Raw genomic sequence first — 55,105 nt, 5'->3', positions numbered from 1 at the left:
CCAGATGGCGACCCGCCTCAAGGCGCACCTTGCCCAGCGTGAAATCACTGAACCGCGTTACATCGGCATTCGCACTGGCGGCATCTGGGTCGCGCAGGCCTTGCTCAAGGAACTGGGCAGCGATGCGCCACTGGGCACGCTGGATGTTTCCTTCTACCGCGACGACTTCAGCCAGAACGGCCTGCACCCGCAAGTGCGCCCGTCCGCCCTGCCCTTCGAGATCGAAGGCCAGCATCTGGTGCTGATCGACGACGTATTGATGAGCGGCCGTACCATCCGCGCCGCCATGAACGAATTGTTCGACTACGGCCGCCCGGCCAGCGTGACCCTGGTCTGCCTGCTGGACCTCGACGCCGGCGAGCTGCCGATCCGCCCGAACGTGGTTGGCGCGACGCTGTCGCTGGCCGCACATGAACGGGTGAAGCTGTCCGGCCCCGAGCCGCTGACGCTCGAACTGCAAGACTTCAACCTTTAATCCGCCCTATTGAGAGTCCCCTTCGCGATGACGCCTCTAGATACCAAGCGCCCGCTGCAGCTCAATGATCAGGGCCAGCTGCGCCACTTCCTCTCGCTCGACGGCCTGCGCCGCGAGTTGCTGACGGAAATCCTCGACACCGCCGACTCGTTCCTCGAAGTCGGTGCCCGGGCGGTGAAGAAAGTCCCGTTGCTGCGCGGCAAAACCGTGTGCAACGTGTTCTTCGAAAACTCCACGCGCACCCGCACCACCTTCGAACTGGCGGCCCAGCGGCTGTCGGCAGACGTAATTACCCTGAACGTGTCGACCTCGTCGGCGAGTAAAGGTGAAACCCTACTCGACACCCTGCGCAACCTCGAAGCCATGGCCGCCGACATGTTCGTCGTACGCCACGGTGATTCCGGCGCCGCGCACTTCATCGCCGAACATGTATGCCCGCAAGTGGCAATCATCAACGGCGGCGACGGCCGTCACGCCCACCCGACGCAGGGCATGCTCGACATGCTCACCATCCGTCGGCACAAGGGCGGTTTCGAAAACCTCTCGGTGGCCATCGTTGGCGACATCCTGCACTCGCGGGTTGCGCGCTCGAACATGCTCGCGCTGAAGACCCTCGGCTGCCCGGACATCCGCGTGATTGCGCCGAAGACCCTGCTGCCGATCGGCATCGAGCAATACGGCGTGAAGGTCTACACCGACATGACCGAAGGCCTGAAAGACGTCGACGTGGTGATCATGTTGCGCCTGCAGCGTGAACGCATGACCGGCGGCCTGTTGCCGAGCGAAGGTGAGTTCTACCGACTGTTCGGCCTGACCACCGCGCGTCTGGCCGGGGCCAAACCCGATTGCATCGTCATGCACCCGGGGCCGATCAACCGGGGGGTGGAAATCGAGTCCGCAGTGGCCGACGGCCCGCACTCGGTGATCCTCAATCAGGTGACCTACGGCATCGCAATTCGTATGGCTGTGTTGTCCATGGCCATGAGCGGGCAAACCGCGCAGCGTCAATTCGAGCAGGAGAACGCCCAGTGAAGCTCAGCATTCTCGGCGCACGCGTCATCGATCCAAGCAGCGGCCTGGATCAAATCACCGACATTCACGTTGAAGCCTGCAAGATCGTCGCCCTCGGCGCGGCCCCGGCCGGTTTCAGCGCAGTAGAAACCATCGACGCCCAAGGCCTCGTCGCCGCTCCAGGCCTCGTCGACCTCAACGTTGCCCTGCGCGAGCCGGGCTACAGCCGCAAAGGTTCGATCATCAGCGAAACCCGCGCTGCGGCGGCCGGCGGCGTGACCAGCCTGTGCTGCCCGCCAAAGACCAAACCGGTGCTCGACACCTCGGCCGTGGCCGAGCTGATCCTCGATCGCGCTCGCGAGGCCGGCAACACCAAGGTGTTTCCGATTGGCGCGCTGAGCAAAGGCCTGGACGGCGAGCAACTGGCCGAACTGGTGGCGCTGCGCGACGCTGGTTGCGTGGCGTTCGGCAACGGTCTGGAGAGCTTCCGCAACACCCGCACCCTGTGCCGGGCACTGGAATACGCGGCGACCTTCGACCTGACGGTGATCTTCAATTCGCAGGATCACGACTTGGCTGAAGGTGGCTTGGCTCACGAAGGCGCTGTCGCCAGTTTCCTCGGCTTACCGGGGATTCCAGAAACCGCTGAAACCGTGGCCCTTGCCCGTGACCTGCTGCTGGTTGAGCAGACCGGCGTACGTGCGCATTTCAGTCAGTTGACCAGTGCTCGCGGTGTTGCCCTGATTGCTCAGGCTCAGGCCCGTGGTTTGAAGGTGACGGCGGATGTCGCGCTGTATCAGTTGATTCTGACTGATGAAGCGCTGATCGACTTCAGCAGCCTGTACCACGTGCAACCGCCGCTGCGTACGCGTGCTGACCGTGATGGCCTGCGTGCAGCGGTGAAGTCCGGTGTGGTCTCGGCGATTTCCAGCCATCACCAGCCGCACGAACGCGACGCCAAACTGGCGCCGTTCGGCGCGACCGAGCCGGGCATCAGCAGTGTTGAACTGTTGCTGCCGCTGGCGATGACGCTGGTTGAGGATGGGTTGCTGGATCTGCCGACCTTGCTGGCGCGTCTGAGTGCAGGCCCGGCTGAAGCGTTGCGTCTGCCGGCCGGCAAACTGGCGGTAGGTGGTGCGGCGGATATCGTGTTGTTCGATCCGCAGGCTTCGACGGTGGCCGGTGAGAACTGGTTGTCGAAGGGTGAGAACTGCCCGTTCATTGGGCACACTTTGCCGGGTGTGGTTCGTTACACCTTGGTGGATGGGCGGATCAGCCACCAGGCTTGATACCGGGTTGCCCCCAATCGCTGGCAAGCCAGCTCCCACAAGGTCTTGCGCTATCTTTGGGTTAGCGCAAAAACCTGTGGGAGCTGGCTTGCCAGCGATGGCTTACTGGAAGGCGCCTCTGCCTTCGGCGTTGCGTACGGATACCTGATCATTCAGCGTCCAGAAGTCATACAGCACCCCCAGAAAGAACAACCCGCCTGTCAGCAGATAGATCAGTCCACTGATCCACTTGCCCTGATACATCCGGTGCACGCCCAGCGCGCCAAGGAACGTCAGCAGAATCCACGCCACGTTGTACTCGATCGGCCCTGCGGTAAAACGCAGATCCGCCTCGCGATCCATTGCCGGGATCAAGAACAGATCGATCAGCCAGCCAATACCCAGCAAACCGAAGGTGAAAAACCAGATCGTCCCGGTCACCGGCTTGCCGTAATAGAAGCGGTGAGCACCGGTAAAACCGAAAATCCACAGCAGATAACCGATGATTTTGCTGTGCGTATCTTGCTGCTGAACAAATTGTTGATAGGGGTTCATGAAGACCTCGATTCACACGATAGATAAATATTCTTGAATTCTTTGTGACTTTTTTACAGGTAGCCGACGTACGGCAAATGTTACCGTTGCTACCGTCAAAGCCTTATAGCACCTGACTTCTGTCCGACAATTGCGTCCATTTGCCGCTTATTTGGTTCCGTTGGCCTCCAACTGAATCGACCAACGGACTCGGAATGAAAAAAAACTCTGTTATAAAGTTGCGCGCTATCACTAAAGAGCCACGCCTAATGCGACCATTTTTCAAGACATGGCTAACCATCTGCCTATTAATGCCACTGGCCGCCCACGCCACCAATCGTGAGCAACGTCTTCCCAACGTTAACGGCTTTACCCCTAAATCCCATGCTTCGGCTCCATCGAGCAAAAGCAGCAAAAGCAAAACCACCACGCTGAGCAGCAAGAGCCACAGCAAGCTGGTGCCACCGATGGCGAGCAAGGAAAGCAGCAATGTGCTGAGCCGTGCGGTGAACGTCCTCGGTACCCCTTATCGTTGGGGCGGCAGCAGCCCAAGTAAAGGTTTTGATTGCAGCGGTCTGGTGAAATACGCGTTCAACGACGCTACGTTCGACCTACCACGCACCTCCAACGCCATGGCCAGCGGTCACGGCGAGAAAGTCGAGCGCAAGGATCTGAAGCCGGGCGACCTGATTTTCTTCAACATCAAGAGCCGTCGGGTCAACCATGTTGCCATCTACTTGGGCAACGACCGCTTTATCCACGCGCCACGTCGTGGCAAAGCGGTGAGCATCGATACGCTGAACAAGCCGTACTGGCAGCAGCATTACGTGGTTGCCAAGCGTGTGTTGCCGAAAGAGCAAAACCAGATGCGCGTGGTTCAGCGCTAACACCATACCGATCGTTCCCATGCTCCGCATGGGAATGCCTCAATGGACGCTCCGCGTCCGCTTCGGCAGGGACGCAGAGCGTCCCGGGCTGCATTCCCACGCAGAGCGTGGGAACGATCACTCCCTCAGAAATTATCCGGCGTCCGCGCCTTCTCCCGCGCATGCTCGCGGCTGATCAAGCCCTTGGTCAGCAGATCCTTCAGGCACATGTCCAGTGTCTGCATGCCCAACGACCCACCCGTCTGAATCGCCGAATACATCTGCGCCACCTTGTCCTCACGGATCAGGTTACGGATCGCCGACGTGCCCAGCATGATCTCGTGCGCCGCCACCCGCCCGCCGCCGATCTTCTTGATCAACGTCTGCGAGACCACCGCCAGCAACGACTCGGACAGCATCGAACGCACCATCGACTTCTCGTCACCGGGGAACACGTCGACCACGCGGTCGATGGTTTTCGCCGCCGAGGTGGTGTGCAGCGTGCCGAATACCAAGTGCCCGGTTTCGGCAGCGGTCAGCGCCAGGCGGATGGTTTCCAGGTCACGCATCTCGCCGACCAGAATCACGTCCGGGTCTTCACGCAGTGCCGAGCGCAACGCAGTGGCGAAACTGCGGGTATCACGGTGGACTTCACGCTGATTGATCAGGCATTTGCGCGATTCGTGAACAAACTCGATCGGATCTTCGATAGTCAGGATGTGGTGATGCCGGTGGGTATTGAGGTAATCGATCATCGCCGCCAGCGTGGTTGATTTGCCGGAACCGGTCGGCCCGGTGACCAGCACCAGACCGCGCGGCGCATCGGTAATCTTGCGGAAGACGTCGCCCATGGCGAGGTCTTCCATGCTCAGCACTTTCGACGGAATGGTACGGAATACGGCGCCTGCGCCACGGTTCTGGTTGAAAGCGTTGACGCGGAAACGCGCCACACCCGGCACTTCGAAGGAAAAGTCGGTTTCCAGATGTTTCTCGAAGTCGACCCGCTGGGTGTCGTTCATGATGTCGTAGATCAGTTCGTGCACTTGCTTGTGATCCAGCGCCGGCAGATTGATCCGCCGCACATCGCCATCGACACGGATCATCGGCGGCAGACCGGCCGACAGGTGCAGGTCGGAAGCGCCTTGTTTGGCGCTGAAGGCCAGCAGTTCAGTGATATCCATAGCGCTCCTCAATTCCAGTAGAATGCCGCGAACCTTCCGACCGCTGGCGCCTCTTGATGTCCACGATAGCAGACAACATCCAACTGGTTAGTTCGCGCATCCAGGCAGCGGTAACAGCTGCAAACCGCGCTGAAAACAGCGTCCAGTTGCTCGCGGTCAGCAAGACCAAACCCGCCCAGGCCCTGCGCGAAGCATATGCCGCCGGCCTGCGTGACTTTGGCGAGAACTACCTGCAGGAAGCCTTGGGCAAACAGCTCGAACTGGCTGACCTGCCCTTGATCTGGCACTTCATCGGCCCCATTCAATCGAACAAGACTCGCGCCATCGCCGAGCATTTCGACTGGGTGCATTCCGTGGATCGCCTGAAAATCGCTCAACGCTTGTCCGAACAGCGCCCGGCTGAACTGCCGCCGCTGAACATCTGCGTTCAGGTCAATGTCAGCGGCGAAGCCAGTAAATCCGGCTGCACTCCGGCTGACCTGCCGGCATTGGCCGCCGCGATCAGCGCACTGCCGCGCCTGAAACTGCGCGGCCTGATGGCGATTCCCGAGCCGACCGACGACCGCGCCGAGCAAGACGCGGCCTTCGCCGCCGTGCAGAAATTGCAGGCGAGCCTTGATCTGCCGCTCGACACACTTTCCATGGGCATGAGCCACGACCTTGAGTCGGCCATCGCCCAAGGCGCCACCTGGGTTCGTATCGGTACGGCCCTGTTTGGCGCCCGCGACTATTCCCAATCTTGAACGTTTCCAGATAAGGACCACACATGAGCAACACACGTATTGCGTTTATCGGTGCGGGCAACATGGCGGCCAGTCTGATTGGCGGCCTGCGCGCCAAGGGGCTGGAAGCCGGGCAGATCCGTGCCAGCGACCCGGGTGAAGAAACCCGCGCCAAGGTCAGTGCCGAACACGGCATCGAAACCTTCGCCGATAACGCTCAGGCCATCGACGGCGTCGATGTGATCGTACTGGCGGTCAAGCCGCAGGCAATGAAAACCGTGTGCGAAGCGATTCGCCCAAGCCTGAAACCCAATCAATTGGTGGTTTCGATTGCTGCCGGTATCACCTGCGCCAGCATGACTGCGTGGCTCGGCGAGCAGCCGATCGTGCGCTGCATGCCCAACACCCCGGCGCTGCTGCGTCAGGGCGTCAGCGGCTTGTACGCCACCAGCGAAGTGACCGCCGAGCAACGCCAGCAAGCCGAAGAGCTGCTGTCCGCCGTCGGCATCGCCTTGTGGCTGAAGGAAGAACAGCAACTGGACGCCGTGACCGCTGTGTCAGGTTCCGGCCCTGCCTATTTCTTCTTGCTGATCGAAGCCATGACCGCCGCCGGCGTCAAACTCGGCCTGCCGAAAGACATCGCAGAACAACTGACCCTGCAGACCGCACTGGGCGCCGCGCATATGGCCGTCTCCAGCGACGTTGACGCCGCCGAACTGCGCCGCCGCGTGACTTCGCCAAACGGCACCACGGAAGCTGCAATCAAATCATTCCAGGCCAATGGCTTTGAAGCACTGGTCGAAACCGCACTCGGCGCCGCCGCGCACCGCTCGGCCGAAATGGCCGAACAACTGGGCAAATAAGGAGCCTTACATGATTGGATTGAATACCGCAGCGGTTTACGTGCTGCAAACCCTCGGCAGTCTGTACCTGCTGATCGTGCTGCTGCGTTTCGTACTGCAACTGGTGCGGGCGAACTTCTACAACCCGCTGTGCCAGTTCATCGTCAAAGCGACCCAGCCACTGCTCAAACCACTGCGCCGGATCATTCCGAGCCTGTTTGGTCTGGACATGTCGTCGCTGGTGCTGGCGATTCTGGTGCAACTGGCGCTGATGGCGTTGACCCTGCTGCTGACTTACGGCACCACCGGTAACCCGCTGCAACTGTTTATCTGGTCGCTGATCGGCGTGACCGCGCTGTTCCTGAAGATCTTCTTCTTCGCCCTGATCATCAGCGTGATTCTGTCGTGGGTTGCACCGGGCAGCCACAATCCGGGTGCTGAGCTGGTCAACCAGATCTGCGAGCCGGCGCTGGCGCCGTTCCGCAAAATCCTGCCAAACCTTGGCGGTCTGGATCTGTCGCCGATCTTCGCCTTCCTCGCGCTGAAACTGATCGACATGCTGGTGATCAACAATCTGGCGGCGATGACGATGATGCCGGAAATCCTCCGTCTGCTGATGTGAGCTGGTTTCGATGGGACGGTGACGACTTGATCCTCGAGTGTCACCTGCAACCGGCAGCCCGCAGCGATGACTTCGCCGGGCTGCATGGGGATCGCCTGAAGATTCGTCTGACTGCACCGCCGGTTGAGGGCAAGGCCAATGCTTATCTGATGGGCTTTCTGGCCAAGGCGTTTGGGGTGTCCAAAAGCCAAGTCAGTTTGCTCAGTGGCGAGTTGAACCGGCAGAAGCGAGTGAAGATCTGCTCGCCGAAGAAGTTGCCGGATTTGCCTGACCTAATGCGCTGATCGTTCCCACGCTCCGCGTGGGAATGCATCCCGGGACGCTCCGCGTCCCCTGCCGAAGCGGACGCCGAGCGTCCAATGAGGCATTCCCACGCAGAGCGTGGGAACGAGCGCAGGTAGTTGCTTGCCGCTAACCCCCCCGGTCTTTAGACTTACGCCTCATTTCAACGAGAGCAGGGTCGATGCCAGCTGCCTTTCCCCCCGATTCTGTTGGTCTGGTGACGCCGCAAACGGCGCACTTCAGCGAACCTCTGGCCTTGGCCTGTGGCCGTTCGCTGCCCGCTTATGACCTGATCTACGAAACCTACGGCACGCTCAACGCACAGGCGAGCAACGCCGTGCTGATCTGCCACGCCTTGTCCGGCCATCACCACGCCGCCGGCTACCACAGCCCCGACGACCGCAAACCCGGTTGGTGGGACAGCTGCATCGGCCCCGGCAAACCGATCGACACCAGCAAGTTCTTCGTGGTTAGTCTGAATAATCTGGGCGGCTGCAACGGCTCCACCGGCCCCAGCAGCATTAACCCGGAGACCGGCAAGCCATTCGGTGCCGACTTCCCGGTGCTGACCGTGGAGGACTGGGTACACAGCCAGGCGCGCCTGGCCGACCTGCTCGGCATCGGCCAGTGGGCGGCCGTCATCGGCGGTAGCCTCGGCGGCATGCAGGCATTGCAATGGACCATCACTTACCCGGACCGCGTGCGCCATTGTCTGGCTATCGCCTCGGCGCCAAAACTGTCGGCGCAGAACATCGCCTTCAACGAAGTTGCGCGTCAGGCGATCCTCACCGACCCGGAATTCCACGGCGGTTCGTTCCAGGAAGCCGGCGTGATCCCCAAACGCGGCTTGATGCTGGCGCGCATGGTCGGGCACATCACTTATCTGTCCGACGATTCCATGGGCGAGAAATTCGGCCGTGGCCTCAAGAGCGAGAAGCTCAACTACGACTTCCACAGCGTCGAGTTCCAGGTCGAAAGCTACCTGCGTTATCAGGGCGAAGAGTTCTCCGGACGCTTCGACGCCAACACGTATCTGTTGATGACCAAGGCGCTGGACTACTTCGATCCGGCAGCGAACTTCGACGATAACCTGGCGAAAACCTTTGAAAACGCCACGGCCAAGTTCTGCGTGATGTCGTTCACCACCGACTGGCGCTTCTCCCCTGCCCGCTCGCGGGAACTGGTGGATGCACTGATGGCGGCGCGCAAAGACGTCAGCTATCTGGAAATCGACGCACCGCAGGGCCACGACGCCTTCCTGATTCCGATCCCGCGCTACTTGCAGGCGTTCGGCAATTACATGAACCGCATCACGCTGTGAGAAAGCCATGAGAGCTGATCTGGAAATCATCCAGGAATGGATCCCCGCCGGCAGCCGCGTCCTCGACCTCGGTTGCGGTGACGGCGAGCTGCTGACCTGGCTGCGCGACAACAAGAACGTCACCGGTTATGGCCTGGAAAACGACGCCGACAACATCGCCCAGTGCGTGGCCAAAGGCGTCAACGTCATCGAACAGGATCTGGACAAGGGGCTGGGCAACTTCGCCAGCAACAGTTTCGACATCGTCGTCATGACCCAGGCCCTGCAAGCCGTGCATTACCCGGACAAGATCCTCGACGAAATGCTCCGGGTCGGCCGTCAGTGCATCATCACCTTCCCGAACTTCGGGCACTGGCGCTGCCGCTGGTACCTGGCAAGCAAAGGCCGCATGCCGGTGTCCGAGTTTCTGCCGTACACCTGGTACAACACACCGAACATTCACTTCTGCACCTTCGAAGACTTTGAAGAACTTTGCCGCGAACGTGATGCGAAGGTCATTGATCGGCTTGCCGTGGATCAACAGCACCGCCACGGGTGGGCCAGTAAGCTATGGCCTAATCTGTTAGGTGAGATCGGTATCTACCGCGTCAGCAGCCCGCAGCTTGCAGACCACAAAGTCGCGGTCTGAATCCCGTCATTTCGAGGAGCACGATCATGGGTCGTTTAGCGTTGTTGTTATTGACTGCCTGCCTGAGCGCCAGCGCCATGGCGGCCGACGTCATCAAGGGCGAACGCAAGGAAACCTTCGGCGATGTCACGGTGCACTACAACACTTTCAACTCGACGTTTCTGACGCCGGACATCGCCAAGGCGGCTGAACTGATTCGCAGCAAAAATCAGGGCGTGATCAATGTCTCGGTGATCAAGGACGGCAAACCGCTGGTCGCCAATGTCACCGGCACGGTCAAAGACCTGACCAGCCAGAGCGTGCCGCTGAATTTCAAGCAAGTCACCGAGCAGGGTGCGATCTACTACATCGCCCAGTACCCGGTGCCTCAGCAGGAAACCCGCACCTTTGAAATCAAGGTGCAGAACGGCGACAAGATCAACACCATCAATTTCAACCAAGAACTCTTTCCCGGCGAATGATGAACATCAAGCAGCTCGTACTGGCCAGCCATAACGCCGGCAAACTCAAAGAACTCCAGGCCATGCTCGGCGAATCGGTGCAACTGCGCTCGATTGGCGAGTGGAGCAAGGTCGAGCCGGAAGAAACCGGTCTGTCGTTCGTCGAGAACGCGATCCTCAAGGCACGCAACGCCGCACGCATTTCCGGGTTGCCGGCGCTGGCCGACGATTCCGGTCTGGCGGTGGATTTCCTTGGCGGTGCGCCAGGCATCTATTCGGCGCGCTATGCCGACGGCAAGGGCGATGCGGCGAACAATGCCAAATTGCTCGATGCACTGAAAGATGTGCCGGAAGCCGAGCGCGGTGCGCAGTTCGTTTGCGTGCTGGCGCTGGTGCGTCACGCTGACGATCCGTTGCCGATTCTCTGCGAAGGCCTGTGGCACGGACGGATACTGAGCGCTGCCAGCGGCGAGCACGGTTTCGGTTATGACCCGCTGTTCTGGGTGCCGGAGCGTGATGTGTCCAGCGCCGAACTGAGTCCGGCCGACAAGAACCAGATCAGCCACCGCGCCCGTGCAATGGATCTGCTGCGCCAGCGTCTGGGCCTGAAATGACCGGTGATTCTTCTGCGTCGTCGCTGATTGTCGGCGGCGCCGCCTCTTCGCCTCGGGCGCCGTTGCCGACGCTGCCGCCCCTGGCGCTGTACATCCACATCCCGTGGTGTGTGCGCAAATGTCCGTATTGCGATTTCAACTCACACACCGCCAGCCCGGTTTTGCCGGAGCAGGAATACGTTGATGCGCTGTTGGCCGATCTCGATCAGGACCTGCACGCCGTGTACGGTCGTGAAATCAGTTCGATCTTCTTTGGTGGCGGCACGCCGAGCCTGTTCAGCGCCGAAGCCCTCGGGCGGCTGCTGGAAGGCGTCGAACAGCGCATTCCGTTTGCCCACGACATCGAAATCACTCTGGAAGCCAACCCCGGGACCTTCGAGCAAGAGAAGTTCGTCGCCTACCGCAAGCTGGGGATCAATCGCCTGTCGATCGGCATCCAGAGCTTCCAGCAAGAAAAGCTCAAGGCGCTGGGGCGGATTCACAACGGTGACGAAGCGGTGCGTGCGGCCGGCATGGCACGTCAGGCCGGGTTCGATAACTTCAATCTCGACTTGATGCACGGTTTGCCCGACCAGTCGCTGGACGATGCCTTGAGCGACCTGCGCCAGGCCATCGCACTGAATCCGACGCACATTTCCTGGTATCAACTGACGCTGGAGCCGAACACCGTGTTCTGGAACCAGCCGCCGGTGCTGCCGGAAGATGACACGCTGTGGGACATTCAAGAGGCCGGGCAAGCGCTGCTGGCGGAACACGGTTATGCGCAATACGAAGTGTCGGCTTATGCCCAGGCGGGCCGGCCGGCGCGGCACAACCTCAATTACTGGAGTTTTGGCGACTTCATCGGCATTGGCGCGGGTGCGCATGGCAAGCTCAGCCACCCGGACGGACGCATCGTTCGCACCTGGAAAACCCGTTTGCCGAAGGACTATCTCAACCCGGCAAAAAGCTTTCAAGCCGGCGAGAAAGCGCTGACCAACGACGAGATGCCGTTCGAGTTTCTGATGAACGCTTTGCGCCTGACCGCAGGCGTCGAATCGCACCTGTATCCTGAGCGCACCGGGCTGTCGCTGGAAAGCCTCGCTGAAGGCCGGGCCGCGGCAGAACAAAGCGGTCTGTTGCAGGTCGAACCGTCACGTCTGGCGGCCACCGAGCGCGGACAGTTGTTCCTCAACGACTTGCTGCAACAATTTCTGAACTGACTTCAGTGCTAAGGGAAAACGCATGGATTTGATACTCGACCTGCTCGCCACCGTCTCCCGCTGGAGCCGCAGCAACCTCTCGGAAATCGCTCTGGCCCTGGTGGGCTGCCTGCTGGTGCTGTTCGGCGCCGACTTCAAAGGGTGGGTCGAGCAACGCTTGGGCAGCATCGCCGGCGCCCTGCGCGTGCCACTGATGGCCCTACTGTGCGTGATCGGCAGCGGCGCCGCGCTGATCTACGCCACGCCGTGGGTGATCAAGGGTTTGAGCCAGTTCAACAACTACAGCCTGGCGCCTGTGTTGCTGGTAGTCCTCGTCCTCATCGGCGTAGTCGCCGACCGCCGCTGACTCCGCAAACGCCCCAAAACAACTGTGGGAGCGAGCCTGCTCGCGAAGGCGTCTTAACATCCAACAACATCGTTGATTGTCAGACCGCTTTCGCGAGCAGGCTCGCTCCCACTATTGGGCCTTGGTTCAATGATTCTTCGATAAGCGGCTCTGCGCCTGAAGGATCGCCTTGAGGCCAACGGAATCCTTGCAGCCCAGCGCTATCGCTTTATCGAAGTGTTCGATATTGCCGCTGTCGCGCATATCGCTGCCGTTCACACGAGTCAACGCGAGTATGTAGTAAGCCTCAGCCCGAAACTGGTCTTCGGACAATACCAAGCCAGCTGCGCGGGCTCGCATGGCGGCCATCGGCCCGACCTTGCCGGCAGGCGCCCCGTTTTCTTCGAAACACAGCGAACGTTTGGCCTGCAACGGATAGTCGTCAGCATGCGCATCAGGCTTGAGCAGCAACTGCTCGAGAGACTGCAAGAATTTCAAATGATCAGGATTTTGCGCATCAAATCGTTCATACGCTTTGTCGCACAAATGGTAATAGCCCACCGCAGCCGCTAACACCCCATCATCCATGGCCTGCTGATAAAGACCACAGGTCTGTAAGCGCGTCTGCTCGGAAAACATCGGGTTGTCCTGCAGGCTGGCCAAAAAATAGGTGGCCAGCGTGTGCCCGCCGTCCGACGCATGCTTGAGGTTGTCCACAAGAGCCTCGAGATCACCTTCGGCAACGCGCAACTGTTCAGGGGTGTATTGCACGCTTTCCCCGGCGGCCTCACGCTTGATCCGGTCATTGGCGTCGCGCTCGATCTTTGCCGCCGTTCTCTGCGCACTCGCGAAGTATTCCTCGGGACTGACTACCCGTTCGCACGCTGCGCAACAAATGAGACCCAGAACCAGCGTGCAGGCAAAAATGGCTTTCAAGATTTGTCTTCCTTTACAAATGGGGGCCTCGAGCTGTCGGCGGATCATAGCCAAACTTGAGCAAACTCCAGAAACAACTGAGCTGCGGCACGCTGCGATCTTTGATCTTCAAAATCAAGATCAAAGATCGCAGCGTGCCGCAGCTCCTACAGGGGTGTTGCGTGATGCTTAAGCGAGTTTTTCGAACTTCAGGTCCCACACGCCATGGCCCAGTCGTTCGCCGCGGCGTTCGAACTTGGTGATCGGGCGTTCGGCCGGGCGTGGTACGCACTTGCCGTCTTCGGCGAGGTTGCGGTAGCCCGGGGCGACGTTCATCACTTCCAGCATGTACTCGGCGTACGGTTCCCAGTCGGTGGCCATGTGCAGAATGCCGCCAACCTTCAACTTGCTGCGCACTAGCTCAGCGAACGAGGCCTGAACGATACGGCGCTTGTGGTGACGGCTCTTGTGCCACGGATCCGGGAAGAACAGCATCAGGCGATCGAGACTGTTGTCGGCGATGCAGCGGTTGAGCACTTCGATCGCGTCGCAATCATAGACCCGCAGGTTGGTCAGGCCCTGAGTCAGCACGCCATTGAGCAGCGCGCCAACACCCGGACGGTGAACCTCAACGCCGATGAAGTCCTGATCCGGCGCGGCCGCAGCCATTTCCAGCAGCGAGTGGCCCATGCCGAAACCGATCTCCAGCGAGCGCGGTGCCGAACGGCCGAACACTTGATCGTAATCCACCGGGGTGTCGGCCAGCGGCAGCACGTAAAGCGGCGCGCCCTGATCCAGGCCGCGTTGCTGGCCTTCGGTCATGCGCCCGGCGCGCATCACGAAGCTCTTGATGCGGCGGTGTTGGCGCTCGTCGCCCTCTTCCGTCTGGACAGGCGTGTCGTTCGATTCAGTCATCAATGGCTCTTACTTGATCAGACCATCCAGCGGCGAAGAGGCGCTGGCATAGAGTTTTTTCGGCATACGGCCAGCGAGGTAGGCCAGACGGCCTGCAACGATGGCGTGTTTCATGGCTTCAGCCATCATCACCGGCTGCTGGGCGTGGGCGATGGCCGAGTTCATCAGCACCGCATCGCAACCCAGTTCCATGGCGATGGTCGCATCGGACGCAGTGCCGACACCGGCATCGACCAGCACAGGGATTTTGGCTTCTTCGAGGATGATCTGCAGGTTGTACGGGTTGCAGATCCCCAGACCGGAACCGATCAGACCGGCCAGCGGCATGACCGCGATGCAGCCGATTTCCGCCAGTTGGCGGGCGATGATCGGGTCATCGCTGGTGTACACCATCACGTCGAAGCCTTCCTTGACCAGCGTTTCCGCGGCCTTGAGGGTTTCGATGACGTTAGGGAACAGGGTCTTCTGGTCGGCCAGTACTTCCAGCTTCACCAGGTTGTGGCCATCGAGCAGCTCACGGGCCAGGCGGCAGGTGCGCACAGCTTCGATGGCGTCGTAACAACCGGCGGTGTTCGGCAGGAAGGTGTAGCGCTCCGGCGACAGCACGTCGAGCAGGTTCGGCTCGCCTTCGATCTGGCCCAGGTTGGTGCGGCGCACGGCGAAGGTGACGATCTCGGCACCCGAGGCTTCGATGGCCTGACGGGTTTCTTCCATGTCACGGTACTTGCCGGTACCGACCAGCAAACGCGACTGGTAAGTACGACCGGCCAGCACAAAAGGCTTGTCGCTACGAACGATGCTCATGGGGAATCCTCTTTAGGAGTGAGGGTCTTGCAGAATTCTGTGCCCTTGCGGGGCGGGCGATCAGCCGCCGCCGATGGCGTGCACCACTTCAACGTTGTCGCCGTCGTTGAGCGTGGTGTCGGCATGCTGGCTGCGCGGGACGATATCCAGATTGAGTTCGACTGCCACCCGGCGTCCGGTCAGTTCCAGACGGGTGATCAGGCCCGCAACGGTTTCACCGTCGGGCAGTTCAAGGGATTCACCGTTCAACTGAATGCGCATGCGTAACGCCGCCATCATTTTTAGGGGCTGGCATTCTAGCCCGATCATGACCTAAAGGTCAGCACCAAGCGTCAAGCGGTTGGTTGCAAGCGCCAGGCGGCGAGGCCCAGGCATAGCCAGCCAATCAGGAACGCCAGGCCACCAAACGGGGTGATGATGCCGAGCTTGCTGATGCCGGTGGTGGTCAGCACGTACAGGCTGCCGGAGAACAGCAGGATGCCAATGGTGAATGACACGCCGGCCCAAGTGACCAGTCGACCCTGAATCTGTGTGGCCAGCAGCGCCACACCAAACAGCGCCAAGGTGTGCACCAATTGATAGGTGACGCCGGTATGGAAGATCGCCAGATACTCGGGTGTCAGACGGTTTTTCAGGCCATGGGCGGCGAATGCACCCAAGGCGACCCCGGTGAAACCGAAAAAAGCGGCCAGCATCAAAAAGCCACGCAGCATTGGGAACTCCAGTCAGACGCGATCGGCAGGGTCTGTATAATGGCCCGCTCCACCGGTTCGGCCAAGCCATCTCTATGCTGCGTACTATTTTCCGTCGTCTCACGAAGGCCCTGCTCTGGTTCGCCGGCGGCAGCGTCTTGCTGGTGCTGGTGTTTCGCTTCGTGCCGCCGCCGGGTACGGCGTTGATGGTCGAACGCAAGATCGAGTCCTGGGTCGACGGTGAGCCAATTGACCTGCAACGCACGTGGAAGCCGTGGGACGAGATCTCCGACGACCTCAAAGTGGCGGTCATGGCCGGTGAGGATCAGAAGTTTCCCGAGCATTGGGGTTTTGATTTCAGTGCGATCCAGGCTGCATTGGCCCACAACGAGCTTGGCGGCTCGATTCGCGGCGCGAGCACTTTGAGCCAGCAGGTGTCGAAAAACCTGTTTCTGTGGGCCGGTCGCAGCTATCTGCGTAAAGGCCTGGAGGCGTGGTTTACTGCGCTGATCGAGGTGTTCTGGCCCAAGCAGCGGATTCTTGAGGTGTATCTCAACAGCGTCGAGTGGGATGACGGGGTGTTTGGCGCCGAAGCCGCAGCCCGCCATCACTTTGGTGTGAGCGCGAAGTCGTTGTCACGGCAGCAGGCGAGTTATCTGGCGGCTGTTCTGCCCAATCCGCGTGTCTGGAGTGCCAGCCATCCGACCGCTTATGTCTCGCGGCGGGCCGGGTGGATTCGGCAGCAGATGAGTCAGTTGGGTGGGGATAGTTATCTGTTGGGGCTCAACGATTCGCGCCGGGCACCGTGGTCGCGATAACACCGAGGATCTAAATGTAGGAGTGAGCCTGCTCGCGATAGCGGTACATCAGTGACGGCAATGCTGACTGTCACACCGCTATCGCGAGCAGGCTCACTCCTACATTGGTTTTGTGTGAAGCCAGAAATGAAAACGCCCCGATCATCGCTGATCGGGGCGTTTTTTATTGCCTGCTCGCCGGTTATGCGGCGATCGACAACTTGAGCTTGTTCATCGCGCTCTTCTCGAGTTGACGGATCCGCTCGGCCGACACGTTGTACTTCTGCGCCAGATCATGCAGCGTGGCTTTCTCTTCTGCCAGCCAGCGCTGGTAGAGGATGTCGCGGCTACGTTCGTCCAGCACTTCCAGCGCTTCGTGCAGGTTGTGGTTGGAGTTGTCGCTCCAATCGGCATCTTCCAGTTGACGCGCCGGGTCGTACCGGTGGTCTTCCAGGTAGTTGGCCGGCGATTGAAAAGCGCTGTCATCGTCGGCTTCAGCAGCCGGGTCGAAGGCCATGTCGTGGCCGGTCAGGCGACTTTCCATCTCGCGCACTTCACGCGGTTCAACGCCGAGGCTTTCCGCCACACGGTGGACTTCCTCGTTGTTCAGCCACGCCAGACGTTTCTTCTGGCTGCGCAGGTTGAAGAATAGCTTGCGCTGGGCCTTGGTGGTCGCGACTTTCACAATGCGCCAGTTGCGCAGGATGAACTCGTGAATTTCCGCCTTGATCCAGTGCACAGCGAACGACACCAGACGCACACCCATTTCCGGGTTGAAGCGCTTCACGGCCTTCATCAGGCCGACGTTACCTTCCTGGATCAGGTCAGCCTGAGCCAGACCGTAGCCGGAATAACTACGGGCGATATGTACAACAAAACGCAGGTGGGCGAGCACCATCTGCCGAGCCGCCCCCAAATCCTGCTCATAGTAGAGACTCTCGGCCAGTTCACGCTCCTGCTCCGGCGTCAGCAATGGAATGCTGTTGACGGTGTGCACGTAGGCTTCCAGGTTCGCACCCGGAACCAACGCATACGCAGGTTGCAAAGAATTGGTCATGCGAAAAAACCTCCCACTTACATACTCGTGCTTCTCAGCACTGCGAAAAATTGACCGGGAACTCAAATACAAGTTCCCAAAAAACCGCGAGGTCAATCACGCGCAAAAAAGATTCTACTTCGGCGCCAGCTCCCTGAGATGGCGTGCGACTGCAATCCATGCACCGATATAACCCAACAGCACCGCGCCAAGCAAGAGCGACAGACCGTCGGCAACTGGCACTCCGGCCAGAGCGAAATCACTGCCGTACAAACCGGCCAGCCCAACCACCGCATCGTTCAGCCAGTTCAGGCCGAACGCCAAGACGCCCCAGGACAATAGCCCCGCACCGAAGCCATACAACGCGCCCATATAAAGGAAAGGGCGACGCACATAACTGTCAGTGCCGCCGACGAGTTTAATCACTTCTATCTCGGTGCGGCGGTTTTCAATATGAAGACGAATGGTATTGCCTATCACCAAAAGTAATGCAGAAACCAAAAGCACCGTCAGACCGAAGACAAAACGATCGCCAAGCTTGAGGATGGCGGCCAGACGCTCGACCCAGACTAGATCAAGTTGCGCCTGTTGTACCTTGGGCAATTCGGAAAGTTTTTGTCTTAATGCTTCCAGCGTCGGCTTGTCGACCTCATTCGGGGTGACCAGCACCACGCCCGGCAACGGGTTCTCCGGCAGCTCGCGCAGGGCTTCACCCAACCCGGATTGCTGCTGAAACTCTTCCAGCGCCTGATCGCGGCCGACATATTCAGCATCCGCTACGCCGGGCATGCCTTTGATCTGCTCGCGCAACGACTCGCCCTGCTGCGGGCTGGCGTCGAGTTGCAGATACAGCGAAATCTGCGCTGCACGCTGCCACGAACCGCCAAGACGCTCGACGTTGTTGAGCAACAGGGACAAGCCCATTGGCAGACTCAGCGCGACCGCCATCACCATGCAGGTGAAGAAGCTGCCGATCGGCTGCTTGCCGAGACGACGCAGGCTGTCGAGCAGACTGGCGCGATGGCTTTCGACCCAGGCACGGAACAGCGTGGCGAAGTCCGGGCCATCGTCTTCGTCGTGTTTTTTCTTCTTCGGTGGTTGCGGATCGGCGGCTTTCGGCGCCACACGTTCGGAAACCTTCGGACTGCGTGTCGCACTCATTCTCCGGCCTCCCCGTCGCCGATCAATCGGCCGCGTTGCAGGGTCAGCATGCGGTGACGCATGCGCGCGATCAGCGCCAGGTCGTGACTGGCGATCAGCACGCTGGTGCCCAGACGATTAATGTCTTCGAACACGCCCATGATTTCAGCCGCCAGACGCGGGTCGAGGTTACCGGTCGGTTCGTCCGCCAGCAGCAAGGCCGGACGGTGCACGATGGCGCGAGCAATGCCGACACGCTGTTGCTGACCGGTGGACAGGTCGCCCGGATACAGATCGGTTTTATCCGACAGCGCCACGCGCTCCAGCGCCGAATCGACACGCTTGGCGATTTCGGCCTTGGACAAGCCAAGAATCTGCAGCGGCAAGGCGACGTTGTTGAACACCGTGCGATCAAACAGCAACTGGTGATTCTGGAACACCACGCCGATCTGCCGACGCAGGAACGGAATCTGCGCGTTGCTGATGGTGCTCAGGTCTTGCCCAGCCAGCAGCAGTTTGCCGCTGGTCGGACGCTCCATCGCCAGCAACAGGCGCAACAACGTGGATTTACCGGCGCCGGAGTGACCGGTGACAAACAAGAACTCGCCACGACGGACTCGAAAGCTCAGCTCATGCAAGCCGACGTGACCGTTCGGGTAGCGTTTACCGACCTGTTCGAAACGAATCATGAACGCTCCCGCTCGGCAAACAGTGCCTGGACAAAGGGTTCGGCTTCAAAAGTGCGTAAGTCGTCGATGCCTTCACCGACGCCGATGTAGCGGATCGGCAAGCCGAACTGCTTGGCCAGGGCGAAAATCACGCCGCCCTTGGCAGTGCCGTCGAGCTTGGTCAGCGCCAGACCGGTCAGTTCGACGGTCTGGTTGAATTGCTTGGCCTGGTTGATCGCGTTCTGGCCAGTACCGGCGTCGAGCACCAGCAGCACTTCGTGCGGCGCGTCGGCGTCGAGCTTGCCGATCACCCGGCGAACTTTTTTCAGTTCTTCCATCAGGTTGTCTTTGGTGTGCAGGCGACCGGCAGTGTCAGCGATCAATACATCGATACCACGGGCCTTGGCGGCCTGCACGGCGTCGAAGATCACTGAAGCCGAGTCGGCGCCGGTGTGCTGGGCGATGACCGGGATCTTGTTGCGCTCGCCCCAGACTTGCAGCTGTTCCACGGCAGCGGCGCGGAAGGTGTCACCGGCGGCGAGCATGACTTTCTTGCCTTCCAGTTGCAGCTTCTTCGCCAGTTTGCCGATGGTGGTGGTCTTGCCGGCGCCGTTGACGCCAACCACCAGAATAACGAACGGCTTGTTCTGCGAAACGATTTTCAGCGGTTGTTCGACCGGCTTGAGCATCGCTGCCAGTTCGGCCTGCAGGGATTTGTACAGCGCGTCGGCGTCGGCCAGCTCTTTGCGGGCGACCTTCTGGGTCAGGCGCTGGATGATTTGCGTGGTGGCTTCGACGCCGACGTCGGCGGTGAGCAGACGGGTTTCGAGGTCATCGAGCAGGTCGTCATCAATGGTTTTGCGGCCGAGGAACAAGCTGGCCATGCCCTCGCCGATGCTGGCGCTGGTTTTCGACAGGCCTTGCTTGAGACGGGCGAAGAAACCGGCTTTGGTTTCTTCGGTGCGCGGGGCTTCGACTGGGGCCTCGGTAACCACTTCAACCGGCACAACTGGCGCAGCGACGACCGGTGCAGGTGCAGGTGCAGGTGCAGGTGCAGGTGCAGGTGCAGGCTCGGGCTGTTGAACGACAGGAGCAACAAACGCCGGCGCAACAGGCTCAGCAACAACCGGCGCAGGCTCGACAACCGGCTCAACCACAGGCGCCCGAGCCACCTCGGGCACCAACGCAGCAGGCGCTGGAATTTCCGGGGTGATGTGTGGCGCAGCTTCTTCAACCAACGCCACCGGCTCTTCCGCCACCGGCAAGGTCAGCCACGGTTCAGCCGCAGGAGTCAGCGGTAGTTCAGCCGCCACAGGCGCTTCAGGCTCTGGCTCAGGCTCAACCGGTTGCAACACCGGCTCGGCAATCGGCAGCACAATCGGTGCCGGCTCTTCTTCTATGACTGGAGCCGGCGCCGGCGCAGGCGCTGGCTCAGGAATCACCGGCGGCTGTTCGACGACGGGTTCCTGCGGTTTCTTACGCAGCCATCCGAACAGGCTTTTCTTCTCGCCAGCCGCAGCTGGGGTCTTCTTGTCGTCGTTGGAACCAAACATGGAGGACGGCTATCTCACGGTAGCGACGCGCCATAAGGGCGCCCCGGCAAATAAATATTCGATGCAGAACAGACTGTGTTTCATCCAGCTTGTTCACGCGCAACATTTTGTCGAGGCGCCAGCGGCACCTCAAAGAATCGTATAAACGAAGGACTAAACCGGCAAATTCGGCGAAAAAGCGAAGTTTAGTCGATAAACTGTAGCTTTCTGCCGCAAACCCATTCAGCCAGATCAGGTCTGAAAACCTGATAGGCGTGGTCGCCGGTAAAACGGATCAGTATCCTAGCACCCTCTCGCCCGCCGACGCTAAGACCAAGCGGGCAGCCCAACAGGTTAAAAAACGAATGAATGCTCTAGCCCGCCGCGCTGCAGGCCTGCTGCTCAGCACAGTCTGCCTGCCCCTTTCGGCCCTGGCGGCCGACCCGCAACCGACCCACGAATTCACCCTCGACAACGGCCTCAAGGTCGTCGTGCGCGAAGACCATCGCGCACCGGTGGTGGTGTCGCAGGTCTGGTACAAGGTCGGCTCCAGCTACGAAACCCCGGGCCAGACCGGTCTGTCCCACGCGCTTGAGCACATGATGTTCAAGGGCAGTGAAAAAGTCGGTCCCGGCGAAGCCTCGCTGATCCTGCGTGACCTCGGCGCCGAAGAGAACGCCTTCACCAGCGACGATTTCACCGCTTATTACCAGGTACTGGCCCGCGACCGTCTGGGCGTCGCCTTCGAACTGGAAGCCGACCGCATGGCCAATCTGCGCCTGCCGGCCGACGAGTTCGCCAAGGAGATCGAAGTCATCAAGGAAGAGCGCCGCTTGCGCACCGATGACAAGCCGATGTCCAAGGCCTACGAGCGCTACAAGGCCATGGCTTACCCGGCCAGCGGCTACCACACGCCAACCATTGGCTGGATGGCCGACCTCGACCGCATGAAAGTCGAAGAACTGCGCCACTGGTACCAATCCTGGTACGTGCCGAACAACGCCACACTCGTCGTAGTCGGCGACGTGACCCCGGACGAAGTGAAAACCCTCGCCCAACGCTACTTCGGCCCAATCGCCAAACGCGACGTGCCGCCCGCGAAAAAACCGCTGGAGCTGGCCGAACCCGGCGAACGCCAGATCACCCTGCACGTGCAGACGCAATTGCCTAGCCTGATGCTCGGTTTCAACGTACCAAGCATTGCCACGGCTGAAGACAAACGCTCGGTCAACGCCTTGCGCCTGATCTCGGCGTTGCTCGACGGCGGTTACAGCGGGCGCATCCCGACGCAACTGGAGCGCGGCGAAGAGCTGGTCTCCGGCGGTTCGTCGAGCTACGACGCCTATACCCGTGGCGACAGTCTGTTCACCCTGTCGGCAACCCCGAACACCCAGAAGAAAAAGACTATCGCGCAAGCCGAGGCCGGTCTGTGGAAACTGCTGGAACAGCTGAAAACCACCGCGCCGTCCGCTGAAGAACTGGAGCGCGTGCGAGCACAAGTGATTGCCGGTCTGGTCTTCGAACGTGACTCGATCACCAGTCAGGCCACCGCCATCGGTCAACTCGAGACCGTCGGTCTGTCGTGGAAACTGATGGACACCGAACTGGCCGATCTGGAAAGCGTGACCCCGCAAGACATCCAGAACGCCGCCAAGCTGTATTTCACCCGCGAACGTCTCAGCGTCGCCCACGTCCTGCCACTGGAGACGACTCATGAGTAAGCGCAAATCCCCACGCCTGCTACTCGGCCTGATTGCCGTGGCGGTGATCGGCTCTGCCGCGCTCTACCTGTCGCCTGGCGCTGACAGCAATGCCAGCGAAGCCCTCGACAACGCCAAGACCAGCCAGAAGCTGCAATCACTGACCGAACTCGACGGCAAGGCCCCGGCCAGCCGCAAACTCGACGTGCAAACCTGGAACACCGCCGAAGGCGCCAAAGTATTGTTCGTCGAAGCCCATGAGCTGCCGATGTTCGACATGCGCCTGATCTTCGCCGCTGGCAGCAGCCAGGACGGCAGCGCTTCGGGCTTGGCAGTGCTGACCAACGCGATGCTCAACGAAGGTGTCGCCGGCAAAGACGTCGGCGCCATCGCGCAAGGCTTCGAAGGCCTCGGTGCGGATTTCGGCAACGGTGCTTTCAAGGACATGGCGCTGGCTTCTCTACGCAGCTTGAGTGCCACCGACAAGCGTGAACCGGCGCTGAAGCTGTTCGCGGAGGTGGTCGGCAAACCGACCTTCCCGGCCGACTCCTTCGCACGCATCAAGAACCAGCTGCTCGCCGGTTTCGAATACCAGAAACAGAACCCCGGCAAACTCGCCAGCCTTGAGCTGATGAAGCGCTTGTACGGCGATCACCCGTACGCGTATTCGAGTGACGGTAACCCGCAGAGCGTGCCGAAGATCACCCTCGCGCAGTTGCGTGAGTTCCACGCCAAGGCCTACGCCGCTGGCAACGTGGTGATCGCGCTGGTCGGCGACCTGTCGCGGGCGGATGCCGAGGCGATTGCCAATCAGGTCTCATCTGCCCTGCCCAAAGGCCCAGCGCTGGCGAAAATCGCTCAGCCGCAGGAACCGAAGGCCAGCATCAACCACATCGAGTTCCCGTCGAAGCAGACCAACCTGATGCTCGCGCAACTGGGCATCGACCGTGACGACCCCGATTACGCCGCGCTGTCGATGGGCAACCAGATCCTCGGTGGCGGCGGTTTCGGCACGCGCCTGATGAGCGAAGTGCGTGAGAAACGTGGCCTGACCTACGGCGTGTACTCGGCCTTCAGCCCGATGCAGGCACGCGGCCCGTTCATGATCAACCTGCAGACCCGCGCGGAAATGAGCGAAGGCACCCTGAAACTGGTGCAGGACGTGCTTGCCGATTACCTGAAAACCGGGCCGACGCAGAAGGAACTCGACGACGCCAAACGCGAACTGGCCGGCAGTTTCCCGCTGTCCACCGCGAGCAACGCCGATATCGTCGGCCAACTCGGCGCGATGGGCTTCTATAATCTGCCGCTGAGCTATCTGGACGACTTCATGCGTCAGTCGCAAAGCCTGACCGTGGAACAAGTCCGCGACGCCCTGAACAAACACCTGAGCACGGACAAAATGGTCATCGTCACCGCTGGCCCGACCGTGCCGCAAAAGCCGTTACCGGCCCCATCTGATAAACCTGCCGAGCAACCGCTCGGGGTTCCGGAGCACTAATGGCTACCCGATCGCCTAAAAAACCTGCGCAAAACGTCCACAACGGTGTGAACCAGTTGCGCATCATTGGCGGCCAATGGCGCAGCCGCAAGCTGAGCTTCCCCGACGCACCGGGCCTGCGCCCGACGCCGGATCGCGTGCGTGAAACCTTGTTCAACTGGCTCGCACCGTACGTTGAAGGGGCCAAGGTGCTTGATCCGTTCGCCGGCAGTGGTGCGCTGTTTCTCGAAGCGCTGTCCCGTGGCGCGGCCATGGGTCAGGCGCTGGATGCCAGCAACATTGCCGTGTCCAGCCTGAAAGAACACCTCGGCACCCTGCGCTGCACCAACGGCCAGGTACAGACCGCCGACGCCCTGCGTTATCTGGAAACCCAGACCGCAACTCCGTTCGACCTGGTATTCCTCGACCCGCCGTTCAACCAGAACCTGCTGCCTGCCGTCTGCACCTTGCTCGAAGAGCGCCAGTGGCTGGCGCCGGACTCGTGGATCTACACTGAAAGCGAAACGGCGCCATCGACGCTGGGCCTGCCGGGCAACTGGCGCCTGCATCGCGAGCAGAAATCCGGCCGGGTTTACTACGCGCTGTGGCAACGTACGGCAGAGATCGCCGGTTAACCGACCGGTCTGAATAAGCGGCGCCCCTTCCAACAGGGTCGCCGCTCTGCATCGAGAACCATCGTGTCCACCTCTTCAGAACGCTTCAACCCCGCCTTCGGCCTCGGCAATCCGCACCTGCAAACCTTGTGGGGGCCGCTGTGGCGCAAAACCGTACATATCGAGCGTGAACGCGAACGCCTGTGGCTTGAGGATGGCGACTTTCTCGATCTCGACTGGCACGGCCCGCACACCGCCGATGCACCACTGGTGCTGGTATTGCACGGTCTGACCGGGTCCTCCAATTCGCCTTATGTAGCGGGCATCCAGAAGTCACTGGCTGATCAAGGCTGGGCCAGTGTTGCGTTGAACTGGCGCGGCTGCTCTGGCGAACCGAATTTGCTGCCGCGCAGCTATCACTCCGGCGCCAGCGAAGACCTCGCCGAAACCATCAGACATCTGCGTGCCAAACGACCGCTGGCACCGCTGTATGCCGTCGGCTACTCCCTGGGCGGCAACGTGCTGCTCAAACACCTCGGGGAAACCGGCAGCGCCAGCGGCGTGCTCGGCGCCGTAGCGGTATCAGTGCCGTTTCGCCTCGATCAATGCGCCGACCGCATCGGCCAGGGATTTTCCAAGGTCTATCAGGCGCACTTCATGCGCGAGATGGTCGCCTACATCAAGAACAAGCAGCGGCAGTTTCAACACGACGGGCGTGAAGAAGGACTCGCCGCGCTGGCCGCCCTCGGCTCGCTGGAAAACATGCGCACCTTTTGGGATTTCGATGGCCGGGTAACCGCGCCGTTGCACGGGTTCGAGGATGCCGAGGATTACTATCGTCGCGCCTCAAGCCGCTATTTCCTCGGCGAGATCCGCACGCAGACCCTGATCATTCAGGCGGCGGACGATCCGTTCGTGTTCCCCCACAGTTTGCCGCAGGTCAATGAGCTGTCGCCGTCGACCGCTTTCGAACTGCAGGCGCGTGGTGGGCATGTCGGCTTTGTCGACGGCTCGCTGCGTCAGCCCGGCTACTATCTGGAACGACGCATCCCGCAGTGGCTGGCGCGCGTGCCCGCATGAGCGATCAGGGCGAGTCGATCCGCTTCTGGCAAACCGCGCCGCTGGCCGGGGTCGAGTTGCTGTCGGCGCGCTACATCGAGCATCGCTTCGCCCCGCATGTGCATGACGGCTATGTGATCGGCATGATCATGGCCGGCGCCCAGCGTTATCGCTATCGCGGCGCCGAGCACCTGGCGGGCAGCGGCACGCTGGTACTGATCAATCCGGACGAGCTGCACACCGGGCACAAGGGCACCGAGGACGGCTGGCTGTACCGGGCGTTTTATCCCGATACCGCGCAAATCGTTTCGCTGCTGGATGAGCTGGAGCTGTCCACCAGCAACCTGCCGGCGTTCGGCGCCACGTTGTATCGCGATGCGGATCTGGTCAACGGCTTTGCGCAGTTGCACCGCTTGCTCGAAAGCCCGACCACCGCGTTGCAACAGCAGACGGTGTGGCGCGAGATGATGTTGCGGCTGTTGCAGCGCCATGCGGCAGTGCCGGTGCCCGGTCGAGCGGGTAAAGAACACCGCGCGGTGCGGTTGGGCAAAGAACTGCTGCACGCGCAACTGGCGGCGCCGCCATCGCTGGAAGAGCTCGCAGCGGCGGTGAATCTGTCGCCCTTCCATTTCGCCCGAGTATTCCGTCGCGCCACCGGCATGCCGCCGCACACCTGGCTGATGCAGCAACGCATCGCCCAGGCTCGCGCACTTCTGCAACACGGCTGCTTGCCGGTGGAAGTCGCCACGCAACTGGGATTTGCCGATCAGAGCCATTTGAGCCGGCAGTTCAAGCAGGCTTATGGCGTCGGCCCCGCCGCGTACCGCAGCGCCCGGATGGAAAGCTAAAAGATCGCAGCCTTCGGCAGCTCCTACAGGGAAATGCATTCCAATGTAGGAGCTGCCGAAGGCTGCGATCTTTTGATCTTATTCGCCGGTGGCGATGCCGCGAGCCGGTTCGTTGATCCACTCACTCCACGACCCGGCGTACAACGCCGCCAACGGATAACCCGCCAGACACAACGCAAACAGGTTGTGACACGCCGTCACGCCGGATCCGCAATACGCAACCAGATCCGCTGGCGAACGCTCACCGATCTTGGCGGCAAAACGCTGCTTGAGTTGATCCGCCGGCAGGAATCGCCCATCGCTGCAGAGGTTGTCGGTGAACACCGCGCATTGCGCACCGGGAATATGCCCGGCAACCGGATCAATCGGCTCGACCTCACCTTTGAAACGCGGCAAAGCCCGGGCATCGATCAACGTCAGCGCCGGTTGACCAAGCCGCTGTTGCAGTTGCTCGGCGCTGAGCAGCAGGCGGGTGTCCGGCTGGCCAATGAAATTGCCACGGGTATCCGTCGGCGCATCCAGGCTCAGCGGCAGCCCCGCCGCATGCCACGCCTTGAGCCCACCATCGAGAATGAACACGCCATCGCGCTTACCCAGCCACGCCAGCAACCACCACGCCCGCGCCGCGTAGGCACCGGGACCGTCGTCGTACAAAACCACGTCGCTGTCGTTGTTGATGCCCCAAGCCTGCAGCCGCTCGATAAACGCCGCCGGCTCGGGCAACGGGTGACGGCCAGTCACGCCTTTGACCACTTTACCGCTGAGGTCACGCTCAAGATCGGCAAAGCTCGCCCCGGCAATGTGCCCCTCGGCATAGCTGCGCTGACCGTAGACCGAGTCTTCGAGGGCAAAACGACAATCGAGAATCACCAGCCCTGGCTGCCCCTTGCGGGCATCCAGTGCTTCGGGGCTGATCAGTTGCGCAATCGGCATAACAGGCTCCTGGGGGATTTCAACAGAACGGTTTATTTCACGTCTTCGAGGGCCTGGGCCAGCGGCACGTAGAACTCCTCGAACAACGCATTGACCTCGTCACGCGCCTGCTCGGTGACAAACCCGGCTTCCAGCACCAGCACCTGATACACGCCACGTTTAATGGCTTGCTCACTGAGGTGGTTGGAGTTTTCGCGGGTGGTGCACAGGAAGCGCACCCAGGACGTCAGGATGATCCAGGCATTGAGGGTCAGGGATTCGATTTGCACGCGATCCATATCAAGGATCCCGGCGGCAACAAAACCTTCGTAAATCGCCGCGCCTTGAATCACGCAGCGCTGGGAAAAGCGCCGATAGCGGGCGGCCAGTTCCGGATCGCTATCGAGCAGATGCTCCAGATCGCGGTGCAGAAAGCGGTAGCGCCACATCGCCGAGAGCAATTCCTTGAGATAGAAACGCTTGTCCTCGACCGTCGCCGCGCGCCCCTGCGGCGGGCGCAGAAAGCTGTCCACGAGGCTTTCGTACTCACTGAACAACACGGCGATGATCGCCTGCTTGTTGGGGAAGTGGTAGTACAGGTTGCCCGGAGAAATCTCCATGTGGGCGGCAATATGATTGGTGCTGATGCTGCGCTCGCCCTGCTGATTGAACAGTTCAAGGCTGTTCAGCACGATACGCTCGCTGGTTTTTATTCGTGGGGCCATGGCTTGAGCTTTAATTCAGAGTGCGTTGGGGAGCATCTTACGACCTAACCGGAAATGGATAAAACACTGCCGTGCAAGGAAGTCATTTGACTTTCTAGAGCATAGACTCTAAAAAGTTCATTACTACAATAAATCCGGAGCAGACCATGACTGCCGACGTTGCTTACCTGCAAACGCTGCAACAACCGCTGGCCGAACTGGACCGGTTGTTCGAGGCGCAGCGGGCTGCGTATGCCGCCACTCCGATGCCGCCCGCCGCCCAGCGCCAGCAATGGCTCAAGGCCCTGAGTGATTTGCTCAGCAACGAGCGTAAGGCCTTGATCGAGGCGATCAGCTCCGATTTCAGCCATCGCAGTGCCGACGAGACCTTGCTCGCCGAACTGATGCCGAGCCTGCACGGCATTCATTACGCCAGCCGCCACCTCAAGGGCTGGATGAAAGCCTCGCGGCGCAAGGTTGGTGTGGCGTTCCAGCCGGCCTCGGCGAAAGTGGTCTATCAACCATTGGGCGTGGTCGGCGTCATCGTGCCGTGGAACTACCCGTTGTATCTGGCCGTCGGCCCACTGGTCGGCGCCTTAGCGGCGGGTAACCGGGTGATGCTCAAACTCAGTGAATCAACCCCCGCCACCGGCTTGCTGATGAAAGAGTTGCTGGCGCGAATTTTCCCCGAAGACCTGGTCTGCGTGGTGCTCGGTGAAGCCGACATCGGCGTGGCGTTCTCGCGCTTGCGCTTCGACCACTTGCTGTTTACCGGCGCCACCAGCATCGGCAAACACGTGATGCGCGCCGCCGCCGAAAACCTCACCCCGGTCACCCTGGAACTGGGCGGCAAATCGCCGGCCATCGTCTCCCGCGACGTACCGCTCAAGGATGCCGCCGAGCGCATCGCCTTCGGCAAAACCCTCAACGCCGGCCAGACCTGCGTTGCCCCGGATTACGTGCTGGTGCCGGAAGACCGGGTCGGTGCTTTTGTCGAAGCCTATCGCCAGGCGGTGCAGGGTTTTTACCCGACACTCACCGACAATCCGGACTACACGGCGATCATCAACGAACGCCAACTGGCGCGGCTCAACGGCTATGTAAGCGACGCCACCAGCAAGGGCGCGCTGTTGATTCCGCTGTTCGAGCAGGGCCAGGGCCGACGCATGCCGCACAGTGTGCTGCTGAATGTCAGCGATGAGATGACGGTGATGCAGGACGAAATCTTCGGCCCGCTGCTGCCGATCGTGCCGTATCAGGACCTGGAGCAGGCATTTGCTTACATCAATCAGCGGCCACGTCCTCTGGCTCTTTACTACTTTGGCTACGACAAACGCGAACAGAACCGGGTGCTGCACGAAACCCATTCCGGCGGCGTGTGCCTGAACGACACGTTGCTGCATGTGGCTCAGGACGATATGCCGTTCGGTGGCATCGGCGCTTCGGGCATGGGCCACTACCACGGTCACGAAGGCTTCCTGACCTTCAGCAAAGCCAAAGGCGTGTTGATTAAACAGCGCTTCAACGCGGCCAGGCTAATTTATCCGCCCTACGGCAAATCGATTCAGAAACTGATCCAGAAGCTGTTCATTCGCTAAACCTTCGTCACCGCCGGGTAATAAAAACAATGCACCCAAGCCTGACCGAAACACCTGCACTGTCGCGCCGTGGCCTGCTGAAATTCAGCCTCGGCGCCACGGCGTTTCTCGCCACCGCCGGACTCGGCGCCAGCCTCAGTGGCTGTTCATCGAGCGTCGCGGCGAACGGTTTTGTGTCGTTGCGTGACGGCGACCTGCTGTTTCTGCGCGCGCTGATTCCGGTGATGCTCGACGGCGCCGTGGCAGCCGAGAGGATGCCGAGCGCGGTTGATGGCACGCTCAAGTCGCTGGACTACAGCCTCGACCACCTGTCGCCGGAAATGCTCAAGCTCACACGACAACTGTTCGATGTACTCGGCATGGCCGTGACGCGCGGACCACTCACCGGGATCTGGGGCAGTTGGGAGAACGCCAGTGCCGAGGCCATGCGGCATTTCCTTGATCGCTGGGAAAACAGTTCGCTGAACCTACTGCGCATGGGGCATAGCTCGTTGCAGCAGATGGTGATGATGGCCTGGTATACCCGCGCGGAGTCGTGGGCGCATTGCGGTTATCCAGGGCCGCCTAGCGTCTGAAACCGTGTCCTCCCTTCGCGAGCAGGCTCGCTCCCACAGGGGGCGGCCGCCACACCGCCGCATCCAAAAATAATAAAGAGAACCTGATCGATGCCCGTACCCGACCCGTTCCGCGAAGGCCTCGCCCGAGGCTGGAAAACCTACAACGGCGCACAACTGACCGACGACCTCACCCTTGAAGCCGACGTCGCTATCATCGGCAGCGGCGCCGGTGGCGGCACCACGGCAGAAATCCTCAGCGCCGCCGGCTACAAAGTGCTGCTGATCGAAGAAGGCCCGCTGAAAACCAGCTCCGACTTCAAAATGCTCGAAGACAAGGCCTACAGCAGCCTTTATCAGGAAGGCATCGGGCGCATGAGCAAGGACGGCGCGATCACCATTCTTCAGGGCCGCGCTGTCGGCGGCACAACGCTGATCAACTGGACCTCGAGCTTTCGCACCCCGGAGCCGACCCTCGAGCACTGGGCCAAGGAACACAACGTCAAAGGTCACAGCCCTGCCGAGATGGCGCCGTGGTTCGAGAAAATGGAGCAGCGCCTCGGCGTCGCCCCGTGGATGGTGCCACCCAATGCCAACAACGACGTGATCCGTAAAGGCTGCGAGCAACTGGGCTATAGCTGGCACGTGATCCCACGTAACGTGCGCGGCTGCTGGAACCTCGGCTATTGCGGCATGGGCTGTCCGACCAATGCCAAACAATCGATGATGGTCACGACCATTCCGGCGACATTGGAAATGGGCGGCGAACTGCTTTATCTGGCCCGCGCGGAGAAGCTGCTGATCAACGGCGACAAGGTCACTGGCCTGCAATGCGTGGCGATGGACGAACGTTGCGTCGCGCCGACCGGACGCAAAATCACGGTCAAGGCGCGGCATTACGTGCTGGCCGGCGGCGGCATCAACAGCCCGGCGCTGCTGCTGCGTTCGGATGCTGCGGACCCACATAAAACCCTGGGAAAACGTACCTTCCTGCACCCGGTGAACATGTCCGCAGCGCGCTTCGACGAAGTCATCAACCCGTTTTACGGGGCACCGCAGTCGATCTACTCCGACCATTTCCAGTGGAAGGACGGCACCAGCGGGCCGATGGCCTTCAAACTCGAAGTGCCGCCGTTGCACCCGGCCTTGGCTGCCACCTTGCTCGGCGGTTTTGGCGCAGAGAGCGCGCAACATATGGCAGACCTGCCGCACACCCACGCCATGCTGGCCTTGCTGCGTGACGGTTTTCACCCGGACAGCACGGGCGGCACCGTCGAGTTGCGTGGCGATGGTTCGCCGGTGCTCGACTATCAGGTTTCACCTTACGCCTGGGAAGGCCTGCGCCGGGCCTTTCACGTCATGGCCGAAATCCAGTTTGCCGGCGGTGCAAATGCGGTGATGCCGATGCACGCCGACGCCCGTTACGTGAAAACCCTGGCCGAGGCCCGCACGCTGATCGATGGTTTGAGCCTTGAGCTGTACCGCACGCGTCTGGGCAGCGCGCATGTCATGGGCGGTTGCGCGATGGGCGAAGAGCCGAAAAGCGCAGTCACCGACAGTCTCGGCCGGCATCATCAACTGGCTAATCTGTCGATTCACGACGGCTCGCTGTTCCCTACCAGCATCGGCGCCAACCCGCAGCTATCGGTGTATGGCCTGACCGCGCAACTGGCGACTTCCCTCGCCGATCGGCTGAGAAATCCGTGAAAAAACCAATTAATTGCCTCGTCTATAGTGCTTTCTTACCCAACAGGCGACTTGGCCGACCGGGACGGCTGCGATACCATCCGACTCCCCAACGGACTCCCGCCAGGACGACGCGATGAACCGAGTGTTGTACCCAGGTACCTTCGACCCTATTACCAAGGGCCATGGCGATCTGGTCGAACGCGCCTCGCGCCTGTTCGACCACGTGATTATTGCAGTCGCTGCCAGCCCGAAGAAAAACCCGCTGTTCCCGCTGGAACAACGGGTAGAACTGGCTCGCGAAGTGACCAAACACCTGCCGAACGTGGAAGTGGTCGGTTTCTCGACACTGCTGGCGCATTTCGCCAAAGAGCAGAACGCCAACGTGTTCCTGCGCGGTCTGCGTGCGGTGTCGGACTTCGAATACGAATTCCAGCTGGCCAACATGAACCGTCAGTTGGCCCCGGATGTGGAGAGCCTGTTTCTCACGCCGTCCGAGCGTTATTCGTTCATTTCCTCGACGCTGGTGCGGGAAATTGCCGCGCTGGGCGGCGATATCAGCAAGTTCGTCCACCCGGCCGTGGCTGATGCGTTGACCCTACGCTTCAAGAAGTAGGAGCTGCCGAAGGCTGTGATCTTTTGCTTTTAAAAGATTGCAGTCTCGTGCCCTTGATCGCAGCCGCGTGCACTGCGCTCGCCAATGCGGCACAATTGCGCGCATTGATTTATAGCGCCCGGGCCTGCCGCCCCGGCTGGAGTTAGCATGTCCCTGATCATCACCGACGATTGCATCAACTGCGACGTCTGCGAACCCGAGTGCCCGAACGCCGCCATCTCCCAAGGCGAAGAGATCTACGTGATCGACCCGAACCTGTGCACCCAGTGCGTCGGCCACTACGACGAACCACAATGCCAGCAGGTCTGTCCGGTGGATTGCATTCCGCTGGACGAGGCGCATCCGGAGACTGAAGAACAGTTGATGGAGAAATACCGCAAGATTACCGGCAAGGCCTGATTCGATAGTTTTATAGCGATCTTTCGGGCCTCTTCGCGAGCAGGCTCGCTCCCACATTGGATTTGCGTCGCTCACAAATCCCCTGTGGGAGCGAGCCTGCTCGCGAAAGGGCCATTAGCTGCTCCGCAAATCCCTGATCAGCTTACTCGCGCTGCTCAAAACCCTCCCCGATACACCCCAGGCACCGCACAAAAGCGGCTTTAGCCGGATCAACTACCAGCGCCTGCCCGGCATCGCCCACCCCGCCGCCCAGTGCGGTAAACGGCAACGACACGACGAACGCCCCCGCACCGATCACCGTCGCCACCACCAATAAAGGTCGGGCAATCAGCAAGTCGCCGATCATCGCGTAGGCCGGTGGATTCTGGATGGTGTAACGCGGATCGCCGCTGCCGTTTTCCGTGGCCTGAACCGCCAGACTGGAACACAGCAGCAGCGTAATAACGAGGGTTTGCAAGGATTTCATGGCACGATCCTTCGGGCTAAACAGTGAGACCACTCACTATAGACCGTAGGACTTTTTCAGCCTGTTGCCTCAGGTCTGGCAGCGCGGGCAGAACACACTGGCACGCTGGCCGAGCTTCACCTCACGCAAACCGGTACCGCAGACCTTGCAGTGTTCACCGCCACGGCCGTAGACAAACAGTTCCTGCTGGAAATACCCCGGTTGGCCGTCGCCGCCAATGAAATCGCGCAGCGTCGTACCTCCGCGCTCGATGGCAGCGGCCAGAATGCGTTTGATCTCGATCGCCAGCTTCAGATAGCGCCCCCGGGAAATGCCTCCGGCCTCGCGGCGCGGATCGATCCCGGCGGCGAACAGCGCTTCGGTCGCGTAGATATTGCCGACCCCGACCACCACTGCGTTGTCCATGATGAACGGCTTGACCGCCATCGACCGCCCGCGTGATAGCTGAAACAAGCGCTCGCCATCGAACAGATCGGTCAGTGGCTCAGGCCCCAAGCGAATCAGCAGTTCATGATTGAGCGGGTCGTTGCTCCACAACATCGCGCCGAACCGGCGCGGATCGGTGTAGCGCAGCGCCAGCCCCGACTCCAGCTCGATATCGACGTGTTCGTGCTTAAGCGCCGGCAATCCGGCTTCAACCAGACGCAAATTACCCGACATGCCCAAGTGGCTGATCAGCGTGCCGACTTCGGCGTTGATCAGCAGATACTTGGCGCGACGCTCGACCAGCACAATGCGCTGCCCCGACAGGCGCACATCGAGGTCTTCGGGGATCGGCCAGCGCAACCGCCGGTCACGCACGATCACCCGACTGACGCGCTGGCCTTCCAGGTGCGGGGCAATCCCGCGACGGGTGGTTTCGACTTCTGGCAGTTCAGGCATGGCGTTCTCGGATCAATGCGCGCCGAGGTCGCGGATTGTTTGTTTGAGAGTTTCGAAGTCGTAATCCGACAGTCCTACATAATCGAGTACCAGCGGGCCGACGGCGTTCCATTCGGAATCTTCTGTCTGGTTGCCCAGCACGCGGTAAGACGCACAAATGTGCTCGGCCATCTTCAGGATCGCCAGCAGGTTTTTCAGCTGACTGTTGCGCGACGACTCATCGCTGAAGATCGCCAGGGCATTGTGGTGGTTGGCGATCGCCGCGCTGACATGCTCCGGCAGGCGCCAGGACTTGGCGGTGTAGTAGCCGACCACTGCATGGTTGGTATTGAACTCGCTGTTTTCCGTGTCCACTACGCGACATTCGGCGCTAGCGTTGGCATAAGCCTTTTCCAGAACCGTCATGTAATTGGGGAACCGTTGCAGCATCAACGGCACGCCGCAATCGTGGAACAGACCCAAGGCATACGCCTCATCGCCGGCCTGAGTGCCGATACGCTTGGCCAGCGTCAGGCAGGTCATGGCCACATCCTGGGCAGTGTCCCAGAAACGGTTGAGGGTGACGATGGTGTCGTCGTTCATCTCGCCCTTGATCGACTGCGCGTTGATCAGGTTGATGATCGAGCGGCTACCCAGCAGGTTCACCGCGCGCTGGATCGAGGTGATCTTGTTGCTCAGACCGTAATACGGCGAGTTGACGATTTTCAGCAGCGAGCCGGACAGACCGGGATCCTGAGCGATCAGCTTGGCGATCACCTCCAGGTCCGGGTCGGGCATGTACTGCTCCATTTGCAGATCCACCATGATCTGCGGTTGCGCCGGCACGCTGATGCCTTGCAGCGATTGTTGAATCTGTTCGGTGGTCAGCTCTTGGGACATAAGTACACACTCTGGGACAGGCGGCGATTCTAACCTCTAAAAACCGCGAGACGACACACCAGTGGGCAATTGTCAGGAACTTTCATTAACGCCCAGGCTTCGGAATCTGTAATGCCCAACGGGTCACACCGGCCCATTGCGGCGGCAAACTCCCACAGACTCAGGAGCTTATCGATGGCCACTTCCCTCAACGGCAAACGCGTCGCCATTTTGGTAACAGACGGTTTCGAACAGGTCGAACTGACCGGTCCCAAGCAGGCACTGGAGCAAGCCGGCGCGCAAGTCGACATCCTTTCCGCCGAGGCCGGCAAGGTCAGAGGCTGGAACCACGATAAACCGGCGGATGACTTCAAGGTCGACCAGACCTTCCAGGGTGCCAGCAGCGAGCAGTACGACGCGATCGTCCTGCCGGGCGGCGTACAGAACTCCGATACCATCCGCATCGATCAGGATGCCCAGCATCTGGTCAAGACCGGCGCCTCTGCCGGCAAACCGATTGCGGTGATCTGCCATGGCGGATGGCTGCTGATTTCCGCCGGGCTGGTCAACGGCAAGACCATGACCAGCTACAAGACACTCAAGGATGACCTGGTGAATGCCGGGGCCAACTGGGTCGATAAAGAAGTGGTCAAGGATGGTCACCTGATCAGCAGCCGTCAGCCGGATGATATTCCGGCGTTCAGCAAGGAGTTGATCAACGCACTGTCTGCGTAGCATTCACAACTGCCTTCGCAAGCAAGTCGAATCGTCGCTCCCGCATTGATCTTGTGTCAGTCACAAATCCCCTGTGGGAGCGGGCCTGCTCGCGAAGAGGCCATCAGCGTTTCATCGCTCATCAAACCCGGCACAAGTCGCAACACGCTATACTCCCGCTCTTTTTTCCGGAGCGACGTCATGTCCCTGCCTAGCTTGCGCCTCAAAGCCAACGCCGACCGTCGCCTGCGCGCCGGTCACCTGTGGGTCTACAGCAACGAAATCGATGTAGCCGCCACCCCGCTGCACGGCTTCAATGCCGGCGACCAGGCCATCCTCGAAGCCGCTGGCGGCAAGCCGTTGGGCATCGTGGCGATGAGCCCGAACAACCTGATCTGCGCCCGCCTGCTGTCGCGCGATATTAAAGTTGCGCTGGACAAATCGCTGCTGGTGCACCGTCTGAACGTGGCCCTGTCACTGCGCGAGCGCCTGTTCGACAAACCGTTCTACCGTCTGGTCTACGGCGACTCCGACCTGTTGCCAGGCCTGGTCGTTGACCGTTTCGGTGACATTCTTGTGGTGCAGATCGCCTCGGCGACCATGGAAGCGCACAAAGATGACGTGATCGCGGCCCTGACCCAAGTGCTCAAGCCAAGCGGCATCCTGTTCAAGAACGACTCCGCAGCCCGTGATGCCGAAGGCCTCAACCGCTACGTCGAAACCGTGTTCGGCCTGGTGCCGGAGTGGGTGGCGCTGGAAGAGAACGGCGTGAAGTTCGAAGCCCCGGTCATTCAGGGTCAGAAAACCGGCTGGTTCTACGACCACCGCATGAACCGTGCACGCCTGGCCCCTTACGCCAAAGGCAAACGCGTCCTCGACCTCTATAGCTACATCGGTGGCTGGGGCGTGCAGGCTGCTGCGTTCGGCGCCAGCGAAGTGTTCTGCGTCGACGCCTCGGCTTTCGCCCTCGACGGCGTTGAGCGCAATGCCGCGCTGAACGGTTTCGCCGACAAGATGACCTGCATCGAAGGCGACGTCTTCGAAGCCTTGAAAGAGCTGAAAGCCAGCGAAGAGCGCTTCGACGTGATCGTGGCCGACCCGCCAGCGTTCATCAAACGCAAGAAAGACATGAAAAACGGCGAAGGCGCCTACCGTCGCCTGAACGAGCAAGCCATGCGCCTGCTCAACAAGGACGGCATCCTGGTCAGCGCGTCGTGCTCGATGCACCTGCCGGAAGATGACCTGCAGAACATCCTGCTGACCAGCGCCCGTCACCTGGATCGCAACATCCAGTTGCTCGAGCGGGGCGGCCAGGGTCCGGATCACCCGGTGCACCCTGCCATCGCCGAAACGCGCTACATCAAGAGCATCACCTGCCGCCTGCTGCCCAACAGCTGATTTTTTGCGGATAACGGGGAGCCAGCAGGCTCCCTGTTTTGGTTTCTGGCATCGCCCTTCCCTTCGCTATCTCCCTGGACTTCCTACAATTATATTCCCGCAGACATGCAGGACATTTCCTTACGCCTTTTAATTACTGAAACTTACCCTACAAGTTTATTTCCAGCTAAAGATTGCTCCGACAAAATTACTGGAAATTTCCTACCTAATATCCCCTTGCCAATCATCCATTACAAACTATTATGAAGTTGTCACCACGAGGTGACTTCAACTATCAATGAACAAGGAGTTCACATCATGAAAAGTATTTCTCTGGAAAGTAAAAAAATCGCAAACCTGGCTTTTCTGGTTGCCCCTAAAGCCCGCTAAGTAAGTCAGGACGCTGGGGAGTGCCGGCAACCCAGCGTCCTTTTGACTTCTTCCAGAGTGAAACGATTAATATGCACATCAATCCTTACTTGTTTATATTGCCGCGCCCGACCGGACAAGTTGTATGGAATTACAAAAACCATACACAACACGAGCTTGACCTGAACTATGCAACTCGCCTTGCGCAACTAATCAACAACCCTCAACTGTTCGACGCGCACAACATAATAGACACACAACTATTGAGCGCAGACATTCTTACCGTTTCAAAAATAGACAATCCGCCATGGGGCTGGGATGAGCTGTCGAAGATTTATCACATCGGCACACAAAATATTCCCTGCGAACATACCCCACAGAATATTCACGAGTGGTCCAGGCAATATCTGGCGCACTGCAACGAAGTACTGGCCACCCCACAGCCTGCTACAGACCGCCCGACGCCTGCACCCGAACAGCGTATCGCCCTGCCTGCGCCGTGCGCTTTGAACAACGACAGTTTGGGAAATGTTCTGCTCCAGCGCAAAACCTGCCGTTCCTATACAGGTGCAGCGATAACGCTGAAGGACGTCGGCACCCTGCTTTACCTTTCCCTCGGTTATCTCCATGAACGAGACAATGATCGCGACGACAGCATCGCCCAAGGACTAAGCGCACGGCGAAGCAGTCCTTCCGCGGGGGGCCTGAACGCTTGCGAAGGCTTCCTCCTGGTGCAGAACGTCGATGGCCTGGAACCGGGCATCTATGCCTATCATCCGGCCGACCACACCCTGAGCCGGATCAATCCGCTGCCTCAACCAGCGCTGGGCCAATTGCTCGGCGGTCAGCACTTCATCAACAACCTGCCGCTGGGATTGTTCATCACCGCCCGTTTTGACCGGCTCTGGTGGAAGTACGAACACTCGCGGGCCTATCGCATGGCCTTCGTTGAAGCGGGCCACTTGTCGCAAACCTTTCAACTGGTCGCCACGGCACTGGGTCTCAACACCTGGCTGACCGGCGCATTTGCCGACCAGCAGGTCGAAGCACTGCTCAATCTCGAGGGCAGCGCTGAACAACCGCTGTTCTTTGTTGGCTGTGGACAAAGCGACGGGCAAGTGATGTGCCACGAAATGCGCGAGCTGTTGCGCGAGGGACAGGCATGACCCTGTCGATGGCCGACCCTGATCAAGCGCCGGTGTCCTGGGCGCTCAAATTTACCTTGGGAGACTGGGAAAGCCGGGCCTCGGTGCGCAGCAGTACCCATGACTATCAATTGCCCGACGATGTGCCGCTGCAACTGCAAACCCGCCACTGGTTCCCGCCGGCATTTCTGCCTTATCTGGCACATCCGGCCATCCAAGCGGCGGGGTGCGACGTACAGCATCGACTGGCAGCCAACCATCTGGTGCATTTTCTCGATTACACCACCTTGCTTGAACACCGCATCGTCAATCGTGCAGTGGAAGTCATCGTGCACCGGGAACTGCCCCTTTACGTGCCTCTGCCGATGAAGCACGCCGCGCTGCAGCTCTACACCGACGAGGGTTATCACGCGCTGTTCTCCAATCGTCTCGCCGAACAGATCGCCGCGTTCTACGGGTTCACCGGACGTCCGACGATTCCGAAGCGTATCAGCCGCCTCAACGCACTGATCGCCCGCACCCCGGAAAACAATCGGCCACTGGCATGGTTTCTGCTCGGCTTCGTCTCGGAAACCATCATTGCCCGCGAGCTGCTGGACGTCTGCCGCGACAGCCTGGTGTCCAGCGTCAACGACATGCTGCGCGACCACCTGACTGACGAAGCCCGCCACAGCCGCTACTTCAGCGAGGTGTTCCATTATTTCTGGCTGTCGATGAACAGCCGCCAGCGTGCGTTTGTGAGCCGGACACTGCTGGAGATCATCGGGATTTTTTTCGAGGCCGACGAACGTTGGCTGCAACAGAGCCTGCGAGGGGCAGGCATCGCCGACAGTGACGTGAAACAAATCGTCGGCGGCATGGCAACGGTGCAAGCCAACCGGGCCCGTGCACGATCAGGCGCCATCGCAACGCTGGACGCACTACGCAAGGCCGGTTTTTTCGCACTTCCCCATAACCAGAAACTTTTCGCCAAGGCAGGACTGATCGATGGATAAAGGACAATCCGTGGCAACCACAAGGCAGCGCCGCGCCGCTGTCAGCCTATTGCTGGCCATGGTGCTGCTGGGTGTGTTTCCACTGGACGTGCTGCTGCCCTCCTTCCCGGCAATGGCGACGCACTTTCTCCGTTCACCGGCAGACATCGCACTGTCCATCAGCCTGTTCGCCGTGGGGATCGCGTTTGCCCAGCTCTTGATCGGCCCCCTCTCGGACGTGATCGGGCGCAAGGGCCTGTTACTCGCCGGCATGAGCGTATCGATGCTGGGTGCGTTCGGTTGCGTGATGACCTCCGATTACACGCTATTCCTGGTATTTCGGGTGATGCAGGCCTTGGGCTGTGGATGTTTCGTGCTGTCGCAGGCATTGGTGCAGGATCTGTTCGAAGGTGAAGAGCGCGACCGGTTACGGATCCTGATGGTCACGGCGACCGGGATATTCATTTCGGTATCGCCGCTGGCCGGGACTTTTCTCCAGGCGACACTTGGTTGGCGCGGCAGCTTCTGGGTCTTTTGCGCACTGTCCGCCATGGTGCTGATCAAGGCCTGGCTGTTTTTACCGAGCAGCCGTCCGGCCTCAGGTGGTTCGCCGACCGGCTTCTTTCAATCCTACCGACGCGTGTTGGGCGACTTCGAGTTTGTCGGCTACTGGCTGATTTCGGCGTTTGCCTTCGCCTGCCACTTCTCGTTCATCGTGATTTCGCCGCTGATTTTCATGGACCAACTGCAACTCGCGCCTTACGACTTTTCGCTGATCCTGCTGGTTTACGGTGCGGCGTATGTTGTCGGCGGGATCATCGCCGCGGTACTCAATCGACGCATCACGCCGGTTCAGCAAATCTTCACCGGGCTGAGCCTGATACTGCTGTCGGGACTGGCAATGCTGTACCTGGCAGCCAATCATGTGTTGGCACCGGCCACGGTGTTGATCCCGATGCTGATTTGCACCGCTGGCACCACCATTGCCCGCCCCGCCGCTACCTCTCGGGCCATGGGCCTGTTTCCTGAAAACGCCGGCACATCGGCCTCGGCGGGCAGTACGATCATCTTTATTTGTGGCGGCCTGATCAGCGCATTGATCAGCCTCAGTCCGGCCAATCTGCAATTGACGCTGGGCTACAGCTTTGTCCTGCTGAGCGCGATCGCGCTGGTGCTCAACAACCGGCTCAGCCGTCGCGCGAAAAACCTTGAAGGCAACGTCATGGCGCAGACCGGCGGTGATTAAACCCGCCAGTCGTCATCCCATACACGCCGTCTGCACTGGAACAACGCTTTGCGCCATTCCCTCCAGACGCCAGCGGTGTAGAATCGGCTGATTCATCGCCATTCATCCCCCGGCGGGTTTATGAGCTCAGGCTGAGACCAGCGGCGATCCCGCAACGTCATCGGCAACTTCACGGACACACGGCCATTTCTGAGTGTTCCAGACGTCAATAGAAGCTCACTCCCCTTTGATACCTGATTAGCCGCCCGGAGTGCTCCATGCCAGATTACCGCTCGAAAACATCCACCCACGGCCGCAACATGGCCGGTGCCCGCGCACTGTGGCGCGCCACGGGGATGAAAGATGACGACTTCAAAAAGCCGATCATCGCCATTGCCAACTCATTTACCCAGTTCGTACCGGGCCACGTGCACCTGAAGGACCTCGGTCAACTGGTCGCCCGTGAAATCGAACGCGCCGGTGGCGTGGCCAAGGAATTCAACACCATCGCCGTGGATGACGGCATCGCCATGGGCCACGACGGCATGCTGTATTCGCTGCCGAGTCGCGAAATCATCGCCGACTCCGTCGAGTACATGGTCAACGCCCACTGCGCCGACGCCATCGTCTGCATCTCCAACTGCGACAAGATCACCCCGGGCATGCTGATGGCTGCCTTGCGCCTGAACATTCCGGTGATCTTCGTTTCCGGCGGCCCGATGGAAGCCGGCAAGACCAAACTCGCTTCCCACGGCCTCGACCTTGTCGATGCCATGGTGATCGCCGCCGACGCCAGCGCTTCTGACGAGAAAGTCGCTGAGTACGAGCGCAGCGCCTGTCCGACCTGCGGTTCGTGCTCCGGCATGTTCACCGCCAACTCGATGAACTGCCTGACCGAAGCACTGGGTCTGGCATTGCCCGGCAACGGTTCGACCCTCGCCACCCACAGCGACCGCGAACAACTGTTCCTGCAGGCCGGCCGCACCATCGTCGAGCTGTGCAAACGCTACTACGGCGAGAACGATGAGTCGGTATTGCCGCGCAACATCGCCAACTTCAAGGCGTTCGAGAACGCGATGATGCTCGACATCGCCATGGGCGGTTCGACCAATACCATCCTGCACTTGCTCGCTGCCGCTCAGGAAGCCGAGATCGATTTCGACCTGCGCGACATCGACCGTCTCTCGCGCAGCGTTCCGCAACTGTGCAAAGTGGCGCCGAACATCCAGAAGTACCACATGGAAGACGTGCACCGCGCTGGCGGTATCTTCAGCATCCTCGGTTCGCTGGCCCGTGGTGGTCTGCTGCACACCGACCTGCCGACTGTGCACAGCCGCAGCATGGAAGAAGCCATCGCCAAGTGGGACATCACCCAGACCGACGATGAAGCCGTGCACCACTTCTTCAAGGCCGGCCCTGCCGGTATTCCGACACAGACGGCGTTCAGCCAGTCGACCCGTTGGGAAACCCTCGATGACGACCGTGAGAACGGCTGCATCCGCAGCTTCGAGCACGCCTATTCGCAAGAAGGTGGCCTGGCCGTGCTGTACGGCAACATCGCCCTCGACGGCTGTGTGGTGAAAACTGCCGGTGTCGATGAGTCGATCCACGTCTTCGAAGGCAACGCGAAGATCTTTGAAAGCCAGGACAGCGCCGTACGCGGCATCCTCGCGGACGAAGTGAAGGCAGGCGACATCGTCATCATTCGCTACGAAGGCCCGAAAGGCGGCCCGGGCATGCAGGAAATGCTCTACCCGACGTCGTACCTGAAATCCAAAGGCCTGGGCAAAGCCTGCGCACTGCTCACCGACGGTCGTTTCTCCGGCGGCACGTCGGGTCTGTCCATCGGCCACGCTTCGCCAGAAGCAGCAGCCGGCGGCGCGATCGGCCTGGTACAGGACGGCGACAAGGTGCTGATCGACATTCCGAACCGCTCGATCAACCTGTTGGTCAGCGACGAAGAACTGGCTGCACGCCGCGCCGAGCAGGACAAGAAAGGCTGGAAACCGGTCGAGATCCGTCCACGCAAAGTGACCACCGCTCTCAAGGCCTACGCCCTGCTGGCGACCAGTGCCGACAAGGGTGCTGTGCGTAACAAAGCGATGCTCGACGGGCTGTAAGCGTCAAATCGCGGCAACAAAAATGCCCCGCCAAGTGCGGGGCATTTTTTGATCGTTCCCACGCTCTGCGTGGGAATGTCTCAAGGGACGCGGAGCGTCCAGTGACGCGGAGCGTCACGGGCTGCATTCCCACGCAGAGCATGGGAACGATCAACTAACACTACGCTTTCGCGAGCAGGCTCGCTCCCACATTGGATCGGTGTGGCTTACTGAATCTCTTCTGGCTTAACGATCACCCAGTTCTTGTCCGCCGTCACCGGCAACCCTTCTTTCGCCTGCGCCGCCGCATGCTTGGCCATCATGCCGTTGATTTGCGTCATGTACTTGTCCTTGCGGTTGACCCACAAGTGAATCCCGCCCTTGGCCACATCGACATCGTGAAACAGCATGTAACCGTCGCTGGTCGGCGTATCGCCACCGACCAATACCGGTTTTTTCCACTCGTCGATGTAAGTGAGGATCGCCGCGTGCTTGCCGGCCATCCACGTTGCCGGGGTCCACAGATACGGGGTCAGTTCGAGGCCAAGGTTGGCCTTCTCGTCATATTTGCCGGCGGTGATCTGCTTGCGTGCAGTGGTCAGTTCGTTGGTCTCGCGGTTCTTCAGCAGGGTGGTCACGCCGATGACGTTTTGCGGTTTGACGTTGTAGCCATACTTCGGATCCGCCGCGACCATGCGCACCAGCTCTTCAGAGGCGGCGGTCATCACGTAGACCTCAATGCCGTTCTCCATCAGCTTGTTGTACAGCTCTTGCTGGCCGGTGAAGATCTTCGGCGGATTGACGTCGAGTTTCTTGACCACATCGCCTTCGTAATAAGTCGCTGGCACCGGCTTGCCCGAAGCCATCAGCTCATCGACGTAGCCTTTGAGTTCCTTGAGGGTGAAACCGGAGAACACCTGCGCCACCCACGGGTAGCAGACCATGTCGTCGACTTCGCAGAGGCGGTAGTAGTAACTGAACAGGCTTTCCTTGTGGTCGGCGGTGTCCTTGAACGGCATCAGTTTCAGGGAAGGGTCGAGTTTGTCGCGGGTGATCAGGCCCTTGTTTTCCATGAACGGCAGCAACGACTCTTCGAGATCGTAGCGGTAACTGGTGTTGTCCATGTCGAACACCGCGTAGTTACCTTTGTTGGCATTGGCGGCGATCATCGCATCCAGCGCTTTGGCCTGATCGGCCGGCCAGTGTTTCAGGTCGGTGGCGAACGCCTGAGTGGCCAGACCCATGCCCACAGCCAGTGCGACAGCCAGAAATTTCGGTGCGAACTTCATAAGCCTCTTCTCCCTGATTCAAAGAAATCGACGCTAACAAATATGTGTGACAGTACTCGTCTGTCAGCGACCGCCCGCGTCCCTGTTTGCGCCAGATGCATTGCCGAGAGCGACACGGGCTTATTCCAAAAACGACGGACGCCCTAAGATTTCGGTATTAAATCATTGCAAATCAAGCTGTTAGGCTTGCCGGTTCGCAGCAGCCCCGGAAGGCTGTTGGCACAGTCTTTCCTGGAGATCTCATGAATCTACCGTTGATTCTCAACCTGCTGGTGTTCCTCGCCCTGCTCTTCGGTCTGGCGCAAACCCGCCACACCACGTGGAGTCTGGCGAAAAAAGTCCTGCTCGCACTGGTGCTCGGCGTGGCGTTCGGCGTAGCTCTGCACACCGTTTACGGTGCCGGTAACCCGGTGCTGAAAGCCTCGATCGGCTGGTTCGATCTGGTCGGCAACGGCTACGTGCAGTTGCTGCAAATGATCGTCATCCCGCTGGTGTTCGCCTCGATCCTCAGCGCCGTGGCGCGTCTGCACAACGCCTCGTCGCTGGGCAAGATCAGCTTCCTGACCATCGGTACCCTGCTGTTCACCACCGCGATTGCGGCGCTGATCGGCATCGGCCTGACCAACCTGTTCGGCCTTACCGCTGAAGGTCTGGTCGCTGGCACTCAGGAAATGGCCCGTCTGCAAACCATTCAGACCGACTACGCCGGCAAGGTCGCCGACCTGAATGTGCCGCAACTGCTGCTGTCGTTCATCCCGCAAAACCCGTTTGCCGACCTGGCGCGGGCCAAGCCGACCTCGATCATCAGCGTGGTGATTTTCGCCGCGTTCCTCGGGGTCGCAGCGCTGCAACTGCTCAAGGATGACGTCGAGAAAGGTCAGAAAGTGATCAATGCCATCGACACCCTGCAAGCCTGGGTGATGCGTCTGGTGCGTCTGGTGATGAAACTGACCCCGTACGGCGTGCTGGCGCTGATGACCAAAGTCGTCGCCGGTTCCAACCTGCAAGACATCATCAAACTCGGCAGTTTCGTCGTAGTCTCGTACCTCGGTCTGGGCCTGATGTTTGTCGTGCACGGTTTGCTGGTATCGGCGGCCGGGATCAACCCGCTGCGTTTCTTCCGCAAGATCTGGCCGGTGCTGACGTTCGCGTTCACCAGCCGCTCCAGCGCGGCGAGCATTCCGCTGAGCATTGAAGCGCAGACCCGGCGTCTGGGGATTCCGCAATCGGTGGCGAGTTTTGCCGCATCGTTCGGTGCGACCATCGGCCAGAACGGTTGCGCGGGCTTGTACCCGGCGATGTTGGCGGTGATGGTTGCGCCGACCGTTGGCATCAACCCGCTGGATCCGCTGTGGATCGCGACGCTGGTGGCGATTGTAACGTTGAGTTCGGCGGGTGTGGCCGGTGTCGGTGGCGGCGCGACGTTCGCGGCGCTGATCGTGCTGCCGGCGATGGGCTTGCCGGTTTCGCTGGTGGCGTTGCTGATTTCGGTTGAGCCACTGATTGATATGGGGCGCACGGCGCTGAACGTGAGTGGTTCGATTACCGCTGGGGCGATTACCAGTCAGGTGATGCAGCAGACCGATAAAGAACTGCTGGATGCTGATGAGCATGCGGAGCTAGCTCAGGCCTGATTAGCGCCTGAAGGACCGCTATCGCTGGCAAGCCAGCTCCCACAATGTTTTGTGGTGAACACAGATTTTGTGAACACCTCAAGACCTGTGGGAGCTGGCTTGCCAGCGATGCTTTTAAGCCTTTTCCCAGACTTCGAAGTTGTATGCGGGTTTATCTTCAACCGCCGGGTTTTCAACGTTCGACACCAGTTTCCACTGGTTCAAATCAAACTCCGGAAACCACGCATCACCCTCCGGGCTCAACGCCACGCGAGTCAGATACAGACGATCCGCCTGCGCCAGCCCTTGCGCATACAACTGCGCACCACCGATCAGCATCAGCTCATCGACGCCCTGCTCCTTCGCCCATTCTTCGGCGCGAACCACGGCTGCTTCCAGCGACGGATAAACTTCCGCACCTTCGAGCACCAGATTGGCCTGACGGCTGACCACGATGTTCAAGCGTCCAGGCAATGGTCGGCCGAGCGAATCCCAGGTCTTGCGACCCATGATGATCGGCTTGCCCAAGGTCGTAGCCTTGAAGTATTTGAAGTCCCCCGGCAGGTGCCAGGGCATGCTGTTGTCGACGCCGATCACGCGGTTTTCACCGAGGGCTGCGATCAGGCTGAGGGGGAGTGATTTAGTCATGCTGGCGAGGATACCAGAGCCGCGCTTACCCCGATAAGCGCCACAGCGGTTATGCTCAGCGCTCAATTTAGCGACGGGACGCTGCGTGACTGAACTGACTCCACTGCAAAACCTCTGGCTCACCGAAACCGTGCGCCTGCGCGAAGAACACGCAGGCCCATTGGATGATCTGGAAGCCAATCGTCTGGCCCGCACCGCCGGCGGTGATCTGCCGAGCCGCATTCAGCGCCGGGCGCTCTGGCTGGCCGAGCGCGACGGGCTGACCAATGCTCTGAAACACTGGCTGCAAGGCGCGCGTCTGGCGTTGCTGCTGATGGCGCTGCTGGCCTGCGTCACCGGGGCGGGCATGGCATTTTCTGCGCTCGGCGACGGTACGCGAGCGGTAAACATTTTCTGGGCGCTGGGCACGTTGCTCGGGGTCAATCTGATCCTGCTGCTGAGCTGGGCATTCGGACTGCTATTCGCTGGCGAACACGCGGCAGCGCTTGGCAGATTGTGGCTATGGCTCAGCGAAAAATTTGCCCGGGACGCCAAAGCCGCGCAGTTGCCCCCTGCATTGCTGGTCTTGCTGCAACGCCACAAACTCAATCGCTGGGCGATTGGCTCACTGGTCAATGGCCTGTGGTTGCTGATCATGTTCAGCGCGCTAAGCATGCTGATATTGATGATGGCCACTCGGCAATATGACTTCATCTGGGAAAGCACGCTGCTGGGCGCTGACTTCTTCGCGGCACTGACTGATGCGTTGACGGTCGTTCCCCATGCGCTGGGCTGGAGTGCGCCGAGCGTGGACATGATCCGCGTGACACTGGATACCGATTACAACCGCGTTCTGGTTCGCCAGATGTGGGCGATATGGCTGGTCGGCGCGGTGCTGATCTACGGCGTGCTACCCCGTCTGCTGTTGATGCTGTTCTGCCGTTGGCGCTGGAAGCGTGGACGTGATCGATTGCGTCTGGACTTGAACCTGCCCGGCTACGCGCAACTGCGCGAACGTCTGATGCCAACCAGCGAACGCCTCGGCGTCAACGACCCGGAGCCGGCACAATTGCACCGCGTCGAAAGCGCCGTCGGCGAATTCGCCAGTGAAGGCGCATTGCTGGTGGCCATCGAACTTGACGAACAACGCCCATGGCCGCCCGCGCTGCCAAAGAATGTCAGCAACGCCGGCATCCTCGACAGCCGCGAATCACGCCACAAACTCCTCGAACAACTCAGCCGTTTTCCACCGGCACGTCTGGCGATTGCCTGCGACCCACGGCGCTCGCCGGATCGCGGCAGCCTCGCCTTGATCGCTGAACTAGCGCGCAGCGCGGGCGAGACTCGCGTCTGGCTGCTGCAAGCGCCACCGGGCGAAGCACTGGATGCCGAGCGCCTCGGCGACTGGCACACCGCGCTGCAACAGCTGGAACTGCCGTTTGCCGATTGCGCGCCGTTGAACTGGCTGGAGAGTGGCCATGACTGATGCCTGGAAAGCGCCGCTGAAACTCGCGGTGGTCGGCCACACCAACGTCGGCAAAACCTCGCTGCTACGCACGCTGACACGCGATGTCGGCTTCGGCGAAGTCTCCCATCGCCCGAGCACCACGCGGCATGTCGAAGGTGCGCGGTTGTCGGTGGACGGCGAGCCGTTACTCGACCTCTACGACACGCCTGGCCTGGAAGATGCGATCGCTCTGCTGGATTTTCTCGAACGACTGGAGCGGCCCGGCGAACGCCTCGATGGCCCGGCGCGGCTGGCGCGGTTTCTCGACGGCAGCGAAGCGCGCCAGCGTTTCGAGCAGGAGGCGAAAGTGCTACGGCAACTGCTCGCTTCCGACGCCGGTTTGTATGTGATCGACGCCCGCGAACCGGTGTTGGCCAAGTATCGCGATGAGCTGGAAGTACTCGCCAGTTGCGGCAAACCGCTGCTGCCGGTACTGAATTTTGTCAGCAGCGCCAACCATCGCGAGCCGGATTGGCGTGAGGCTTTGGCGCGGCTCGGACTGCATGCGCTTGTGCGTTTCGACAGTGTGGCGCCGCCGGAGGATGGCGAGCGACGGCTGTACGAAAGTCTCGCGTTGTTGCTGGAGAATGCTCGGCCACAATTGGAGCGGTTGATTGCCGATCAGCAGGCTCAGCGCCTTGCCCGTCAGCAAAGTGCGGCGCGATTGATTGCTGAATTGTTGATCGACTGCGCCGCGTGTCGGCGCAGTGTAGTCAGTGAAGCCGAGCAGGAACAGCAGGCGATCAGTGAACTGCGCAAAGCTGTGCGCCAGCGTGAGCAGAAGTGTGTTGAGGCGCTGCTCAAGCTGTATGCGTTCCGCCCGCAAGATGCGGCGGCGAGTGATTTGCCGTTGCTGGATGGACGTTGGGGCGATGATTTGTTCAACCCTGAGACCTTAAAGCAACTCGGCGTGCGCGTGGGTGGCGGCATTGCTGCCGGTGCGGCGGCGGGGGCTGGCGTGGATTTGCTGGTTGGCGGGATTACCCTCGGCGCTGCGGCGTTGGCTGGGGCGATTGCCGGTGGTGCGCTGCAGACGGCGCGTAGTTATGGCAGTCGCTTGCTGGGCAAGATCAAAGGGCAGCGTGAGCTGACGGTGGATGACGGGGTGTTGCGGCTGCTGGCGTTGCGTCAGCGGCAGTTGGTGTTGGCGCTGGATCAGCGTGGGCATGCGGCGATGGACAGCATTCAGGTGGCAACACCGCAGGACAAGACCTGGCGCGAGGGCAAGTTGCCGGAGGCATTGAGCAAGGCGCGGGCGCATCCGCAGTGGTCGTCGCTCAATCCGCAGGCGAAATTGAATCAAGCGGAAAGGCAGGAGCAGATTGAGGCGTTGGTGGGGAAGGTGCTTGAGCTGTAGACGCCGACCCTCACCCCAGCCCTCTCCCGGAGGGAGAGGGCTGGGGTGAGGGCGACAATCACACAGTAGACAACAATCTCGCTGCCTTACGCTTCAAAACCCCAAGATCCATCACCGGCACCGCCATCTCCTTGGCCAGCTCATCCCACTGGCGCATCCGCAGACTGACCGCACACAACGGATCCCGCGCAAACTCATCAGCCTCAGCCTCCGTCATCACCCCGCCCTGATACGCCAGCGTCCGCCGACTCGCCTCACTCAGCCGATCAAAATACCCCGGCTCACGCAACGTCAGATACCGCTTGGCCTGCACGTGATATTCCACCAGCCGCGCCATGCGCTCGCTGAACCCGGCCTCACGCAAATAGTCCGCACCCAGCCGTTCATGACTGACCACGCCATACCCGCCCATGTTTTCCGCGCCCTCGGCACACAGGTGGCCGATGTCATGGAAGAACGCCGCCAGCACCACTTCGTCATCGAAGCCTTCGGCCATCGCCAACTCAGCGGCCTGGGACATGTGCTCGATCTGCGACACCGGCTCGCCGATGTAATCGCTAGTGCCATAGCGTTCATACAAGCCGAACACCCGGGCGACGACTTGCTCGTGACCTGTCATCAATCTTCCTCCAGCAACTGCGCGATATTGCGCTCCGCCAACGCCGGGCCGACGCTCATGCCGACGCCGGTGTGCATCAGCGCCACACTCAACCCGGGTGCCGGGCGCAGGAACGAGAACGGCCCCGGCCCCCGGGAACCATAGACGCCCTGCCAGCGCTCGACCACTTGCACCTTGCAGCCCAGCGTCTGCTCGGCCAGTTCGAGCATCCAGTTGTCCACTTGCTCGGCGTTGAACGGGGAAGGATCGCTGCCGTAATGGTGCGAGTCGCCGATGATCAGTTCGCCGTACGGCGTCGGGCTGATCAGCAGGTGAATACCGTTGTCGTGCAGGTGCGGTTGCTCATGGAGGATTTGCGCCTGCACCGCCGCCGCTTCCGGCAGATCGGCGAAGGCGCCGTAATGCACGCAGCTGAGGCCGGTGAGCAAGGCGTGTTGCAGATTCAGTTCGGTCTGCGGTTTGGCGCGGAGCATTTGCAGGCGGCAGATTTGCGGGTCGAGTGCGGCAATCGGCTCGGCCAGCAAAGTCTGATAATCGTGGCCGGAGCAGACGATAATCTGCTTCGCCGTGAAGCTGCCGACGGTGCTGTGCAGACGCCCCGGTTCGACGTCGCGCACCAGCGTGGAGAAATGAAACTCCACACCAAGGTCGCGGCGCAGATAATCGATCAGTGCCGGAATCGCTTCGCGCGAATACAGCTGTTGATCGTCCATGCCGTGCAAAGCGGCACGGTGGTGGCTGAACTGACCGTGATACAGATCGCGCAAGGCAGCGCCGCGCAGCAACTGAATGTTGTAACCGTGTTCCACGGCGCGACCGTTGCAGAAGGCTTCGAGCAGATGTTCTTCGGCTTCAGTGCGGGCGAACAGATAGGAACCGTTGCGCTTGATTTGCAAACCGGCGAGCTGCGCCCAGCCACCCCATATTTCGCGACTGGCTTTGGCCAGCTCGAGCATTGGGCCCGGCGGTTGGCCGGTGACCAAGGCTTGGCCGAAGTTGCGCACCGAGGCGCCCAGCGGCGTGGCGGTGCGTTCGAAGACGGCGACCTTGAGACCGCGTTTGGCGGCGGCGTAGGCGTGGGACAGGCCCAGAATGCCGGCGCCGACGATCAGCAAGTCTTGTTGTTGTGTCATGAAGCTACCTCAATGATCGTTCCCACGCTCTGCGTGGGAATGCAGCCAAGGACGCTCTGCGTCCATAGTGACGCGGAGCGTCACGGGATTCATTCCCACGCGGAGCGTGGGAACGATCGGCAACGGTTACTTGGCGGCGACTTTCTCGGACTTGCCGTCATAGCGCTTGCGCCATTCAGTGAGGATCTCGTCGCGATTCTTCGACGCCCAGGCAAAGTCGTTCTTAATCAGGCGCTGCTCATAATCCGCCGGCAATTCAGTCTGCGGCTTGGCGATCCCCGGCTGCGCAAGAACAGCGAAGTTCTCCTTGTACAGATCCATCGCCTCAGCACTCGCCGAGAAGTCAGCCAGTTTCTTCGCGGCCTCTTCATGCGGCGTGCCTTTGATCACCGCAGTCGCTTCGATCTCCCAGCCCAGGCCTTCCTTCGGCAGGATGATGTCCAGCGGCGCGCCCTGACGCTTGAGCTGTACCGCCGGGTATTCAAAGGAAATACCAATCGGGAATTCCCCCGCCGCTGCCAGTTTGCAAGGCTTGGAACCGGAGTGAACGTACTGGCCGATGTTCTGGTGCAGACCGTCCATATAGGCCCAGCCCTGCTTCTCGCCGAAGGTTTGCAGCCAGGCGCTGACGTCGAGGAAACCGGTGCCGGACGACGCCGGGTTGGGCATGACGATCTTGCCCTTGTACTCAGGCTTGGTCAGGTCCTGCCAGCTCACGGGTTTAGTCAGGCCCTGCTTCTCGGCTTCGACGGTGTTGAAGCAAATGGTCGCGGCCCAGACGTCCATGCCCACCCACGCTGGCGGGTTGGCAGCGTCGCGGTAGTTCGCGCCGATCTTGCCGAGGTCCTTCGGCGCATAGCTTTGCAGCATGCCTTGCTGATCAAGGATCGCCAGACTCGAAGCCGCCAGCCCCCACACCGCGTCAGCCTGCGGACGGGCCTTTTCGGCGAGCAGTTTGGCGGTGATGATCCCGGTGGAATCACGCACCCATTTGATCTCGACGTCCGGGTTGGCCTTTTCGAAGGCTTCTTTGTAGGACTTCAGTTGCTCAGCCTCGAGGGCGGTGTACACCGTCAACTCGGTTTTTGCCGCGAAGGCATTCAGGCTGAAAGTAGCGAGCACAGCAGCGGCCAGGGCCATAGGCTTGAACATGATCGTTTTCCTGTAAGTGAGTTGAATCAGTGACCGGGCGCGGTTTGCCGCCAGGCTTGAGAACGGCGCAGCAAGCCGCGCGAAGCCCACGCCAGCAGCAAGGACACGCCCGCCGAGGTGAACAGAATCAGGGTCGACATCGCCGCCGCACCGCCGACGTTGCCGGCGTCATCCATGTTCAGCACCGCGACCGCCGCGAGGATGGTGTCGGGGCTGTAAAGGAAGATCGCCGCCGACACGGTGGTCATCGCCGAGACGAACAGGTAGCGCACGATGTCCAGCAGCGCCGGCAGGCAGATCGGCACAGTGACACGCAGGTAGTGGCGATACAGCGGCGCCTTCAGCGACAGCGCTGCGGCTTCGAACTCGGCATCGAGCTGGTGCAACGCGGTGGTCGCGGTCATTTGTGCGGTGGTCAGGTAGTGCGCGATGGTGCAGACGACCAACAGCGTCATCGTCCCGTAGAGCACATGCAGCGGGTTGCCCGTGAGGTTGAAGAAGAAAACGTAACCGAGACCGAGCACCAGCCCCGGCACCGCCATCGGCACAAAACTGAGCATGCGCAGGGCCAGATTGAGGCCGCGCTGGCTGCGGGTTTTCTCCATCAGATAGGCGCCGGTAAAAATCAGCACGCTGCCGATCAACGCCGTGCCCAAAGCCATCTTCAAACTGTTGCTGTAGGCCAGCCAGCCACCGCCAGCGGTTTCGTTGAACTGGTAATGGTTGAGTGACAGCGACAGGTTGTACGGCCAGAACTTCACCAGCGAGGAAAACACCGCCATGCCGAACACCAGAATCAACGCGGCGCTGATCAGCAAAACAATCGCCAGATAGCAGCCATCGCGCACTTTCGACGGTGCCGGTTTGAACACCTGTGCACGCCCGCTCATGGAATCGCCGTGTCGCCGACGCAACCACGCATCGACGCCGAAGCTGAACAGCGCCGGCAGCAACAGCACCATGCCAATCAACGCGCCGCGACCGAACTGCTGTTGGCCGACCACGGCTTTGTAAGCTTCCAGCGCCAGCACTTGATAGTCGCCACCGACCACCACCGGCACGCCGAAATCGGTGATGGTCAGGGTGAACACCAGACAGAACGCGGCAAACACCGCTTGGCGAGTGGCCGGCCAGGTGATGCTGCGGAAAGCCTTGGCGGGACTGGCGCCCATGCTCGACGCCGCATCGAACAAGCGCGCATCGGCCAGCGACAATGCCGAGAGCAGAATCATCAGCGCATGCGGGAAGGTGTAAATCACCTCACCCAGCACAATCCCCCAGAATCCATAGATGTTGTCCGAGAGCAGCCCGCGCAACATGCCTTGGTTGCCGAACAGATAGACCAGCGCAATCCCCGGCAGCATCGACGGCGCCATCAGCGGCAGCAGGGAAATCCCGCGCCAGATGCCTTTCGCCGGAATCAGCGTGCGTTGCAGCGCGTAGGCAAACAGGTAGGCCAGCGGTACGACGATGGCCGCGACGCTGAGGGAAACTTTCAGGCTGTTGCCGAGCAGCCAGTGGAAATTCTCGCTGCTCACCAACTCCTTCGCCGCGAGCCAGCCACCACCCTGCCCGGCTTCACTGCTGAAGCCGCGCCAGAAGATCGCCAGCAACGGCAGCAACACCGCGACGCCGAGCAACAGCAACAAGACAACTTTGCCGCCGACGACAAAAATGCGGTCGCCGATCTCGGCTTTCGAAGTCTGGCGCACCTGCTTGTGCGGTAGCGGCAGCGCGAGATTGCTGTTCATCAGGCAAACACCTGCAGGCTGCGCGGCGGCAAGGCGACCATGATTTGCTGGGCGCCGAGGCGCGGCATGGCTTCCGGGGCGAGTTCGGCGAGCAAGGCGTGGCCGGGCAACTGATCGAGTTCGAAGCTCATGCGGCAGCGGTTGCCGAGGAAGGTGATCTCGCGGACTTTGGCCGGGAACAGGTTTTCCTCATGCACCAGCGGATTGACGTTGATCGCTTCCGGGCGGCAGAACAGTCGGCCCGAGGCGCCGCTCACACTGCCATCCGCCAGACGCACATCCATCCCGCCAACCCTGGCGTGGCTGGCGCTGCTGCGCTGGAACGGCAGCCAGTTACCCTGGCCGACAAACTCGGCCACGAACGGCGTGGCCGGGCGGTTGTAGATTTCCTGCGGCGTGGCGTACTGCTCGACGCGGCCGTTGTTCATCACGGCGATGCGGTCGGCCATCAGCATGGCTTCGTCCTGATTGTGCGTGACCATCAGCGTGGTGATGCCGAGGTTGCGTTGCAGTTGGCGCAGCTCGGTGCACAGATGCTCGCGGACGCGGGCGTCGAGGGCGGACATCGGTTCGTCGAGCAACAGCAGCGACGGTGCCGGCGCCAGAGCGCGGGCCAGCGCGACGCGTTGCTGCTGGCCGCCGGACAATTGGCCGGGGTACTTTTTCTCGCTGCCGGTGAGGCCGACCAGTTCGAGCATCTGGCCGACGCGCTGGCGCACTTCGTCGCGCCCGCTGCCAGCAAGGCCGTAGGCAATATTCGCCTCGACGGTCAGATTGGGGAACAGTGCGTAGGACTGGAACAGAATCCCGTAGTCGCGGGCTTGCGGGGCGAGGTGCGAGACATCGCGATCGCCGAGGTACAACTCGCCGCTGTCCTGCTTTTCCAGACCGGCGATGCAACGCAGCAACGTGGTCTTGCCGCAGCCCGACGGGCCGAGCAGGCACA

Annotated in this window: 57 protein-coding genes (2 of these 57 cut by a window edge); 34 read left to right on the top strand and 23 right to left on the bottom strand. The window is 60.6% G+C overall.

The genetic code is table 11. From position 1 onward, the window contains the following. The 3 genes in view from pyrR to CKW14_RS18805 are tightly spaced (at most 27 nt apart) and all read left to right on the top strand, a layout consistent with a single transcriptional unit that may run on beyond the window. A protein-coding gene (gene pyrR / locus CKW14_RS18815) for a bifunctional pyr operon transcriptional regulator/uracil phosphoribosyltransferase PyrR (protein ID WP_034153653.1) crosses the window boundary here: on the top strand, positions 1-475 show its 3' portion. It extends 32 nt beyond the left edge of the window; only the last 475 of its 507 coding nucleotides appear in the window; the start codon falls outside the window, past its left edge; it ends in the stop codon at positions 473-475. Positions 476-502: 27 nt separating this feature from the next. Continuing rightward, entirely contained in the window at positions 503-1,507 is a 1,005-nt protein-coding gene (locus tag CKW14_RS18810; protein ID WP_007913665.1) for an aspartate carbamoyltransferase catalytic subunit, read from the top strand. Continuing rightward, a complete protein-coding gene (locus CKW14_RS18805) occupies positions 1,504-2,775 on the top strand; it encodes a dihydroorotase (protein ID WP_095125844.1) in 1,272 nt (423 codons plus the stop codon). The genes CKW14_RS18810 and CKW14_RS18805 overlap by 4 nt, the downstream gene beginning before the upstream one ends. 102 nt (positions 2,776-2,877) lie before the next feature. On the opposite strand, the gene CKW14_RS18800 is transcribed toward CKW14_RS18805, so the two are convergent. Next, positions 2,878-3,309, bottom strand: a complete 432-nt coding sequence (locus CKW14_RS18800) for a TM2 domain-containing protein (RefSeq protein ID WP_007913651.1) — start codon at positions 3,307-3,309, stop codon at positions 2,878-2,880. 248 nt (positions 3,310-3,557) lie between these two features. Here CKW14_RS18800 and CKW14_RS18795 point away from each other — a divergent pair, with 248 nt between their 5' ends. After that, complete coding sequence (locus tag CKW14_RS18795) at positions 3,558-4,175, top strand: C40 family peptidase (protein WP_095049466.1); 618 nt, start codon at positions 3,558-3,560, stop codon at positions 4,173-4,175. Positions 4,176-4,300: 125 nt separating this feature from the next. Here the strand turns inward: CKW14_RS18795 and CKW14_RS18790 are convergent, their stop codons facing one another. Next, entirely contained in the window at positions 4,301-5,335 is a 1,035-nt protein-coding gene (locus CKW14_RS18790; RefSeq protein ID WP_095049465.1) for a type IV pilus twitching motility protein PilT, read from the bottom strand. A 56-nt stretch (positions 5,336-5,391) separates the two neighbouring features. Between CKW14_RS18790 and CKW14_RS18785 the strand changes: the two genes are divergently transcribed. The 10 genes from CKW14_RS18785 to CKW14_RS18740 all read left to right on the top strand — a co-directional run bounded on the left by CKW14_RS18785 (position 5,392) and on the right by CKW14_RS18740 (position 12,354). Further along, positions 5,392-6,078: a YggS family pyridoxal phosphate-dependent enzyme gene (locus CKW14_RS18785; RefSeq protein WP_095125843.1), complete on the top strand. Its 687-nt coding sequence runs from the start codon at positions 5,392-5,394 to the stop codon at positions 6,076-6,078. 23 nt (positions 6,079-6,101) lie between these two features. Then, the gene (proC, locus tag CKW14_RS18780; RefSeq protein ID WP_095125842.1) at positions 6,102-6,920 is read left to right on the top strand and encodes a pyrroline-5-carboxylate reductase; all 819 of its coding nucleotides are present in this window, start codon (positions 6,102-6,104) and stop codon (positions 6,918-6,920) included. A gap of 10 nt (positions 6,921-6,930) precedes the next feature. Next, a complete protein-coding gene (locus CKW14_RS18775; RefSeq protein WP_095049462.1) occupies positions 6,931-7,521 on the top strand; it encodes a YggT family protein in 591 nt (196 codons plus the stop codon). Next, positions 7,518-7,805 (top strand): DUF167 domain-containing protein, encoded by a 288-nt coding sequence (locus CKW14_RS18770; RefSeq protein WP_095049461.1) that lies wholly within the window; start codon positions 7,518-7,520, stop codon positions 7,803-7,805. The genes CKW14_RS18775 and CKW14_RS18770 overlap by 4 nt, the downstream gene beginning before the upstream one ends. Positions 7,806-7,984: 179 nt before the next feature. Continuing rightward, on the top strand, positions 7,985-9,124 hold the full coding sequence (locus tag CKW14_RS18765) for a homoserine O-acetyltransferase (protein ID WP_095049460.1): 1,140 nt from the start codon (positions 7,985-7,987) through the stop codon (positions 9,122-9,124). A gap of 7 nt (positions 9,125-9,131) precedes the next feature. Then, entirely contained in the window at positions 9,132-9,752 is a 621-nt protein-coding gene (gene metW, locus CKW14_RS18760; protein ID WP_007913638.1) for a methionine biosynthesis protein MetW, read from the top strand. A 26-nt stretch (positions 9,753-9,778) separates the two neighbouring features. Next, positions 9,779-10,213, top strand: coding sequence for a DUF4426 domain-containing protein (locus tag CKW14_RS18755; RefSeq protein ID WP_095049459.1), 435 nt, complete (start codon positions 9,779-9,781; stop codon positions 10,211-10,213). Continuing rightward, positions 10,210-10,806 carry an RdgB/HAM1 family non-canonical purine NTP pyrophosphatase gene (gene rdgB / locus CKW14_RS18750; protein ID WP_095125841.1) on the top strand — a complete coding sequence of 199 codons (597 nt, stop codon included), beginning with the start codon at positions 10,210-10,212 and terminating at the stop codon, positions 10,804-10,806. Before CKW14_RS18755 ends, rdgB begins: the two co-directional genes overlap by 4 nt. Further along, positions 10,803-12,008 carry a radical SAM family heme chaperone HemW gene (gene hemW / locus CKW14_RS18745; RefSeq protein WP_095049457.1) on the top strand — a complete coding sequence of 402 codons (1,206 nt, stop codon included), beginning with the start codon at positions 10,803-10,805 and terminating at the stop codon, positions 12,006-12,008. The genes rdgB and hemW overlap by 4 nt, the downstream gene beginning before the upstream one ends. A gap of 22 nt (positions 12,009-12,030) precedes the next feature. Beyond that, entirely contained in the window at positions 12,031-12,354 is a 324-nt protein-coding gene (locus CKW14_RS18740) for a DUF3392 domain-containing protein (protein ID WP_007913629.1), read from the top strand. Positions 12,355-12,480: 126 nt separating this feature from the next. Here CKW14_RS18740 and CKW14_RS18735 read toward each other — a convergent pair whose 3' ends face one another. From CKW14_RS18735 to CKW14_RS18715, 5 genes are all read right to left on the bottom strand, one after another. Next, entirely contained in the window at positions 12,481-13,269 is a 789-nt protein-coding gene (locus tag CKW14_RS18735) for a hypothetical protein (protein WP_095049456.1), read from the bottom strand. Between the two features lie 168 nt (positions 13,270-13,437). Beyond that, complete coding sequence (trmB, locus tag CKW14_RS18730; protein WP_095049455.1) at positions 13,438-14,163, bottom strand: tRNA (guanosine(46)-N7)-methyltransferase TrmB; 726 nt, start codon at positions 14,161-14,163, stop codon at positions 13,438-13,440. A gap of 9 nt (positions 14,164-14,172) precedes the next feature. Beyond that, entirely contained in the window at positions 14,173-14,967 is a 795-nt protein-coding gene (locus CKW14_RS18725; RefSeq protein WP_007913621.1) for a thiazole synthase, read from the bottom strand. A 60-nt stretch (positions 14,968-15,027) separates the two neighbouring features. Next, positions 15,028-15,228 (bottom strand): sulfur carrier protein ThiS, encoded by a 201-nt coding sequence (thiS, locus tag CKW14_RS18720; RefSeq protein WP_167359915.1) that lies wholly within the window; start codon positions 15,226-15,228, stop codon positions 15,028-15,030. A 71-nt stretch (positions 15,229-15,299) separates the two neighbouring features. Beyond that, a complete protein-coding gene (locus CKW14_RS18715) occupies positions 15,300-15,680 on the bottom strand; it encodes a DUF423 domain-containing protein (protein WP_095049454.1) in 381 nt (126 codons plus the stop codon). 74 nt (positions 15,681-15,754) lie between these two features. On the opposite strand from CKW14_RS18715, the gene mtgA reads away from it, so the two are divergent. Beyond that, positions 15,755-16,477, top strand: a complete 723-nt coding sequence (gene mtgA / locus CKW14_RS18710) for a monofunctional biosynthetic peptidoglycan transglycosylase (RefSeq protein WP_095049453.1) — start codon at positions 15,755-15,757, stop codon at positions 16,475-16,477. A gap of 181 nt (positions 16,478-16,658) precedes the next feature. On the opposite strand, the gene rpoH is transcribed toward mtgA, so the two are convergent. The 4 genes from rpoH to ftsY form a co-directional block, all read right to left on the bottom strand. Then, positions 16,659-17,513, bottom strand: a complete 855-nt coding sequence (gene rpoH / locus CKW14_RS18705) for an RNA polymerase sigma factor RpoH (protein ID WP_003229146.1) — start codon at positions 17,511-17,513, stop codon at positions 16,659-16,661. 114 nt (positions 17,514-17,627) lie between these two features. Next, positions 17,628-18,653 (bottom strand): permease-like cell division protein FtsX, encoded by a 1,026-nt coding sequence (gene ftsX, locus CKW14_RS18700; protein WP_095049452.1) that lies wholly within the window; start codon positions 18,651-18,653, stop codon positions 17,628-17,630. Continuing rightward, the gene (gene ftsE, locus CKW14_RS18695) at positions 18,650-19,321 is read right to left on the bottom strand and encodes a cell division ATP-binding protein FtsE (RefSeq protein WP_008065082.1); all 672 of its coding nucleotides are present in this window, start codon (positions 19,319-19,321) and stop codon (positions 18,650-18,652) included. The genes ftsX and ftsE overlap by 4 nt, the downstream gene beginning before the upstream one ends. Continuing rightward, positions 19,318-20,853: a signal recognition particle-docking protein FtsY gene (gene ftsY / locus CKW14_RS18690; RefSeq protein ID WP_095125840.1), complete on the bottom strand. Its 1,536-nt coding sequence runs from the start codon at positions 20,851-20,853 to the stop codon at positions 19,318-19,320. The genes ftsE and ftsY overlap by 4 nt, the downstream gene beginning before the upstream one ends. 344 nt (positions 20,854-21,197) lie before the next feature. Between ftsY and CKW14_RS18685 the strand changes: the two genes are divergently transcribed. The 5 genes from CKW14_RS18685 (at position 21,198) to CKW14_RS18665 (ending at position 26,533) form a co-directional block, all read left to right on the top strand. Continuing rightward, entirely contained in the window at positions 21,198-22,553 is a 1,356-nt protein-coding gene (locus CKW14_RS18685; RefSeq protein ID WP_007913612.1) for a pitrilysin family protein, read from the top strand. After that, on the top strand, positions 22,546-24,033 hold the full coding sequence (locus tag CKW14_RS18680; RefSeq protein ID WP_095125839.1) for a pitrilysin family protein: 1,488 nt from the start codon (positions 22,546-22,548) through the stop codon (positions 24,031-24,033). Before CKW14_RS18685 ends, CKW14_RS18680 begins: the two co-directional genes overlap by 8 nt. Continuing rightward, positions 24,033-24,647, top strand: a complete 615-nt coding sequence (gene rsmD / locus CKW14_RS18675) for a 16S rRNA (guanine(966)-N(2))-methyltransferase RsmD (protein ID WP_038358861.1) — start codon at positions 24,033-24,035, stop codon at positions 24,645-24,647. Before CKW14_RS18680 ends, rsmD begins: the two co-directional genes overlap by 1 nt. Positions 24,648-24,710: 63 nt before the next feature. Next, positions 24,711-25,706 (top strand): hydrolase, encoded by a 996-nt coding sequence (locus tag CKW14_RS18670; protein ID WP_095049448.1) that lies wholly within the window; start codon positions 24,711-24,713, stop codon positions 25,704-25,706. Beyond that, on the top strand, positions 25,703-26,533 hold the full coding sequence (locus CKW14_RS18665) for an AraC family transcriptional regulator (protein ID WP_095049503.1): 831 nt from the start codon (positions 25,703-25,705) through the stop codon (positions 26,531-26,533). The genes CKW14_RS18670 and CKW14_RS18665 overlap by 4 nt, the downstream gene beginning before the upstream one ends. 78 nt (positions 26,534-26,611) lie before the next feature. Here the strand turns inward: CKW14_RS18665 and CKW14_RS18660 are convergent, their stop codons facing one another. Together CKW14_RS18660 and CKW14_RS18655 are read right to left on the bottom strand one after the other, a co-directional pair. Then, positions 26,612-27,466 (bottom strand): sulfurtransferase, encoded by an 855-nt coding sequence (locus CKW14_RS18660; RefSeq protein WP_095125838.1) that lies wholly within the window; start codon positions 27,464-27,466, stop codon positions 26,612-26,614. 32 nt (positions 27,467-27,498) lie between these two features. Next, a complete protein-coding gene (locus CKW14_RS18655) occupies positions 27,499-28,170 on the bottom strand; it encodes a TetR/AcrR family transcriptional regulator (RefSeq protein WP_007913599.1) in 672 nt (223 codons plus the stop codon). 146 nt (positions 28,171-28,316) lie between these two features. Here CKW14_RS18655 and CKW14_RS18650 point away from each other — a divergent pair, with 146 nt between their 5' ends. The 5 genes from CKW14_RS18650 (at position 28,317) to CKW14_RS18630 (ending at position 33,002) form a co-directional block, all read left to right on the top strand. After that, positions 28,317-29,747 (top strand): coniferyl aldehyde dehydrogenase, encoded by a 1,431-nt coding sequence (locus CKW14_RS18650; RefSeq protein WP_095125837.1) that lies wholly within the window; start codon positions 28,317-28,319, stop codon positions 29,745-29,747. Positions 29,748-29,776: 29 nt separating this feature from the next. Then, positions 29,777-30,322, top strand: coding sequence for a twin-arginine translocation pathway signal protein (locus tag CKW14_RS18645; RefSeq protein WP_095049445.1), 546 nt, complete (start codon positions 29,777-29,779; stop codon positions 30,320-30,322). A gap of 90 nt (positions 30,323-30,412) precedes the next feature. Continuing rightward, complete coding sequence (locus CKW14_RS18640; protein WP_095049444.1) at positions 30,413-32,008, top strand: GMC family oxidoreductase; 1,596 nt, start codon at positions 30,413-30,415, stop codon at positions 32,006-32,008. A gap of 115 nt (positions 32,009-32,123) precedes the next feature. After that, on the top strand, positions 32,124-32,603 hold the full coding sequence (gene coaD / locus CKW14_RS18635) for a pantetheine-phosphate adenylyltransferase (RefSeq protein WP_003229157.1): 480 nt from the start codon (positions 32,124-32,126) through the stop codon (positions 32,601-32,603). A gap of 147 nt (positions 32,604-32,750) precedes the next feature. Beyond that, positions 32,751-33,002, top strand: coding sequence for a YfhL family 4Fe-4S dicluster ferredoxin (locus tag CKW14_RS18630; protein WP_003195146.1), 252 nt, complete (start codon positions 32,751-32,753; stop codon positions 33,000-33,002). A 142-nt stretch (positions 33,003-33,144) separates the two neighbouring features. Here the strand turns inward: CKW14_RS18630 and CKW14_RS18625 are convergent, their stop codons facing one another. From CKW14_RS18625 to CKW14_RS18615, 3 genes are all read right to left on the bottom strand, one after another. Beyond that, positions 33,145-33,468, bottom strand: coding sequence for a multidrug transporter (locus CKW14_RS18625; RefSeq protein ID WP_095049443.1), 324 nt, complete (start codon positions 33,466-33,468; stop codon positions 33,145-33,147). Between the two features lie 69 nt (positions 33,469-33,537). Further along, a complete protein-coding gene (gene mutM / locus CKW14_RS18620; protein WP_095125836.1) occupies positions 33,538-34,350 on the bottom strand; it encodes a bifunctional DNA-formamidopyrimidine glycosylase/DNA-(apurinic or apyrimidinic site) lyase in 813 nt (270 codons plus the stop codon). Between the two features lie 12 nt (positions 34,351-34,362). Further along, a complete protein-coding gene (locus CKW14_RS18615) occupies positions 34,363-35,175 on the bottom strand; it encodes an HDOD domain-containing protein (protein ID WP_175559546.1) in 813 nt (270 codons plus the stop codon). Positions 35,176-35,403: 228 nt separating this feature from the next. Between CKW14_RS18615 and CKW14_RS18610 the strand changes: the two genes are divergently transcribed. The 6 genes from CKW14_RS18610 to ilvD all read left to right on the top strand — a co-directional run bounded on the left by CKW14_RS18610 (position 35,404) and on the right by ilvD (position 43,132). Next, the gene (locus CKW14_RS18610; RefSeq protein WP_095049442.1) at positions 35,404-35,943 is read left to right on the top strand and encodes a type 1 glutamine amidotransferase domain-containing protein; all 540 of its coding nucleotides are present in this window, start codon (positions 35,404-35,406) and stop codon (positions 35,941-35,943) included. A gap of 180 nt (positions 35,944-36,123) precedes the next feature. Next, complete coding sequence (locus tag CKW14_RS18605) at positions 36,124-37,320, top strand: class I SAM-dependent rRNA methyltransferase (protein ID WP_093429813.1); 1,197 nt, start codon at positions 36,124-36,126, stop codon at positions 37,318-37,320. Positions 37,321-37,760: 440 nt separating this feature from the next. Then, complete coding sequence (locus CKW14_RS18600; protein ID WP_095125835.1) at positions 37,761-38,834, top strand: SagB family peptide dehydrogenase; 1,074 nt, start codon at positions 37,761-37,763, stop codon at positions 38,832-38,834. Then, entirely contained in the window at positions 38,831-39,808 is a 978-nt protein-coding gene (locus CKW14_RS18595) for a diiron oxygenase (RefSeq protein WP_095049440.1), read from the top strand. The genes CKW14_RS18600 and CKW14_RS18595 overlap by 4 nt, the downstream gene beginning before the upstream one ends. Next, positions 39,801-41,033, top strand: coding sequence for a multidrug effflux MFS transporter (locus CKW14_RS18590; RefSeq protein WP_093429810.1), 1,233 nt, complete (start codon positions 39,801-39,803; stop codon positions 41,031-41,033). Before CKW14_RS18595 ends, CKW14_RS18590 begins: the two co-directional genes overlap by 8 nt. Positions 41,034-41,290: 257 nt before the next feature. Next, positions 41,291-43,132 carry a dihydroxy-acid dehydratase gene (gene ilvD, locus CKW14_RS18585; RefSeq protein WP_095049439.1) on the top strand — a complete coding sequence of 614 codons (1,842 nt, stop codon included), beginning with the start codon at positions 41,291-41,293 and terminating at the stop codon, positions 43,130-43,132. A 206-nt stretch (positions 43,133-43,338) separates the two neighbouring features. Here ilvD and CKW14_RS18580 read toward each other — a convergent pair whose 3' ends face one another. Continuing rightward, a complete protein-coding gene (locus CKW14_RS18580) occupies positions 43,339-44,400 on the bottom strand; it encodes a phosphorylcholine phosphatase (protein ID WP_093429808.1) in 1,062 nt (353 codons plus the stop codon). A 242-nt stretch (positions 44,401-44,642) separates the two neighbouring features. Here CKW14_RS18580 and CKW14_RS18575 point away from each other — a divergent pair, with 242 nt between their 5' ends. Beyond that, positions 44,643-46,034, top strand: coding sequence for an L-cystine transporter (locus CKW14_RS18575; protein ID WP_095049438.1), 1,392 nt, complete (start codon positions 44,643-44,645; stop codon positions 46,032-46,034). Positions 46,035-46,148: 114 nt separating this feature from the next. Here CKW14_RS18575 and CKW14_RS18570 read toward each other — a convergent pair whose 3' ends face one another. Next, positions 46,149-46,661 (bottom strand): dihydrofolate reductase, encoded by a 513-nt coding sequence (locus tag CKW14_RS18570; protein ID WP_095049502.1) that lies wholly within the window; start codon positions 46,659-46,661, stop codon positions 46,149-46,151. An 85-nt stretch (positions 46,662-46,746) separates the two neighbouring features. Here CKW14_RS18570 and CKW14_RS18565 point away from each other — a divergent pair, with 85 nt between their 5' ends. Both CKW14_RS18565 and CKW14_RS18560 read left to right on the top strand, forming a co-directional pair. After that, the gene (locus tag CKW14_RS18565; protein WP_095125834.1) at positions 46,747-48,126 is read left to right on the top strand and encodes a DUF2868 domain-containing protein; all 1,380 of its coding nucleotides are present in this window, start codon (positions 46,747-46,749) and stop codon (positions 48,124-48,126) included. Further along, complete coding sequence (locus CKW14_RS18560; protein ID WP_095049436.1) at positions 48,119-49,504, top strand: GTPase/DUF3482 domain-containing protein; 1,386 nt, start codon at positions 48,119-48,121, stop codon at positions 49,502-49,504. Before CKW14_RS18565 ends, CKW14_RS18560 begins: the two co-directional genes overlap by 8 nt. 58 nt (positions 49,505-49,562) lie before the next feature. Here CKW14_RS18560 and CKW14_RS18555 read toward each other — a convergent pair whose 3' ends face one another. The 5 genes from CKW14_RS18555 to CKW14_RS18535 all read right to left on the bottom strand — a co-directional run. After that, positions 49,563-50,123: a phosphonate degradation HD-domain oxygenase gene (locus CKW14_RS18555; protein WP_095049435.1), complete on the bottom strand. Its 561-nt coding sequence runs from the start codon at positions 50,121-50,123 to the stop codon at positions 49,563-49,565. Beyond that, entirely contained in the window at positions 50,123-51,256 is a 1,134-nt protein-coding gene (locus CKW14_RS18550) for a TIGR03364 family FAD-dependent oxidoreductase (RefSeq protein ID WP_095049434.1), read from the bottom strand. Before CKW14_RS18550 ends, CKW14_RS18555 begins: the two co-directional genes overlap by 1 nt. A gap of 126 nt (positions 51,257-51,382) precedes the next feature. Continuing rightward, on the bottom strand, positions 51,383-52,408 hold the full coding sequence (locus tag CKW14_RS18545) for a putative 2-aminoethylphosphonate ABC transporter substrate-binding protein (protein ID WP_007912988.1): 1,026 nt from the start codon (positions 52,406-52,408) through the stop codon (positions 51,383-51,385). 26 nt (positions 52,409-52,434) lie between these two features. Then, on the bottom strand, positions 52,435-54,159 hold the full coding sequence (locus tag CKW14_RS18540) for a putative 2-aminoethylphosphonate ABC transporter permease subunit (RefSeq protein ID WP_095125833.1): 1,725 nt from the start codon (positions 54,157-54,159) through the stop codon (positions 52,435-52,437). Beyond that, positions 54,159-55,105 carry the 3' portion of a putative 2-aminoethylphosphonate ABC transporter ATP-binding protein gene (locus CKW14_RS18535; RefSeq protein ID WP_095049431.1) on the bottom strand. It continues 130 nt past the right edge of the window, so the window shows 947 of its 1,077 coding nt (coding positions 131-1,077); the start codon falls outside the window, past its right edge; its stop codon occupies positions 54,159-54,161. Before CKW14_RS18535 ends, CKW14_RS18540 begins: the two co-directional genes overlap by 1 nt.

The sequence above is a fragment of the Pseudomonas sp. Irchel s3a12 genome, assembly GCF_900187485.1.
In the GTDB taxonomy this organism is placed as follows: domain Bacteria; phylum Pseudomonadota; class Gammaproteobacteria; order Pseudomonadales; family Pseudomonadaceae; genus Aquipseudomonas; species Aquipseudomonas neuropathica.
The sequence above is the reverse complement of the archived record's forward strand: the minus strand, read 5'-3'. Positions and strand labels throughout refer to the sequence as shown.

Bases quoted from the DNA above. Each gene is read 5' to 3' on its own strand.
- ftsE (WP_008065082.1), bottom strand. From the start codon at position 19,321: ATGATTCGTTTCGAACAGGTCGGTAAACGCTACCCGAACGGTCACGTC.
- hemW (WP_095049457.1), top strand. From the start codon at position 10,803: ATGACCGGTGATTCTTCTGCGTCGTCGCTGATTGTCGGCGGCGCCGCC.
- CKW14_RS18625 (WP_095049443.1), bottom strand. From the start codon at position 33,468: ATGAAATCCTTGCAAACCCTCGTTATTACGCTGCTGCTGTGTTCCAGT.
- CKW14_RS18680 (WP_095125839.1), top strand. From the start codon at position 22,546: ATGAGTAAGCGCAAATCCCCACGCCTGCTACTCGGCCTGATTGCCGTG.
- CKW14_RS18800 (WP_007913651.1), bottom strand. From the start codon at position 3,309: ATGAACCCCTATCAACAATTTGTTCAGCAGCAAGATACGCACAGCAAA.
- coaD (WP_003229157.1), top strand. From the start codon at position 32,124: ATGAACCGAGTGTTGTACCCAGGTACCTTCGACCCTATTACCAAGGGC.
- thiS (WP_167359915.1), bottom strand. From the start codon at position 15,228: ATGCGCATTCAGTTGAACGGTGAATCCCTTGAACTGCCCGACGGTGAA.
- CKW14_RS18605 (WP_093429813.1), top strand. From the start codon at position 36,124: ATGTCCCTGCCTAGCTTGCGCCTCAAAGCCAACGCCGACCGTCGCCTG.
- CKW14_RS18610 (WP_095049442.1), top strand. From the start codon at position 35,404: ATGGCCACTTCCCTCAACGGCAAACGCGTCGCCATTTTGGTAACAGAC.
- rsmD (WP_038358861.1), top strand. From the start codon at position 24,033: ATGGCTACCCGATCGCCTAAAAAACCTGCGCAAAACGTCCACAACGGT.
- proC (WP_095125842.1), top strand. From the start codon at position 6,102: ATGAGCAACACACGTATTGCGTTTATCGGTGCGGGCAACATGGCGGCC.
- CKW14_RS18640 (WP_095049444.1), top strand. From the start codon at position 30,413: ATGCCCGTACCCGACCCGTTCCGCGAAGGCCTCGCCCGAGGCTGGAAA.
- CKW14_RS18600 (WP_095125835.1), top strand. From the start codon at position 37,761: ATGCACATCAATCCTTACTTGTTTATATTGCCGCGCCCGACCGGACAA.
- CKW14_RS18775 (WP_095049462.1), top strand. From the start codon at position 6,931: ATGATTGGATTGAATACCGCAGCGGTTTACGTGCTGCAAACCCTCGGC.
- CKW14_RS18645 (WP_095049445.1), top strand. From the start codon at position 29,777: ATGCACCCAAGCCTGACCGAAACACCTGCACTGTCGCGCCGTGGCCTG.
- CKW14_RS18550 (WP_095049434.1), bottom strand. From the start codon at position 51,256: ATGACACAACAACAAGACTTGCTGATCGTCGGCGCCGGCATTCTGGGC.
- trmB (WP_095049455.1), bottom strand. From the start codon at position 14,163: ATGACTGAATCGAACGACACGCCTGTCCAGACGGAAGAGGGCGACGAG.
- CKW14_RS18755 (WP_095049459.1), top strand. From the start codon at position 9,779: ATGGGTCGTTTAGCGTTGTTGTTATTGACTGCCTGCCTGAGCGCCAGC.
- CKW14_RS18655 (WP_007913599.1), bottom strand. From the start codon at position 28,170: ATGGCCCCACGAATAAAAACCAGCGAGCGTATCGTGCTGAACAGCCTT.
- CKW14_RS18740 (WP_007913629.1), top strand. From the start codon at position 12,031: ATGGATTTGATACTCGACCTGCTCGCCACCGTCTCCCGCTGGAGCCGC.
- CKW14_RS18555 (WP_095049435.1), bottom strand. From the start codon at position 50,123: ATGACAGGTCACGAGCAAGTCGTCGCCCGGGTGTTCGGCTTGTATGAA.
- CKW14_RS18545 (WP_007912988.1), bottom strand. From the start codon at position 52,408: ATGTTCAAGCCTATGGCCCTGGCCGCTGCTGTGCTCGCTACTTTCAGC.
- CKW14_RS18590 (WP_093429810.1), top strand. From the start codon at position 39,801: ATGGATAAAGGACAATCCGTGGCAACCACAAGGCAGCGCCGCGCCGCT.
- CKW14_RS18660 (WP_095125838.1), bottom strand. From the start codon at position 27,466: ATGCCGATTGCGCAACTGATCAGCCCCGAAGCACTGGATGCCCGCAAG.
- ilvD (WP_095049439.1), top strand. From the start codon at position 41,291: ATGCCAGATTACCGCTCGAAAACATCCACCCACGGCCGCAACATGGCC.
- CKW14_RS18540 (WP_095125833.1), bottom strand. From the start codon at position 54,159: ATGAACAGCAATCTCGCGCTGCCGCTACCGCACAAGCAGGTGCGCCAG.
- CKW14_RS18575 (WP_095049438.1), top strand. From the start codon at position 44,643: ATGAATCTACCGTTGATTCTCAACCTGCTGGTGTTCCTCGCCCTGCTC.
- CKW14_RS18630 (WP_003195146.1), top strand. From the start codon at position 32,751: ATGTCCCTGATCATCACCGACGATTGCATCAACTGCGACGTCTGCGAA.
- rpoH (WP_003229146.1), bottom strand. From the start codon at position 17,513: ATGACCAATTCTTTGCAACCTGCGTATGCGTTGGTTCCGGGTGCGAAC.
- mutM (WP_095125836.1), bottom strand. From the start codon at position 34,350: ATGCCTGAACTGCCAGAAGTCGAAACCACCCGTCGCGGGATTGCCCCG.
- rdgB (WP_095125841.1), top strand. From the start codon at position 10,210: ATGATGAACATCAAGCAGCTCGTACTGGCCAGCCATAACGCCGGCAAA.
- ftsY (WP_095125840.1), bottom strand. From the start codon at position 20,853: ATGTTTGGTTCCAACGACGACAAGAAGACCCCAGCTGCGGCTGGCGAG.
- ftsX (WP_095049452.1), bottom strand. From the start codon at position 18,653: ATGAGTGCGACACGCAGTCCGAAGGTTTCCGAACGTGTGGCGCCGAAA.
- CKW14_RS18570 (WP_095049502.1), bottom strand. From the start codon at position 46,661: ATGACTAAATCACTCCCCCTCAGCCTGATCGCAGCCCTCGGTGAAAAC.
- CKW14_RS18685 (WP_007913612.1), top strand. From the start codon at position 21,198: ATGAATGCTCTAGCCCGCCGCGCTGCAGGCCTGCTGCTCAGCACAGTC.
- CKW14_RS18580 (WP_093429808.1), bottom strand. From the start codon at position 44,400: ATGAAGTTCGCACCGAAATTTCTGGCTGTCGCACTGGCTGTGGGCATG.
- CKW14_RS18560 (WP_095049436.1), top strand. From the start codon at position 48,119: ATGACTGATGCCTGGAAAGCGCCGCTGAAACTCGCGGTGGTCGGCCAC.
- CKW14_RS18595 (WP_095049440.1), top strand. From the start codon at position 38,831: ATGACCCTGTCGATGGCCGACCCTGATCAAGCGCCGGTGTCCTGGGCG.
- CKW14_RS18665 (WP_095049503.1), top strand. From the start codon at position 25,703: ATGAGCGATCAGGGCGAGTCGATCCGCTTCTGGCAAACCGCGCCGCTG.
- CKW14_RS18715 (WP_095049454.1), bottom strand. From the start codon at position 15,680: ATGCTGCGTGGCTTTTTGATGCTGGCCGCTTTTTTCGGTTTCACCGGG.
- CKW14_RS18765 (WP_095049460.1), top strand. From the start codon at position 7,985: ATGCCAGCTGCCTTTCCCCCCGATTCTGTTGGTCTGGTGACGCCGCAA.
- CKW14_RS18785 (WP_095125843.1), top strand. From the start codon at position 5,392: ATGTCCACGATAGCAGACAACATCCAACTGGTTAGTTCGCGCATCCAG.
- CKW14_RS18650 (WP_095125837.1), top strand. From the start codon at position 28,317: ATGACTGCCGACGTTGCTTACCTGCAAACGCTGCAACAACCGCTGGCC.
- CKW14_RS18810 (WP_007913665.1), top strand. From the start codon at position 503: ATGACGCCTCTAGATACCAAGCGCCCGCTGCAGCTCAATGATCAGGGC.
- mtgA (WP_095049453.1), top strand. From the start codon at position 15,755: ATGCTGCGTACTATTTTCCGTCGTCTCACGAAGGCCCTGCTCTGGTTC.
- CKW14_RS18790 (WP_095049465.1), bottom strand. From the start codon at position 5,335: ATGGATATCACTGAACTGCTGGCCTTCAGCGCCAAACAAGGCGCTTCC.
- CKW14_RS18795 (WP_095049466.1), top strand. From the start codon at position 3,558: ATGCGACCATTTTTCAAGACATGGCTAACCATCTGCCTATTAATGCCA.
- metW (WP_007913638.1), top strand. From the start codon at position 9,132: ATGAGAGCTGATCTGGAAATCATCCAGGAATGGATCCCCGCCGGCAGC.
- CKW14_RS18725 (WP_007913621.1), bottom strand. From the start codon at position 14,967: ATGAGCATCGTTCGTAGCGACAAGCCTTTTGTGCTGGCCGGTCGTACT.